Origin of the sequence: Streptomyces sp. NBC_00576 (assembly GCF_036345175.1) — a bacterium.
Taxonomy (GTDB): domain Bacteria; phylum Actinomycetota; class Actinomycetes; order Streptomycetales; family Streptomycetaceae; genus Streptomyces.
Genome location: NZ_CP107780.1, coordinates 9539838 through 9595859, shown reverse-complemented (window position 1 = coordinate 9595859; position 56022 = coordinate 9539838). Strand labels below are relative to the sequence as shown.

General features: G+C 70.2%; 54 protein-coding genes, 2 pseudogenes and 1 riboswitch (2 of these 57 running past the window's edge). Of the genes and pseudogenes, 32 read left to right on the top strand and 24 right to left on the bottom strand.

Annotated features, from left to right (window positions below; genetic code table 11):
- Together OG734_RS42000 and OG734_RS41995 are read left to right on the top strand one after the other, a co-directional pair.
- Window positions 1-107, top strand: partial view of a Gfo/Idh/MocA family protein gene (locus OG734_RS42000; RefSeq protein ID WP_330292619.1) — the end only. The gene continues 1090 nt to the left of window position 1, outside the view; the window shows 107 of its 1197 coding nt (coding positions 1091-1197); the start codon falls outside the window, past its left edge; it ends in the stop codon at window positions 105-107.
- Window positions 108-141: 34 nt separating this feature from the next.
- A complete protein-coding gene (locus OG734_RS41995; RefSeq protein WP_330292618.1) occupies window positions 142-1140 on the top strand; it encodes a sugar phosphate isomerase/epimerase family protein in 999 nt (332 codons plus the stop codon).
- A 102-nt stretch (window positions 1141-1242) separates the two neighbouring features.
- Here OG734_RS41995 and OG734_RS41990 read toward each other — a convergent pair whose 3' ends face one another.
- Together OG734_RS41990 and OG734_RS41985 are read right to left on the bottom strand one after the other, a co-directional pair.
- Window positions 1243-3606: a helix-turn-helix transcriptional regulator gene (locus tag OG734_RS41990; RefSeq protein WP_330292617.1), complete on the bottom strand. Its 2364-nt coding sequence runs from the start codon at window positions 3604-3606 to the stop codon at window positions 1243-1245.
- A gap of 456 nt (window positions 3607-4062) precedes the next feature.
- The gene (locus OG734_RS41985) at window positions 4063-5139 is read right to left on the bottom strand and encodes a LacI family DNA-binding transcriptional regulator (protein ID WP_443065018.1); all 1077 of its coding nucleotides are present in this window, start codon (window positions 5137-5139) and stop codon (window positions 4063-4065) included.
- Between the two features lie 210 nt (window positions 5140-5349).
- On the opposite strand from OG734_RS41985, the gene OG734_RS41980 reads away from it, so the two are divergent.
- The 7 genes from OG734_RS41980 (at window position 5350) to OG734_RS41950 (ending at window position 14810) form a co-directional block, all read left to right on the top strand.
- The gene (locus OG734_RS41980) at window positions 5350-6276 is read left to right on the top strand and encodes a carbohydrate ABC transporter permease (RefSeq protein ID WP_330292616.1); all 927 of its coding nucleotides are present in this window, start codon (window positions 5350-5352) and stop codon (window positions 6274-6276) included.
- 4 nt (window positions 6277-6280) lie between these two features.
- On the top strand, window positions 6281-7231 hold the full coding sequence (locus OG734_RS41975) for a carbohydrate ABC transporter permease (RefSeq protein ID WP_330292615.1): 951 nt from the start codon (window positions 6281-6283) through the stop codon (window positions 7229-7231).
- A 102-nt stretch (window positions 7232-7333) separates the two neighbouring features.
- On the top strand, window positions 7334-8674 hold the full coding sequence (locus tag OG734_RS41970) for an ABC transporter substrate-binding protein (RefSeq protein ID WP_330292614.1): 1341 nt from the start codon (window positions 7334-7336) through the stop codon (window positions 8672-8674).
- Between the two features lie 85 nt (window positions 8675-8759).
- On the top strand, window positions 8760-10805 hold the full coding sequence (locus OG734_RS41965) for a beta-galactosidase (RefSeq protein WP_330292613.1): 2046 nt from the start codon (window positions 8760-8762) through the stop codon (window positions 10803-10805).
- Between the two features lie 145 nt (window positions 10806-10950).
- Window positions 10951-13002 carry an RICIN domain-containing protein gene (locus OG734_RS41960; RefSeq protein ID WP_330292612.1) on the top strand — a complete coding sequence of 684 codons (2052 nt, stop codon included), beginning with the start codon at window positions 10951-10953 and terminating at the stop codon, window positions 13000-13002.
- 112 nt (window positions 13003-13114) lie between these two features.
- Window positions 13115-13480, top strand: coding sequence for a DUF779 domain-containing protein (locus OG734_RS41955; protein ID WP_330292611.1), 366 nt, complete (start codon window positions 13115-13117; stop codon window positions 13478-13480).
- Between the two features lie 94 nt (window positions 13481-13574).
- Window positions 13575-14810 (top strand): phosphodiester glycosidase family protein, encoded by a 1236-nt coding sequence (locus tag OG734_RS41950; RefSeq protein WP_330292610.1) that lies wholly within the window; start codon window positions 13575-13577, stop codon window positions 14808-14810.
- A 10-nt stretch (window positions 14811-14820) separates the two neighbouring features.
- Here OG734_RS41950 and OG734_RS41945 read toward each other — a convergent pair whose 3' ends face one another.
- From OG734_RS41945 to OG734_RS41920, 6 genes are all read right to left on the bottom strand, one after another.
- Window positions 14821-15015, bottom strand: a complete 195-nt coding sequence (locus OG734_RS41945) for a hypothetical protein (RefSeq protein WP_319098300.1) — start codon at window positions 15013-15015, stop codon at window positions 14821-14823.
- Window positions 15016-15136: 121 nt separating this feature from the next.
- Complete coding sequence (locus OG734_RS41940) at window positions 15137-16000, bottom strand: phosphatidylinositol-specific phospholipase C/glycerophosphodiester phosphodiesterase family protein (protein ID WP_330292609.1); 864 nt, start codon at window positions 15998-16000, stop codon at window positions 15137-15139.
- Between the two features lie 235 nt (window positions 16001-16235).
- Complete coding sequence (locus OG734_RS41935) at window positions 16236-17345, bottom strand: acyl-CoA dehydrogenase family protein (protein WP_330292608.1); 1110 nt, start codon at window positions 17343-17345, stop codon at window positions 16236-16238.
- Window positions 17342-18523, bottom strand: coding sequence for an acyl-CoA dehydrogenase family protein (locus tag OG734_RS41930; protein WP_330292607.1), 1182 nt, complete (start codon window positions 18521-18523; stop codon window positions 17342-17344). Before OG734_RS41930 ends, OG734_RS41935 begins: the two co-directional genes overlap by 4 nt.
- Complete coding sequence (locus OG734_RS41925; protein ID WP_330292606.1) at window positions 18520-19497, bottom strand: NADPH:quinone oxidoreductase family protein; 978 nt, start codon at window positions 19495-19497, stop codon at window positions 18520-18522. The genes OG734_RS41930 and OG734_RS41925 overlap by 4 nt, the downstream gene beginning before the upstream one ends.
- A 116-nt stretch (window positions 19498-19613) precedes the next feature.
- Complete coding sequence (locus tag OG734_RS41920; protein WP_330292605.1) at window positions 19614-20219, bottom strand: helix-turn-helix domain-containing protein; 606 nt, start codon at window positions 20217-20219, stop codon at window positions 19614-19616.
- Window positions 20220-20419: 200 nt separating this feature from the next.
- Between OG734_RS41920 and OG734_RS41915 the strand changes: the two genes are divergently transcribed.
- The 4 genes from OG734_RS41915 to OG734_RS41900 all read left to right on the top strand — a co-directional run bounded on the left by OG734_RS41915 (window position 20420) and on the right by OG734_RS41900 (window position 24198).
- Window positions 20420-21958, top strand: a complete 1539-nt coding sequence (locus OG734_RS41915) for an ATP-dependent DNA ligase (RefSeq protein WP_330292604.1) — start codon at window positions 20420-20422, stop codon at window positions 21956-21958.
- Window positions 21955-22455, top strand: coding sequence for an NUDIX domain-containing protein (locus OG734_RS41910; RefSeq protein WP_330292603.1), 501 nt, complete (start codon window positions 21955-21957; stop codon window positions 22453-22455). Before OG734_RS41915 ends, OG734_RS41910 begins: the two co-directional genes overlap by 4 nt.
- A gap of 86 nt (window positions 22456-22541) precedes the next feature.
- The gene (locus tag OG734_RS41905) at window positions 22542-23936 is read left to right on the top strand and encodes an NADP-dependent succinic semialdehyde dehydrogenase (RefSeq protein WP_330292602.1); all 1395 of its coding nucleotides are present in this window, start codon (window positions 22542-22544) and stop codon (window positions 23934-23936) included.
- Window positions 23937-23961: 25 nt separating this feature from the next.
- A complete protein-coding gene (locus tag OG734_RS41900; RefSeq protein ID WP_330292601.1) occupies window positions 23962-24198 on the top strand; it encodes a DUF6213 family protein in 237 nt (78 codons plus the stop codon).
- Window positions 24199-24275: 77 nt separating this feature from the next.
- Here the strand turns inward: OG734_RS41900 and OG734_RS41895 are convergent, their stop codons facing one another.
- A complete protein-coding gene (locus tag OG734_RS41895) occupies window positions 24276-25502 on the bottom strand; it encodes an acyl-CoA dehydrogenase family protein (RefSeq protein WP_330292600.1) in 1227 nt (408 codons plus the stop codon).
- 170 nt (window positions 25503-25672) lie between these two features.
- Here OG734_RS41895 and OG734_RS41890 point away from each other — a divergent pair, with 170 nt between their 5' ends.
- The gene (locus OG734_RS41890; protein ID WP_330292599.1) at window positions 25673-26317 is read left to right on the top strand and encodes a TetR family transcriptional regulator; all 645 of its coding nucleotides are present in this window, start codon (window positions 25673-25675) and stop codon (window positions 26315-26317) included.
- Between the two features lie 65 nt (window positions 26318-26382).
- On the opposite strand, the gene def is transcribed toward OG734_RS41890, so the two are convergent.
- Entirely contained in the window at window positions 26383-26928 is a 546-nt protein-coding gene (gene def, locus OG734_RS41885) for a peptide deformylase (protein ID WP_330292598.1), read from the bottom strand.
- Window positions 26929-27075: 147 nt separating this feature from the next.
- Between def and OG734_RS41880 the strand changes: the two genes are divergently transcribed.
- From OG734_RS41880 to OG734_RS48175, 7 genes are all read left to right on the top strand, one after another.
- Entirely contained in the window at window positions 27076-28314 is a 1239-nt protein-coding gene (locus OG734_RS41880) for a MurT ligase domain-containing protein (RefSeq protein ID WP_330292597.1), read from the top strand.
- 37 nt (window positions 28315-28351) lie between these two features.
- Window positions 28352-29080: a type 1 glutamine amidotransferase gene (locus tag OG734_RS41875; protein WP_330292596.1), complete on the top strand. Its 729-nt coding sequence runs from the start codon at window positions 28352-28354 to the stop codon at window positions 29078-29080.
- Window positions 29081-29292: 212 nt separating this feature from the next.
- Window positions 29293-30318, top strand: a complete 1026-nt coding sequence (locus tag OG734_RS41870) for a 6-phosphofructokinase (RefSeq protein WP_330292595.1) — start codon at window positions 29293-29295, stop codon at window positions 30316-30318.
- A gap of 158 nt (window positions 30319-30476) precedes the next feature.
- A complete protein-coding gene (locus tag OG734_RS41865) occupies window positions 30477-31427 on the top strand; it encodes a cytochrome c oxidase assembly protein (protein ID WP_330292594.1) in 951 nt (316 codons plus the stop codon).
- Between the two features lie 180 nt (window positions 31428-31607).
- The gene (locus OG734_RS41860) at window positions 31608-32966 is read left to right on the top strand and encodes a PASTA domain-containing protein (RefSeq protein WP_330292593.1); all 1359 of its coding nucleotides are present in this window, start codon (window positions 31608-31610) and stop codon (window positions 32964-32966) included.
- Between the two features lie 86 nt (window positions 32967-33052).
- Window positions 33053-34897 carry a protein kinase domain-containing protein gene (locus OG734_RS41855; RefSeq protein WP_443065017.1) on the top strand — a complete coding sequence of 615 codons (1845 nt, stop codon included), beginning with the start codon at window positions 33053-33055 and terminating at the stop codon, window positions 34895-34897.
- Between the two features lie 13 nt (window positions 34898-34910).
- A complete protein-coding gene (locus OG734_RS48175) occupies window positions 34911-35081 on the top strand; it encodes a hypothetical protein (RefSeq protein ID WP_443065016.1) in 171 nt (56 codons plus the stop codon).
- A 36-nt stretch (window positions 35082-35117) separates the two neighbouring features.
- Here the strand turns inward: OG734_RS48175 and OG734_RS41845 are convergent, their stop codons facing one another.
- The 4 genes from OG734_RS41845 to OG734_RS41830 all read right to left on the bottom strand — a co-directional run bounded on the left by OG734_RS41845 (window position 35118) and on the right by OG734_RS41830 (window position 39311).
- Complete coding sequence (locus OG734_RS41845; RefSeq protein ID WP_330292592.1) at window positions 35118-36332, bottom strand: sensor histidine kinase; 1215 nt, start codon at window positions 36330-36332, stop codon at window positions 35118-35120.
- Window positions 36329-38092, bottom strand: coding sequence for a sodium/solute symporter (locus OG734_RS41840; protein ID WP_330292591.1), 1764 nt, complete (start codon window positions 38090-38092; stop codon window positions 36329-36331). The genes OG734_RS41845 and OG734_RS41840 overlap by 4 nt, the downstream gene beginning before the upstream one ends.
- A gap of 68 nt (window positions 38093-38160) precedes the next feature.
- Window positions 38161-38526 carry a hypothetical protein gene (locus OG734_RS41835; protein ID WP_330292590.1) on the bottom strand — a complete coding sequence of 122 codons (366 nt, stop codon included), beginning with the start codon at window positions 38524-38526 and terminating at the stop codon, window positions 38161-38163.
- A gap of 17 nt (window positions 38527-38543) precedes the next feature.
- Window positions 38544-39311, bottom strand: coding sequence for a LytR/AlgR family response regulator transcription factor (locus tag OG734_RS41830; protein WP_330292589.1), 768 nt, complete (start codon window positions 39309-39311; stop codon window positions 38544-38546).
- Between the two features lie 99 nt (window positions 39312-39410).
- On the opposite strand from OG734_RS41830, the gene OG734_RS41825 reads away from it, so the two are divergent.
- From OG734_RS41825 to OG734_RS41805, 5 genes are all read left to right on the top strand, one after another.
- Window positions 39411-39926 (top strand): Lrp/AsnC family transcriptional regulator, encoded by a 516-nt coding sequence (locus tag OG734_RS41825; RefSeq protein WP_330292588.1) that lies wholly within the window; start codon window positions 39411-39413, stop codon window positions 39924-39926.
- A gap of 124 nt (window positions 39927-40050) precedes the next feature.
- Complete coding sequence (gene ddaH / locus OG734_RS41820; protein WP_330292587.1) at window positions 40051-40872, top strand: dimethylargininase; 822 nt, start codon at window positions 40051-40053, stop codon at window positions 40870-40872.
- Complete coding sequence (gene rocD / locus OG734_RS41815) at window positions 40869-42107, top strand: ornithine--oxo-acid transaminase (protein ID WP_330292586.1); 1239 nt, start codon at window positions 40869-40871, stop codon at window positions 42105-42107. Before ddaH ends, rocD begins: the two co-directional genes overlap by 4 nt.
- 99 nt (window positions 42108-42206) lie before the next feature.
- Window positions 42207-42944: a lysophospholipid acyltransferase family protein gene (locus OG734_RS41810; protein ID WP_330292585.1), complete on the top strand. Its 738-nt coding sequence runs from the start codon at window positions 42207-42209 to the stop codon at window positions 42942-42944.
- An 85-nt stretch (window positions 42945-43029) separates the two neighbouring features.
- Window positions 43030-44052, top strand: coding sequence for an NAD-dependent epimerase/dehydratase family protein (locus OG734_RS41805; RefSeq protein ID WP_330292584.1), 1023 nt, complete (start codon window positions 43030-43032; stop codon window positions 44050-44052).
- An 83-nt stretch (window positions 44053-44135) separates the two neighbouring features.
- Here the strand turns inward: OG734_RS41805 and OG734_RS41800 are convergent, their stop codons facing one another.
- The 8 genes from OG734_RS41800 to OG734_RS41765 form a co-directional block, all read right to left on the bottom strand.
- The gene (locus OG734_RS41800; RefSeq protein ID WP_330292583.1) at window positions 44136-45731 is read right to left on the bottom strand and encodes an alpha/beta hydrolase; all 1596 of its coding nucleotides are present in this window, start codon (window positions 45729-45731) and stop codon (window positions 44136-44138) included.
- A gap of 198 nt (window positions 45732-45929) precedes the next feature.
- A complete protein-coding gene (locus OG734_RS41795; RefSeq protein ID WP_443065015.1) occupies window positions 45930-46733 on the bottom strand; it encodes an urease accessory protein UreD in 804 nt (267 codons plus the stop codon).
- Window positions 46697-47377, bottom strand: a complete 681-nt coding sequence (gene ureG, locus OG734_RS41790; RefSeq protein WP_330292582.1) for an urease accessory protein UreG — start codon at window positions 47375-47377, stop codon at window positions 46697-46699. Before ureG ends, OG734_RS41795 begins: the two co-directional genes overlap by 37 nt.
- A 177-nt stretch (window positions 47378-47554) precedes the next feature.
- A complete protein-coding gene (locus OG734_RS41785; RefSeq protein ID WP_330292581.1) occupies window positions 47555-48232 on the bottom strand; it encodes an urease accessory protein UreF in 678 nt (225 codons plus the stop codon).
- Window positions 48233-48278: 46 nt separating this feature from the next.
- On the bottom strand, window positions 48279-50000 hold the full coding sequence (locus OG734_RS41780; protein WP_330292580.1) for an urease subunit alpha: 1722 nt from the start codon (window positions 49998-50000) through the stop codon (window positions 48279-48281).
- A complete protein-coding gene (locus OG734_RS41775; protein WP_164412501.1) occupies window positions 49993-50304 on the bottom strand; it encodes an urease subunit beta in 312 nt (103 codons plus the stop codon). The genes OG734_RS41780 and OG734_RS41775 overlap by 8 nt, the downstream gene beginning before the upstream one ends.
- A 12-nt stretch (window positions 50305-50316) precedes the next feature.
- Window positions 50317-50619: an urease subunit gamma gene (locus OG734_RS41770; RefSeq protein ID WP_330292579.1), complete on the bottom strand. Its 303-nt coding sequence runs from the start codon at window positions 50617-50619 to the stop codon at window positions 50317-50319.
- Window positions 50620-50730: 111 nt separating this feature from the next.
- The gene (locus OG734_RS41765) at window positions 50731-51381 is read right to left on the bottom strand and encodes a TetR/AcrR family transcriptional regulator (protein WP_330292578.1); all 651 of its coding nucleotides are present in this window, start codon (window positions 51379-51381) and stop codon (window positions 50731-50733) included.
- A gap of 200 nt (window positions 51382-51581) precedes the next feature.
- Here OG734_RS41765 and OG734_RS41760 point away from each other — a divergent pair, with 200 nt between their 5' ends.
- Window positions 51582-52574: an ABC transporter permease gene (locus OG734_RS41760; protein ID WP_330293982.1), complete on the top strand. Its 993-nt coding sequence runs from the start codon at window positions 51582-51584 to the stop codon at window positions 52572-52574.
- Between the two features lie 92 nt (window positions 52575-52666).
- Here the strand turns inward: OG734_RS41760 and OG734_RS41755 are convergent, their stop codons facing one another.
- On the bottom strand, window positions 52667-52942 hold the full coding sequence (locus tag OG734_RS41755; protein WP_330292577.1) for a type II toxin-antitoxin system Phd/YefM family antitoxin: 276 nt from the start codon (window positions 52940-52942) through the stop codon (window positions 52667-52669).
- A 147-nt stretch (window positions 52943-53089) separates the two neighbouring features.
- On the opposite strand from OG734_RS41755, the gene OG734_RS41750 reads away from it, so the two are divergent.
- From OG734_RS41750 to OG734_RS41735, 4 genes are all read left to right on the top strand, one after another.
- Window positions 53090-53446 carry a hypothetical protein gene (locus OG734_RS41750; RefSeq protein WP_330292576.1) on the top strand — a complete coding sequence of 119 codons (357 nt, stop codon included), beginning with the start codon at window positions 53090-53092 and terminating at the stop codon, window positions 53444-53446.
- Between the two features lie 146 nt (window positions 53447-53592).
- Window positions 53593-54237, top strand: a complete 645-nt coding sequence (locus tag OG734_RS41745) for an ATP-dependent Clp protease proteolytic subunit (protein WP_443065014.1) — start codon at window positions 53593-53595, stop codon at window positions 54235-54237.
- A 7-nt stretch (window positions 54238-54244) separates the two neighbouring features.
- Window positions 54245-54553 (top strand): hypothetical protein, encoded by a 309-nt coding sequence (locus tag OG734_RS41740; protein ID WP_055532179.1) that lies wholly within the window; start codon window positions 54245-54247, stop codon window positions 54551-54553.
- A 361-nt stretch (window positions 54554-54914) separates the two neighbouring features.
- Window positions 54915-55117: riboswitch (cyclic di-AMP (ydaO/yuaA leader) on the top strand.
- A 3-nt stretch (window positions 55118-55120) separates the two neighbouring features.
- On the top strand, window positions 55121-55594 hold the full coding sequence (locus tag OG734_RS41735; protein ID WP_330292575.1) for a C40 family peptidase: 474 nt from the start codon (window positions 55121-55123) through the stop codon (window positions 55592-55594).
- 43 nt (window positions 55595-55637) lie between these two features.
- On the opposite strand, the pseudogene OG734_RS41730 reads toward OG734_RS41735, so the two are convergent.
- A pseudogene (locus OG734_RS41730) lies at window positions 55638-55959 on the bottom strand (LysE family transporter); the annotation flags it as partial.
- 27 nt (window positions 55960-55986) lie between these two features.
- On the opposite strand from OG734_RS41730, the pseudogene OG734_RS41725 reads away from it, so the two are divergent.
- Window positions 55987-56022 (top strand): annotated as a pseudogene (locus OG734_RS41725) (LysR family transcriptional regulator); its annotated part runs 228 nt beyond the window's last position; the annotation flags it as partial.

Genomic DNA, 56022 nt, shown 5'->3' with positions numbered 1-56022 from the left:
CCTGTGCCGGCTTCGCCGACGCGCTGCGGACCATGGAGATCATCCACGCGGTCGTCGAGTCCTCACGCACCGGCGGCGCCGCCGTCACGGTCCCGCCCGCCGTCTGACCCCCGCACTCGTACGTATCGAAGGAGCATCCACATGGCCCTCAAGCTCGGCGCCTACACCGCCTGTCTGCACGACCGCACCCTCCCCGAGGCTCTCGACATCCTCAAGGAGAACGGTCTGACCTCGGTGGAGGTCAACACCGGCGGTTTCATCCCCTCCCCGCACTGCCCGGTCGACCTGCTGCTGTCCTCGGCCACCGCACGCGAGGAGTACCTGGCGGGCTTCGCCGACCGGGGAATGGAGCTGACCGGTCTCAACTGCAACGGCAACCCGCTCAACCCGCTGCCGGGGGTCGGCCCGAAGCACGCCGACGACCTGCGCCGCACGATCCGGCTCGCGGGCCTGCTCGGCGTCCGGCACGTGGTGACGATGTCCGGCACCCCGGGCTCCGACCCGGACGCCAAATACCCGTCCTGGGTGGTGAATCCGTGGGACGGCGTCTACATGGACGTCCTGGACTACCAATGGGGTGTGGCCGTCGAGTTCTGGCAGGAGATCGACGCCCTGGCCCGGGAGAACAACGTCCGGGTCGCCATCGAGATGCACCCGCACAACGTCGTCTTCTCCCCGGTCACCCTCAAGCGGCTCGTCGACGCGGGCGGCCTGACGAACGTCGGCGCGGAGATGGACCCCTCCCACCTGATGTGGCAGGGCATGGACATCGTCGCCTCCATCAAGTGGCTCGGTCCGCTGGTGTTCCACGCCGCCGCGAAGGACGCGACGCTCTGCCCGGGCGCCGACATCCGTGGCGTCCTGGACACGTCGTTCACGCGCGTGCCCGCAGACGCGGTCGGAAAGGTGCCCACCGGCTACGGCTTCTGGTGCAACGCCTGGCCCGCGAACCCGGCATGGAAGTTCGTCGCCGTGGGCCTCGGCAACGACGTCCCCTTCTGGACGGAGTTCCTGCGCGCCCTCGCGGAGATCGACCCGGACATGGCCGTGAACATCGAGCACGAGGACGCCGCCTACTCGCAGACCGAGGGCCTGGCCCTGGCCGCGAAGAACCTGCACAGCGCTGCGGCCTGCCTCTGACCCGTCCGCCTGACCTTGCCCCGCCTCGCCCCAGCCGTGACCCCGTACCCGATGTCCGGGTCCGGGGCCGCGGCGCCGTACGCGTACCGTGACCGGCAGGCGTCACGGGCCCGAGGGTGTCCTGCCCACCCTGGGACTCTGGTACAGGCGGGCGAGTTCGACCCTGGAGCTGATGCCGAACTTCCGGAAGACGTTGCGGAGATGGAAGTTGACGGTGTGCGGCGAGAGGTCGAGCCGACCGGCTGCCTGACGGTTCGTCATACCCTGCACCACCAGATCGGCGACCGCCTGCTCGGAGCTGGACAGGGGCTGGCGGGCGATGGCGGGACCGGAGGCGGTCTGCACGGGCTGCGCCGTGGTGAGGCCGGTCAGCAGGCGGCCTGCCCTGGCAGCCCGGAGCGCGTCCCCCGACTTCTCGAATCCGAGATGGGCTCTGGCCAGATGGAGGACGACGGGGAGCCGGCCAGGTCTGTCCGTGCGGTCCAGCAGACCGGCCAGGTCCTCGGCGGCCCAGGCCGCCGCCCACGGATCGCGGTGCGCGTGCAGGGCCTCGGTCAGCAGGTGGGGGTCCTGACTGTGGAGCCCTTCGGCATGCACCGCCGACGCGACGACCGGCGCGAAGTCGGGGTTCGCGTCGGCGAGTCGCCGGATGGCGGCCACCGCCTCCCTCGCCACCGTGTAGGCGCCCGCCGCCTGCGCGATGCGTACCATCCAGGCTGCCGCGCCCGGTTCCTCCACGAACAGCGCGGGTGAGTCGACGAGGTATCCGTATCGCCCGAGCAGCAGGTCGATCCCGTGCGTCGGACCGTCCCGTTCGACCGTCGTCTGCAGGGCGGCCCACGCAGGCAGAGCGCTGCACACACCCAGGCCACTCCGCTCGCTCCCCCGGTAACGCGCCACCATGTGTTCCGCGATGTGCGTCTCCCCTGCCCGCAGGGCGGCCAGGGCCCGGATCGCCCAGCAGTGTGGCAGGACCACGTCGTGCCTACTGGCGATCGCCCAGTCGATGACGGCCTCGGCCGTTCGGGCTGCCTGCTCCAACCGGCCTTCGAGAACCAGCAGTTGTGCCTCGGCGAGCTGCGCCAGGTGGTACGGGGCGGGGTCTGTCCGGTACTCCTCATGGGTCTCGGCCCACTGGAGCAGCCACCGGGCGATCGTGGACTCGCCGAGCCAGGTGAGTTCCAGGGCGCTGAGGGGAGCCAGGTGGAGGAAATCATCCCGGCCGCGAATCCCCAGGGTCAGGGCGGCGGCCTCCCGGCTGCGCCGCAGGGCCGCGGACGGCTGGCCGCCGAGCCGGGCACAGAGCGAGAGGGCCAGCAGTGCCTTGATCCGGGCAGGCGTGTCCCCGAACGGCCGGCAGGTGCCGAGGAGCGAGATGGCCAGTTCGTGCACATCGTCCAGCCGGCCGTCGAGTATGCCGGTGTAGATCTGGCGGGGCAGATCGGCGCTCCGCTCCGCGGACGGGTCGGGAGCTGTCGGCCGCGCGGGGGGCGCGGCGGTGGGCCGAGGATCCGTCGAGCGCAGGACCGGTTGCCGACCCAGGCCGCCGAGCAGCCCCGACGTGGCCTCCTCGACCATCCTTTCGCGTACGGCGGGCAGGGTCGTCTCAGCGATGGCCCAGCGCATCAGTTCATGCCGGAACACGAGTTCGTCGCCTCGGCGTTCCATGATGCCCGCGTCGACGATCTGCTGGATGTCGGCCATGAGCCGGGCGGCGGGCCCGGTGAAGACGGCGATGAGTCTGTCGACGCCGCAGACGGGGCCCAGGGCCGCGGCAGCCCGTACCAAGTTCTGGGCCTCTGGGGCGAGTTCGTTGAGCTGGCAGGTCACCATGGTCTGCAGCCGGTCCGGCACGGCGCCGCTCCGGCGTATGGCGGTGCCCTGTCTGATCACCACCTGCCCGTCCTCGATCAGACCGCGGGCCAGGGACTCCACGTACAGCGGGCTGCCCGCCGCCGTGTCGGCGAGCCGCAGGAGGTCGGCGTCCGGCGGGGCCCCTAAGTTGTCGGTCAGGATGTCCTGGACGGCCTCCGCGTCGAGTGCCCCGAGTTCGACCCGGGTGCAGCTCTCCGCCTCCAGCGCGGAGACGAACCGGTGCCCGTCCAGTCCGTAGGTGCCTTTGCGTAACGTGATCAGGCACAGCCGCGGCTCGTCCCGGCTTGCCTCCAGCGCCGTCTTCACCTTGGCGAACTCGACCGGTTCGGCGCCCGGCATCTGGTCGTCCAGGACCGTCAGGACCGGGCGGTCGAGCCGGCTCTGCCCGCTGCCGGTCTCGTACCAGCCGGGCGGATCCACGAGGAAGCCGCGCTCCTCCGCCAGCCTCCGCATCTCCTCCACCAGCCGGGTCTTGCCGTACCCGCGGTCGCCCAGGATCAGCGCGGTCCCGCTGCTGCCCGAAGCCGCGGCGGACAACGCGTCGGTCAGGTCACGGAGTTCAGCGGTGCGGCCCCGCAGGGGTCTCACCACGCGCGGGGGTCAGGCATCCGGGGAGTTGCGAGCGGTGTGGTGTGGGGAGGGTTGGGCGAGGTGCCACCAGGAGATCGCATGGTGTGACGCTCCGGAGTTGTGCTGTGGGGACAGGCGCGAGAATTATAATCCTCCAGGCCGGCTTGGTCCTGGACAGGGAGACAAAATCCGGCGAACCGCAGGCCTGAGGCCGCTTTTGCGCGCACTGTCCGACAACGACCCACAGGTGCCGCTCGGGCAATGCACCCGAAACGGTCAGGCGGCCGCTCGGACCAACCGGCTCCGCGTTCGCGCAACAGCCACACCGTCTCCGTCACGGGGACCGGTCGGCGACCACCTCCGCGTTCCGGGCCTGCCACGACTCCGTCCGGCGCCCCGCAGCATGGCGCGAAGGACACTCCCCCAGGTCTCCGAAGGGCACCCCCACATCGCCTCCGCAGCCCTCCCCGCGCCGCCTCACGACCGCGGCGGCGCCGTGCTCTTCCGCACGACCAGCCGCGTCGGCACCAGCGTCGTCCCGTGTTCCGTCGCGTCCTGCCGCATCTGCCGCAGTACGCCCTCCACGCACAGCCGCCCCACCTCGGCGAAGTCCTGGTGCACAGTGGTCAGCGGCGGCAGGAACGAGCTCGCCTCGGGGATGTCGTCGAAGCCGATCACGCTGATGTCCTCGGGCACCCTGCGACCGCTCTCGTGCAGGGCCCGCAGCAACCCCAGCGCCATCTGGTCGTTGGCCACGAACACCGCAGTGCAGTCCGGCAGTTGGGCAATTCGCAGCCCGGCGTGGTAGCCCGACTCCGCCGACCAGTCGCCGCGCACCAGGGGCGGCGCGGTCCGCTCGGCCGCGAGGAGTTCGGCGCGCCAGGCATCGGTGCGGCGCTGCGCCGCGTACGAGCCCTCGGGGCCGGCCAGATGCCAGACCGTGCGGTGCCCGAGGTCCAGGAGATGCCGTACGGCCGTCCGGGTGCCGCCCGCCTGGTCGGTGTCGACCACGGTGTAGCGGTCGCCCGCGTCGGAGTCGGCGACGACCACCTGGACGTGTGGCGGCATGGAGAGGGTCGACGCGTCGAGGAGGTGCACTTCGAGGATGACGATGACGGCGTCGACGGCGAGTTCACCGAGCCGCGAGAACGCTCCGCGCACCTCGTCCTGCGTCGGCACAGCGACCGGCAGCAGGGTGACCGAGTATCCCTCGTGTGCCGCCGAGGTCGCGATCGCCTCCAGCGTGCGGACGTTCCCCGTGGTGGACAGGCCGAAGGTGATGACGCCGATGGTGCGGAACTCGCCGCGTTTGAGGGCCCGGGCGGCACTGTTGGGCCGGTAGCCCAGCTCCTTCATCGCCGCGAGGACCTGCCGCCGCGTCTCCTCATTGACACCGGGGAAGCCGTTCGACACCCGGGAGACGGTCTGCGAGGACACTCCGGCGACCCTGGCGACGTCCGCCATGGAGGCGCTCTGGGTGCGGCGGGCGGCCCGTTTCCTGGTGCGCGCCCGTGCCCGCGCCGGCTCGGCCGAGGTGCCGTCAGCTGTGTCCACCCGTCAATCCTCGCTCTCCGGTCCACTGTTGCGCCCGACGACCTTGACCAGCGTCGGGGGAGCGGTGTAGACATGCCGCCATCAGATGTTTACGTAAACATAACAGCCGGTGGACCTCTCGTGGGGCTCCCGCGGAGGGAGATGTTTACGTAAACATCGGGGCGGCGGCGGACCAGCGCCGGTTCCGAGACGGACGAGCGAGGCACGACAATGACGACCCTAGAACCGCCGGTGGCCGCCAAGCGCGCCCCGGCCCGGCCCGCGGCGAAGAGGGACCGCCGCTCCTGGACGGGATGGGGGTTCATAGGCCCGTTCGTGGCGGTGTTCACCCTCGTCTTCCTGGCACCCATCGGGTACTCGATCTACCTCAGTCTCTTCCGGGACCAGCTGATCGGCGGCACCAGCTTCGTCGGCCTGGACAACTACACACAGGCCCTCAAGGACGACCAGTTCTGGGACTCCCTCATGCGGGTGTCGCTCTTCCTGGTCGTCCAGGTGCCGATCATGCTCGGCATCGCCCTGCTGATCGCCCTGGCCCTGGACAGCGGACGCCTCTACGGCAAGGACTTCTTCCGCATCGCGATCTTCCTGCCGTACGCGGTGCCCGCCGTGGTCGCCACCCTGATGTGGGGCTTCATGTACGGCACCAAGTACGGGCTGGTGGGTGACATCAACAGCGCGTTCGACGTCACCCTGCCCGACCCGCTCTCCAGCGATCTGGTGCTGGCGTCGATCGGCAACATCGTGACCTGGGAGTTCATCGGCTACAACATGCTGATCTTCTACTCCGCGCTACGGGTCATCCCGCTCTCGCTCTACGAGGCCGCGGAGATCGACGGCGCCGGGCAGTTCCGCATCATCACGGCCATCAAGCTCCCCGCGATCCGCGGTGCCCTCGTCATCGCGACGATCTTCTCGATCATCGGCAGCTTCCAGCTCTTCAACGAGCCGGCCGTCCTGCGTCTGATCGCGCGCAACACCATCACGACCGACTTCACCCCGAACTTCTACACGTACTCGCTGTCCTTCAACGGCCAGCAGCACAACTACTCCGCGGCGGTCGCCATCATCATGGGGCTGATCACCATGGTCATCGCCTATGTCGTGCAGCTCCGCGGCATGCGCAAGGGAGCGTGACCCAATGAGCAGCAGCCCCGTCACCACCGCCTCCCCGGCCGCATCCGTCCAGACCGCCGACGCGGGAAAGAGCGCGCCGAAGCTGCGCCGGTCCCGTCGGCACGAGCCCGGCCGCCCCAAGCGCAGCATCCTGCTGACCGTGCTCACCGGCCTGATCCTGGTGTACACGGTCGTGCCCCTGATCTGGCTGGTCATCAGTGCCACCAAGACCATGGACGGGCTGGCCAACTCGTCCGGACTGTGGTTCAGCGACGACTTCGCCCTCTGGTCCAACATCCACGACACGTTCACGTACCACGACGGCATCTTCGTCCGCTGGCTGCTGAACACCCTGCTGTACGTCGTGCTCGGCGCCGGCGGCGCCACCCTGCTGGCGATCCTCGGCGGCTACGCGCTGGCGAAGTTCACCTTCCCCGGCAAGCGCGCCGTGTTCGCCGTGGTCATCGGTGCTGTCGCCGTCCCCGGCACGGCCCTGGCGGTGCCCACCTTCCTGATGTTCAGCAAGATGGGCCTGACCGACACCCCGTGGGCGGTGATCATCCCCTCGCTCGTGTCGCCCTTCGGTCTGTATCTGATGTGGGTCTTCGCGACCGAGGCCATCCCCACCGAACTGATGGAGGCGGCCCGCATCGACGGAGCGGGCGAGGTGCGCACCTTCTTCCAGGTCGCCCTGCCCCTGCTCGCCCCCGGCACGGTGACCGTCCTGCTGTTCACCACGGTCGCGACCTGGAACAACTACTTCCTGCCGCTGATCATGCTCAAGGATCCGAACTGGTACCCGCTGACCCTGGGTCTGGACTCCTGGAACAACCAGGCCCAGACGATCGGCGGTGACGTCATCTTCAACCTGGTGATCACCGGTTCGCTGCTCACCATCATCCCGCTGATCGCCGCGTTCCTGCTGCTGCAGAAGTACTGGCAGTCCGGCCTCGCCGCCGGAAGTGTCAAGGAGTGATCCACCCTCAAGCCCCACACCCCCCTCGGCTCCACCGCGTTTCACCCTCACACAGCATTCACCCTCACCCCGTCCCACCCACGAAGAAGTGGAAGCATCTCGATGCGTAGAACCACCGGCCGCCTGATGCGCGGCATAACCCTGCTCTCCGTCCTCGCCCTCGGCGCGACCGCCTGCGGCAGCTCCGACGACGACAGCTCGGACCAGAAGGCCGTCTCCGCCGCGGACATCCAGGCGGCCCTCAAGAAGGGCGGCACGGTCAATGTCTGGGCCTGGGAGCCCACGCTGAAGTCGGTCGCCGCCAACTTCGAGAAGAAGTACCCCAAGGTCAAGATCAACCTGCTCGGCGAGCGCTCCGGCGACAAGCACTACACCGCTCTGTCGAACGCCATCTCGGCCAAGAAGGGCGTCCCGGACGTCGCGCAGGTCGAGTACTTCGCGCTGAGCCAGTACTCGCTCACCAAGGGCCTGACCGACCTGGCTCCCTTCGGTGCCGACAAGCTCAAGTCCAAGTACACGCCCGGCCCGTGGAACGCCGTGAACGACGGCGACAAGGTCTACGGCCTGCCGATGGACTCGGGCCCGATGGCGATGTTCTACAACAAGAAGGTCTTCGACAAGTACAAGATCGCCGTCCCGACCACCTGGGACGAGTACGTCGACGCGGCCGCCAAGCTGCACAAGGCCGACCCCAAGGTCTACATCGCCAACGACGCCGGTGACGCGGGCTTCACCACCAGTCTGCTGTGGCAGGCCGGTTCACGCCCCTACAAGGTCGACGGCACCAAGGTGTCGGTCAACTTCGACGACGCCGGCGCCAAGAAGTACACCGACACCTGGCAGAAGCTGATCGACCAGAAGCTCGTCTCGCCGATCAACGGCTGGACCGACGACTGGTACAAGGGCCTGGGCGACGGCACCATCGCCACCCTGACCACCGGCGCCTGGATGCCCGCCAACTTCGTCACCGGTGTCCCCAAGGCGGCCGGTGACTGGCGCGCGGCCCCGATGCCGGCCTGGACCAAGGGCGACAAGGCGAGCGCGGAGAACGGCGGCAGCTCGCTGACCCTGCCCGAGCTGGGCAAGAACAAGGAGCTCGCCTACGCGTTCGTCGAGTACGCGAACGCCGGTGACGGTGTGCAGACCCGTGTCGACGAGGGCGCCTTCCCGGCGACCACCGCTCAGCTCCAGGACCCGGCGTTCCTGAGCAAGAAGTTCGAGTACTTCGACGGCCAGGAGGCCAACAAGATCTTCGCCGAGTCCGCCGCGAACGTCGCCAGCGACTGGTCGTACCTGCCCTTCCAGCAGTACGCCAACTCGATCTTCAACGACACCGTCGGCAAGGCGTACGTCTCCGGGACGAAGCTCCCCGAGGCGCTGAAGACCTGGCAGGACGCCTCCATCAAGTACGGCACGGAGCAGGGCTTCACCGTCGAGAAGTAACAGCTGGGCAGTAGCAGCCGAGGAGCGGCCGGAAAGCGTCAACGCCGGCCGCTCCTCGTACCCCCCGAATCTTGGAAGGACCACCATGACCTCCGCCTCCCCGTCCCGTCTGCCGTACGGGCCGGACGGTGACTCCGTGCCCCGTCTCGCGTACGGCGCCGACTACAACCCCGAGCAGTGGCCTCGGGAGGTGTGGGAGGAGGACGTACGGCTGATGCAGGAGGCCGGCGTCAACATCGTCTCGGTGGGGATCTTCTCCTGGGCCCGTATCCAGCCGGACGCGGACACCTGGGACTTCGGATGGCTCGACGAGGTCATGGACCTGCTGCACGAGGGCGGGATCGGCGTCGATCTGGCCACCGCGACCGCGTCGCCGCCGCCGTGGCTCACCACCGCGCACCCGGAGATCCTCCCGGTGACCGCGACCGGCGAGACGGTCTGGCCGGGCGCACGCCAGCACTGGCGCCCCACCTCTCCGGTCTTCCGCAGCCATGCGCTCGGCCTGGTACGCAAGATGGCGGAACGATACGCCAACCACCCGGCCCTCGTGGCCTGGCACATCTCGAACGAGCTGGGCTGCCACAACATCTACGACTTCTCGGACGACGCGGCCCGCGCCTTCCGCGACTGGCTGCGCGCCCGCTACACCACGATCGACGCCCTCAACCACGCCTGGGGCACGGCGTTCTGGTCGCAGCGCTACAGCGACTGGGCGCAGATCCTGCCGCCCCGGCTGGCCGGTTCGCACCCGAACCCCACCCAGCAGCTGGACTTCAAGCGGTTCTCCTCGGACGCGCTGAAGGACTATCTGGTGGCGGAGCGGGACATCCTGCGCGAGTACACGCCCGAAGTCCCCATCACCACCAACTTCATGGTGATGGGCGGCACGAAGGGCATGAACTACCCCGACTGGGCGGGCGAGATCGACTTCGTCTCCAACGACCACTACGTCCACCCGGGCCCGCAGGACCGCGACGAGCTGTCCTTCTCCGCCAACCTGACCAGCGGTATCGCGGGCGGTCGCCCGTGGTTCCTGATGGAGCACTCCACCAGCGCGGTCAACTGGCAGCACGTCAACGTGGCCAAGCGGCCCGGTGAGCTGGCCCGTGACTCGCTGCTGCACGTCGCGCACGGCGCCGACGCCGTGTGCTTCTTCCAGTGGCGCCAGTCGGCGGCCGGCGCCGAGAAGTACCACTCCGCGATGGTGCCGCACGCCGGCGCCGACAGCGAGGTCTTCCGCGCGGTGGCCGCTCTCGGTCAGACCCTGAAGGACCTGGCGCCGATCGCGGGCTCCGAGCGCGAACCGGCCCGCGTCGGGATCGTGTTCGACTGGGACTCCTGGTGGGCGAGCGAGCAGGACTCGCACCCCACCGCCCTCCTCGACTACCGCCAGGAGGGGCTGAACTGGTACTCGGCGCTCCTGTCCCTCGGCATCCGCGCCGACATCGTCACCACCCGCACCGAGTTCAGCCGCTACGACGTGCTGATCACCCCGGTCCTGCACATGGTCCCGGCGACCCTCGCCAAGGAGCTGACGCGGTACGCGGAGACGGGCGGCCATCTGGTCACCACGTACTTCTCCGGTGTCGTCGACGAGAACGACCACATCTGGCTCGGCGGCTACCCGGGCGCCCTGCGCGAGCTGCTCGGCATCCGGGTCGAGGAGTTCGGCCCGCTGCTCGACGGTGAGTCGGTCGAGGTGGACGGCGGCGGGACGGGCACGGTGTGGACCGACCGCGTCGACGTGACCGACCCCGAGGTCGAGGTCCTCGCCCACTACCGCACGGGCGCCTACGCGGGCCGCCCGGCCGTCACCCGCCGTACGACGGGCGGGGGTTCGGCGTCGTACGTCTCCACACGCCTGGGCACCGACGGCCTCGCGGCGCTGCTGCCGGGGCTGCTGGCGCCGGCCGGTGTCGACAGCGAACTGCCCGAACCCGCCCGTGGGCGCGTCGAGTTGACCGTGCGGCAGGGCGGCGGAAGTCGATTCCTGTTCCTGGTGAACCGGAGCGAGGAGGAGGTTCCGCTGCCGGGCCTCGAAGGAGAGCGGCTGTCCGGTGGTACGGATGCCGACGGTGTCCTCGTCCTCGCGCCGAGGGAAGTCGCCGTACTGCGCCGCCCCGCCCACTGAGCGGCACCCCGATCCGCACTCGCACCACCCCTGAACTCCCCTGATCCAAGGGGCACACCGTCGTGCCCCGTCTCCGTGCGCACCCTGCGTACGGTGCGGGCACGGCGGTCCACCGCAGCGACCACATCTGAGTTGGGAGCACACGTTGGCACGCCGTACCCGCACGCGACACCTTCTGGGGGTCGTCGGCATCACCGCACTGGCCACTTCGGCCGCTCTGGTCAGCGCGCCTTCGCCGGACGCGCAGGCGGCGGTCGAGGCAGCGGCCTCGTCCGTCACGGTCACCCCCGATCCCTCGTACAAGCAGGAGAAGTTCGAGGGCTGGGGCACCAGTCTGGTCTGGTTCGCCAACGCGACCGGCGACTATCCCCCGGCGATCCGCGAGAAGCTCGCGAAGCTGCTGTTCGGTGACGACGGGCTGGCGCTGAACATCGCCCGTTACAACATCGGCGGCGGCAACGCCCCCGACGTGAAGGACTACCTGCGGGCCGGCGGCGCCGTCGAGGGCTGGTGGAAGGCGCCCGCGGGCACCACCCGCACGGACACCGACTGGTGGAGCGCCGACGACGCCGCCGACTGGAACCCGAAGGCGGACAAGACCCAGCGCTGGTGGGTGGACCGCATCAAGAAGGACATCACCCACTGGGAGACGTTCAGCAACTCGCCGCCCTGGTTCATGACGGAGAGCGGCTATGTCTCCGGCGGTTTCAACGCCAACACCGACCAGCTGAAGGCCGATTCGGTCGACGACTTCGCCGCCTACATGGCGGGGGCGACGAAGCGTCTGGAGAAGGCCGAGGGCATCAAGGTCGACACCGTCGACCCGTTCAACGAGCCCAACACCGGCTACTGGGGAACCCGTCTGGGCGCGGACGGCCAGCCCGTCGGCGGCCGTCAGGAGGGGGCCCACATCGGCCCCGCGCTCCAGGAGAAGGTTCTCGCCGCGCTTGCCCCCGCGCTGAAGAAGGCCAAGGTCAAGTCCGAGATCTCGGCGATGGACGAGACCAACCCGTCCATCTTCGCGAACAACTGGAACTCCTACTCGCAGGATTCCAAGGACCTCGTCGACCAGATGAACGTCCACACCTACGGCACCGGGCAGCGCACCACCGTGCGCGACCTCGCCAAGGCGGCCGACAAGCCGCTGTGGATGAGCGAGGTCGAGGGCGACTGGGGCGACGGGCAGAGCTTCACGGACATGCGTCCGGGTCTCGGTCTCGCCCAGCAGATCGTCAACGACCTGCGTGAACTGGAGCCCCAGGCCTGGGTGTTCTGGCAGCCGGTCGAGGACTACGACAACATGAAGCCCGGCGGCGAGTCCGCCAAGGGCGGCAACTGGGGCAGTATCCAGCTGTCGTTCAGCTGCAAGTCCACGGACACGCTGGCGTCGTGCCCGATCTACACGAACACCAAGTTCGACACCGCCCGCAACTTCACGCACTTCATCAAGCCGGGCGACAAGCTGATCAAGGTGGACGACACCTCCAGCGCCGCCGCCGTGACCAAGGACGGCAAGGGCGCCTCGCTCGTCCATGTCAACTCCACCACCGCGGCCCGTGACGTCACCATCGACCTCTCCAAGTTCCGCACCATCAAGGGCAACGCGACCGTCACGCCGACCGTGACCAGCGCCGACGGCAAGCTCAAGCAGCAGGCCCCGGTCAAGGTCGTCGACGGCAAGGCGACGTACACCGTCCCCGCCCAGTCCGTGACCTCCTTCGCCGTCAAGGGCGTCTCGGGTGTCGCGAAGAACGCCGGCCTGTTCAGCAAGGGTCACTCCTACACGCTGACCGGCGTGCAGAGCGGCAAGGCCGTGACCGTTTCCGCGGGCGGCAAGAGCCTGGTCATCGGCTCGGCCAACGGCACCGTCGCGCAGCAGTGGCAGCTCGACGCCCGGCACGGCAAGAAGGGCGCCCGCCAGCGGTACGTGTTCGCCAACCCGGCCGAGGGCAAGCGACTGGCCGTCCGCGACAACGTCCCCGTCGTGGAGCCCGACACGGGCAAGCGGGATCCGGCCACCGAGTGGATCATGTCGACCACCGGTGACGGAACGTGGACCCTGGTCAACGCGGCCACCGGCCGCCTCCTGGAGGTCGGCGGCCAGGCGACCAACGAGGGTGCCGCCGTCACCACGTGGATAGCCAACTCCGGCTCGAACCAGCGCTGGAGGGTCACGGACGTGACCGACCGGAACTGATCCGACAGTTCGTCCTGGAAGGCCGCTTCTCCATGAGGCGGCCTTCCGCATGTCCAGTGCGTCCCGGGCTGCCGCAACCCTCTCGCAACGTCGCACGGAGTTCACTGAGTCCGTGGAAACGCCTGAGAAGAACCCGCGCGTCGAACTGACCCCGGCCGCCGCCGAACTGCTGCGGCGACTGCACGCGATGCACGGTCCGCTGATGTTCCACCAGTCCGGCGGCTGCTGCGACGGCAGCGCGCCCATGTGCTACCCGGCGGGCGAGTTCCGGACCGGCGGCTCCGACATACTGCTCGCCGAACTGGCGGTCGAGGGTGTCCCCGAACCGGTGACGTTCTGGATGTCGCGCAGCCAGTTCGAGGTGTGGTCCCACACCCGTCTGATCGTGGACGTCGTACCCGGCCGGGGCAGCGGGTTCTCGCTGGAGGCACCCGAGGGAGTGCGCTTCCTGATCCGTTCCCGGGTGGTCAACACCTAGCCACCCGCGCGCCCCCGCGCTGCTCATCGTCACCTGTTGCGCTCCCCTTGCGCCCTGCGACAGTTGACGGGACATCAGGTTCAGGGGGGTCTGGATGCGTGGAAGTGGACCGTTCAGAACGGGCAGAACAGCAGTCTCCGCAATCGCCGTACTCGCAACGCTGGCCGGCGCCGCCCTGACAGGGGCGGCACCGGCCAGTGGCGCGCCGAGAGCCACTCAGATCGCGCCGGGCGTGCGCTATGCCCAGTTCGACATCGTGGCGGCCAAGGGGGTGACCCATGCCCACCTGCTGAGCGTCGACCTCGGCAACGCGCGGGTACGGGTCAACCTCCTCCACCCGGGGGCGGTGGCGGCACGGGCCGCCGTCTCCAAGCTGGCCAACGCCAGGGGCGCCGTCGCGGGCGTCAACGGCGACTTCTTCAACATCAGCGAGGTCCAGCATCCCGGGGTCACGGCCACGGGCGCGTCCGTGGGCCCCGCGACAGCGAGCGGCCTGGTCCTCAAGTCGGCGGTGCCGAACGGCCAGCGCTTCGGCCCCGCGATGCCGCCCGGCGTCACCACCAGGGCCGTCCTCGGGGTGGGCACCGACAGAAAGGCCCGGCTGGACGATCTCGCCCTGTCGGGCAGCGTCGCCACGCCGGTGGGCCGGTTCGCGCTCGGCGGGCTCAACCAGTACGCGCTGCCGGTGGGTTCCATCGGCGCGTTCACCCCGGTCTGGGGCAGCGTCTCCCGGGCGCGGTCGGTGTGCGGCACGGACACCGACCGGGCCGCCCCGTGCGGTACGGACACCTACGAGGTGACCGTGCGGCGGGGCAGGGTCGTACGGATGGCGGACTCCCCCGGCAGCGGTGCCATCGCCGCCAACACCACGGTTCTGGTGGGCCGGGAGACGGGCGCGCAGCAACTGCGGAAGCTGTTCGTCGGCGCGAAGGTCACGGTCAAGAGCCGTCTGGTGGCGTCCACGAGCCACATCCCGTACCGCTTCGCCCTCGGCGGCTACCCGGTACTGAGGGGCGGCCGGCCACTGAGCGGCCTCGACAACAACACCGCCGCCGTGCGCACCGCCGCGGGCATCGCGAACGGCGGGCGCAAGCTGCTGCTCCTCGCGGTGGACGGTGCGCCCGAGTACCGCAGCGGACTGACGGTCGCCGAAGTCGCCGCCACCATGCGGACGTTGGGCTCGGTGGATGCCTTCAACCTGGACGGCGGCGGTTCCACGACCTTCGTCACCAGAGCACCCGGAGCGAGCAGGGTCACAGTACGCAACCATCCGACCGGCGGCGCCGAACGGCCCGTCCCGAACGCCATCGGAGTTTTCACGACGTCCTGACGCCCTGACGTCAGGGCTTGAGGCTGCTCACGATGTCCGCGGTCGCCGTGAGCCCGCTGTGGATTGTCGGCGCCACGTTCGTGCTGGCCAGATAGAAACCGAGCAGGACGCAGACCACGGCGTGGCTGGGCTTCAGCGCGCCGTTGCGCAGGAAGACCACCGCCAGGATCAGGAGCAGCACCACCACAGAGATGGAAATGGCCATCGTCAACCTCCTCCGCCACGCGCACTTCGCGGCTTTCGGCCGTAAGTGTGGCGTAGCGGAGGGTTTGTCCGTGCGGCTGACGTGTCGGCCGAACGTGTGGTCTCTCGTGAGTGCGGCAGGACTACGGCGTCTCGTGAGCGTCGAGGAACGCTTCGAGGCCGGTCAGGTCGTCCGTGTTGAGGTAGTCGACGCCGGCGGCGAGGAGCTCGCCCCACAGCGCGTCCCGGGCCGGCCCTGTCGCATCGGGCGTGGCCCAGAAGCGCACCTGCTGCCCGCGGGCGTGGGCCGCCGACACGATGCCGTTCAGCTTTGCGCGCTCGGCGGCCGGGAACGCACCGACGCCCAGCCAGGTGAAGTTGAGCGTCCAGTTGTCGGAGATCAGCGAGACGAAGGACGCCGGCGCCGAGGTGTCGAGGTCGGCGAGGCGCCCGTCGTAGAAGGCCCGCCGTACGCGCTGGGCCTCCATGGGCACCCGGGCGGCGCGGTCGCCGGAGATCACGGCGGTGACCGGGCCGGGGTGGACGCGACCGTGGGCGTACGTCGTGAACAGGCCCCGATAGCGGCGGAGGTGGCGGTCGAGTTCGAGATACGTCGGCGAGCCCTCGGTCTTGATGTCGATGAGGAGCTGGAGCGGACGACGGTAACCCCGGTACACGCAGCCGTGGTTGGCCCTGACGCGGGCGGCGAGGGTGTCGAGGTAGAGGGATTCGAGGGTGCGGGCCGGGTCGAGGTCCGCGGGGTCGTGGGCGACGAGAAGCTGGTCGCCGACGAGGTAGATGTCCGCCTCGACGCTGCCGAAGCGGTGGTCGAGAGCGTCGAGGAGGGGGCGGGGATGCTCGTAGTCGTTGTGGGCGTGGGCGCGCCACAACGGGCCTGGACCGTACGTCGGTTCGCCTGCGGCGGCGCGCGCCGCGGGCAGGGCGACGGTGCCCGCGAGGGCGGCGCCGAAGGCGGTGAGGGCTCTGCGACGGGTGGTGAGGGCCATGCGCTGCCTCCCTGGCTGGAGTTCATGCGGGGCCGGCTCCGGAGCCGACCGGGGTGACGGAGCCTCCGCGAGTATGCGGGCCGGGTGAGGCCCAGCAGCAGGGTCCCGCAAGGGAGTTGGCCGACTCGCCACGGTGCGTTCACGGGTGCTGCTGTGTGTTCGTTTCGTCCGCCCCGCGCACTGGAAAGCCCGCCCCCACGAGAGGGGCGGGCTTTCGGGGCCGTACAGGGATACGTCAGGGTGCGCGCAGGTCGACCAGTTCGGCGAGGGCGGCGCGGTGGCCGCCGGAGGTGCCGTACGCGATCGAGTCGGCCTTGGCCCGCTTGAGGCACAGGTGGGTCGGGTGCTCCCAGGTCATGCCGATGCCGCCGTGCAGCTGGAGCGCCTCCTCGGCGGCGCGGACGGCGACGGGGGCCGCGTAGGACTGGGCGACGGCAACGGCGACGTCGGTGTCCGCGCTGTCGGTGGCGAGGGCGTCCGCCGCGCTCCGGGCAGCGGCGCGCAGGCCGACGACCTCCAGCCAGAGTTGGGCCAGCCGGTGCTTGACGGCCTGGAAGCCGCCGACGGGCCGGTTGAACTGCTTGCGGTCCTTCAGATAACGCACGGTCTCGGTCAACGACCACTCGGCGAGCCCGAGTTGCTCGGAGGCGAGCAGCCCGGCCCCGGCCCGCAGCGCGCGTCGTACGGCGGGTTCGGCGTCGCCCAGCAGCCGGGCCGACGCTCCGTCGAAGGTGACCGTGGCGACCGGCCGGGTGAGGTCCAGGGAGACCTGCGGGGTGATGGTGACGGCGTCGGCGTCGGTGTTCACCGCGTACAGGCCGCCGTCGTCGGCCGGAACCAGCAGAACGTCGGCTGCCGTGGCGTCCGCGATGCCGGTCAACTCACCGTGCAGCAGGCCGCCTTCATGCGCGACGACCTTGTAGGCGGCGCCGGGAGCAACGTTCAGCGCGACGGCAAGGGCACCGACGGTCCGGCCGGAGGCCAGCGCGGCGAGCAGTTCGCCCGCCGCGGCGCCCGTACCTGCCAGCAGCGCCTCCGTGGCGACGACGGCACTCGTGAGATACGGGACGGGTGCGACGGCGCGTCCCAACTCCTCCAGTACGACGGCGACTTCGCGGTGCGAAGCACCCTGGCCGCCCTGCTCCTCAGGCACCAGCAGACCGGCCAGGCCCATGCCCTCGGCGAGGGACTTCCACAGGGAGAGGTCGTGCGGTGCGTCGGTCTCCATGCGGGTGATCACGTCGGCCGGATCGCAGTGGTCGGTGAGCAGATCCCGGACGGCGGCGCGCAGCGCCTCTTCCTCCTCCGAGTACAGCAGGTCGGGCTCGGTGCTCGTCGTGCTCATCGGGCGAGGTCCTTCCAGGCGACGTCCTTGTCGGTGCGCGGTTCGCTGGGCAGGCCCAGGACGCGTTCGGCGACGATGTTCAGCAGGACCTCGCTGGTCCCGCCCTCGATGCTGTTGCCCTTGGAGCGGAGGTAGCGATACCCGGCGTCACGGCCGACGAAGTCCACCAGCTCGGGCCGACGCATGGTCCAGTCCTCGTACAACAGGCCCTCCTCACCGAGGAGTTCGACCTCCAGGCCGCTGATCTCCTGGTTGAGGCGGGCGAAGGAGAGCTTCAGGCCGGCACCCTCCGGGCCGGGCTGGCCGGCGACGAGCTGCTGGCGCGTCCGCTCCCCCGTCAGCCGGGCGACCTCGGCCTCGACCCACAGCTTGAGCAAACGCTGATGCAGATCAGGGGTGCGCAGCTCCGGGCGCTCCCGCCAGGTCTTCGCGACCGGGCCGATCATGCCGCCCTCGCGGGGCAGCCGCATGCCGCCGATGGCCACGCGCTCGTTGTTCAGCGTGGTCTGGGCGACCCGCCAGCCGTCGCCGACCTCACCGAGGCGATGGGCGTCCGGGATACGGACGTCGGTCAGGAACACCTCGTTGAACTCGGCCTCCCCGGTGACCTGACGCAGCGGCCGTACGTCAACGCCCGGGTCGGTCATGTCGCAGACGAAGTAGGTGATGCCCTTGTGCTTGGGCACGTCCGGATCGGTGCGGGCGATGAGGATGGCCCAGCGGGCGAGGTGTGCGCTGGACGTCCACACCTTCTGCCCGTTGACGATCCAGTTGTCCCCGGAACGGACGGCCCGAGTGCCCAGCGCGGCGAGATCGGACCCGGCCCCCGGCTCGGAGAACAGCTGGCACCAGACCTCCTCCCCCACCCACAGCGGCCGGAGGAACTGCCGCTTCTGCTCCTCCGTTCCGAAGCCGAGGATGGTCGGCGCGGCCATGCCCAGCCCGATGCCGATGCGCCGGGGGTCGTTGTCGGGAGCCCCCGCGGCCTCCAACTCGGCGTCCACGACGGCCTGGAGGGTGCGCGGCGCACCGAGGCCGCCCAGCCCCTCCGGGTAGTGCACCCAGGCGAGCCCCGCGTCGAAGCGGGCCCTGAGGAAGTCGAGCCGGTCGGTGCTGGCCGGCGGATGCGCGGCCAGCAACTCCCGTGTCAGTCGGGTGAGTTCAGCGGCGTCGGTCATGCGGCGGCTCCGTTCTCCAGGCCGGGCAGCACGGCGACCCGGCCGGTGGTGACACCGTCGGCGACGCGCTGCACGGCAGCCGATGCCCCGCTCAGCGGCACACGCTCGCTCACCAGCGGCTTGATCGCGCCCCGGGCGGCCAGCTCGGTGAGCTGCTCGTGGCAGTGCTGGACCAGCTTCGGGTTCTTGGTGTTGTACAGGCCCCAGTGCAGGCCCATGATCGAGTAGTTCTTCACGAGGGCGTGGTTGAGCCCAGGACTGGGAATGGTCCCACTCGCGAACCCGACGACCACGATCCGCCCCTCGAAGGCGACGACCTTGGCGGACTGGGTGTAGGCCTCCCCGCCGACGGGGTCGTAGACCACGTCGACCCCACGCCCACCGGTGGCCTCCTTGACGACGGCGACAACATCCTCCGTACGCCGGTCGATGACGACGTCGCAGCCCAACTCGCGTGCCACAGACACCTTTTCGGCACCGCCGACGACCCCGATGACGGTGGCTCCGGCGGCCTTCCCGAGCTGTACGGCCGCACTGCCCACCCCGCCCGCGGCGGCGTGCACGAGGAGCGTCTCGCCGGCCTCCAGGGCGGCCCGCCGGTGCAGTCCGAACCAGCCCGTCTGGTAACCGATGAGGAGCGCGGCGGCCTCGGCGTCGTCCAACGACTCGGGGGCCGTGAACAGCCCGCGGGGGTCCGCCACCACGTACTCGGCGAAACCGCCGTACGGCAGCACGGGGTTCCCGATCACGCGGCGGCCGTCCTCGGTCTCGCCGCAGATCTCCACCCCGGGAGTGAACGGCAGCGGCGGCCTGACCTGGTACTCCCCACGGCACATCAGTACGTCCGGGAAGTTGATGGTCGCGGCACGCACCTTCAGCAGCACCTGGCCGTCGCCGGGCACCGGCCGCTCCACCTCGCCGAGGACCATCACCTCGCTCGGCTCACCGTTCTGGTGCACTTGCCATGCCTGCATGGGGGGCCTCCACGGGACTGCGTTCGCTTGTTCACCTGACCGGGCTCGACCGCATACTAAGCGGTCGCTTGCGCATCAGGGAACCGTCGGGGCCCGCTCCGGAACAGTCGCGTACGTCACGACCGCGCGCCTCGCGAACGGGCGGGCCGCGCCCGTACGTGCATCCGCTCCCCCTGCGGACCGAACAGGCTGAGGAACTCCACGGGCCCCTCCCCCATCGACCCGAACCAGTGCGGCACGCGCGTGTCGAACTCGGCGGCCTCCCCCGCCCCGAGCACCACGTCGTGCTCCCCGAGCACGAGCCGGAGCCGCCCGGACAGCACATACACCCACTCGTACCCCTCGTGCGTACGCGGCTCGGGTTCCTGGCTGCTCTCCGGCAGGATCACCTTGAACGCCTGGAGCCCGCCCGGCTGCCGGGTCAGCGGAAGATACGTCCGCCCGTGCCGGACGATCGGCTTGGCCCGTACCCGCGGATCGTCGACGGGCGGGGCTCCGACGAGCTCGTCGAGCGCGACGCGATGCGCACGGGCGATGGGCAGCAGCAACTCGAGGCTGGGGCGCCGCAGCCCCGACTCCAGCCGCGACAACGTGCTGACGGAGATCCCGGTGGCGGCCGAGAGCCCCGCGAGGGTCGCCCCTCGCTCCTTACGAATCCGCCGCAGCCGGGGCCCCACCTCGGCGAGTACGTGGCCGGTGTCGTCGTCGCTGGTGGCATCCATGGCGCTATTGCATTTTCGGCAAGCAAGTTTGTCAATACGGCACCCTCAGCCCGTCCGGCGTTTGAGGACGAGCGCGTTCAGCGCGAAAGGGGGGTCTGGGGGCGCAGCCCCCAGGGATGGGACGGGTAGGGGCGGCGGGGGCGAGACAAACCCGCCCCCGCCCGGATGTGCATCCGCCACCCCCGTTGCACCATGGCTGCATGCTCCTGACCAGGCTCGCCCACGTGTCCCAGGAAGTCGCCGCCACCTCCGCCCGGTCACGCAAGATCGCCCTGCTCGCCGAACTGTTCCGGGACGCCGACCCCGACGACGTGCCGATCGTCATCCCGTATCTCGCCGGACGGCTACCGCAAGGGCGGCTGGGCATCGGATGGAAGGTGCTGGATCAGAAAGTCCCCGGCGCCGCCGAGCCGTCGCTCACCGTCCTCGACGTCGACGCCCGCCTCACCGCGATCGGCGCGGTCACCGGAGCCGGCTCGCAGGCCGAACGCAGGCGCCTGGTGGGCGAGTTGCTGGCAGCCGCCACCGCGGACGAGCAGCGGTTCCTGTTCGCGCTGATCACAGGTGAGGTACGTCAGGGCGCCCTGGACGCGGTCGCCGTGGAAGGGCTGGCGGCGGCCACCGAGGCACCGGCGGCGGACGTACGGCGGGCGGTGATGCTCGCGGGCGCGATCCAGCCCGTCGCGCAGGCCCTGCTCGCCGACGGACCGACGGCCCTCGCCCGTTTCCGGCTCACCGTCGGCCGCCCCGTCCTGCCGATGCTCGCGCACAGCGCCTCCTCGGTGGCGGAGGCCGTCGGGAAGCTCGGCGCCTGCGCCGTCGAGGAGAAACTGGACGGCATCCGCGTCCAGGTCCACCGCGACGGCGACGACGTACGGCTCTACACCCGGACCCTCGACGACATCACCGACCGACTGCCCGAACTGACCACCGCCGCACGGACGTTGAGAGGCAAGCGATTCATCCTGGACGGCGAGGTGATCGCTCTGGACGAGGCCGGGCGCCCGCGTTCCTTCCAGGAGACCGCCGGACGCGTCGGCTCGCGCGTCGACGTGGAGTCGGCGGCCCGGGAGACACCCGTCTCCCCCGTCTTCTTCGACGCGCTCTCGGTCGACGGCCAGGACCTCCTCGACCTCCCCTTCGTCGAGCGGCACACGGCCCTGGCCCGCCTGGTCCCCGAGCCGATGCGCGTGCGACGCCTGCTGGCCGGCGGCCCCGCAGAACTCCCCGCCGCCGAGAGGTTCCTCGCCGACACGCTCGCGCGCGGCCACGAGGGCGTCGTGGTCAAGGCCCTCGACGCCCCCTACAGCGCGGGCCGACGCGGTGCGGCCTGGCTGAAGGTCAAGCCCGTACACATGCTCGACCTGGTGGTGCTGGCAGCCGAGTGGGGCCACGGACGCCGTACCGGGAAACTGTCGAACCTCCACCTCGCGGCCCGCAACCCCGACGGGTCGTTCGCCATGCTCGGCAAGACCTTCAAGGGCATGACCGACGCGATGCTGACCTGGCAGACCGAACGGCTCCAGGCGCTGGCCGTGTCGGACGACGGCTGGGTGGTGACCGTACGGCCGGAGCTGGTCGTCGAGATCGCGTACGACGGTCTTCAGCGGTCCACCCGCTATCCGGCCGGCGTCACCCTCCGCTTCGCCCGCGTCGTCCGCTACCGCGAGGACAAGACCCCGGAAGAGGCCGACACCGTCGAGACCCTGCTGGCCGCACACCCGGAGGTGGCAGGGTGACGGAGAAGGCGAAGGCAGTGCCGAACGGGAAGCGCAGTGCCGGGCTGTTGCTGTTCCGCCGCCAGGCCCCGCCCGGTCAGGGGCTGGAGGTGCTGCTCGGGCACATGGGCGGACCCTTCTTCGCCCGCCGCGATGCCGGGGCCTGGACGATTCCCAAGGGCGAGTACGCGGACGGGGAGACGGCCTGGGACGCCGCGCGCCGCGAGTTCCGGGAGGAGCTGGGGCTGGCGCCGCCCGAGGGTGAGGCCGTGCCGCTGGGCGAGGTCCGACAGGCCGGCGGGAAGGTCGTCACGGCGTGGGCGGTCGAGGCGGACCTCGATCCGGCGGCCGTGGTGCCGGGCACGTTCCGCATGGAGTGGCCCCGGGGCTCGGGGCGGGAGCGGGAGTTTCCCGAGCTGGACCGGGTGCGGTGGTTCGGGCTCGATGAGGCGCGGGCGGTGATCGTGACAGCACAGGCCGGGTTTCTGGACCGGCTGACGGAGCACTCGGGGCGCTGAGAGAGAGCCGGTGGTCGGCGTACGCGTTGCGCGCCCCATCGGCGCGCGGGAAGGTCGAAGGACAGCCCTCAACCAGGAGGCAAGGCATGCCCATCGCGACGGTGAACCCGGCGAACGGCGAGACGCTCAAGACGTACGAGGCCATGGGCGGGGAGGAGATCGAGCGCAAGCTCGCGACCGCCGAGACCGCCTTCCGCACGTACCGCACGACCGGCTTCGCCGAGCGCGCCCGGTTGCTGGGCCGAGCCGCCGGCCTGCTCGACGAGGACCGGGACGCCATCGCCCGCACGATGACGGTCGAGATGGGCAAGCCGGTCACGCAGGCCCGCGCGGAGGCCGCGAAGTGCGCGAAGGCGATGCGCTGGTACGCCGACCACGCCGAGGAGCTCCTCGCCGACGAGGAGCCCGCCGAGGCCGACGTCAAGGACTCCGGCGGCTCCCGCGCCGTGGTCCGTTACCGTCCACTCGGGCCGGTGCTCGCGGTGATGCCGTGGAACTTCCCGCTCTGGCAGGTGATCCGCTTCGCCGCGCCGGCGCTGATGGCGGGCAACGTGGGCCTGCTCAAGCACGCCTCGAACGTGCCGCAGACCGCCCTCTACCTGGAGGACCTGTTCCGCAGGGCGGGCTATCCCGAGGGCTGCTTCCAGACGCTGCTGATCGGGTCGGGCGCGGTCGAGGAGATCCTGCGCGACCCCCGGGTGCGGGCGGCCACGCTCACCGGCAGCGAGCCGGCCGGGCGCGCGGTGGCGTCCGTCGCAGGGGACGAGGTCAAAAGGACGGTGCTGGAGCTGGGCGGCAGCGACCCGTACATCGTCCTGCCGTCCGCCGATATCGACCGGGCCGCGCAGGTCGCGGTCACTGCGCGTGTGCAGAACAACGGGCAGTCGTGCATCGCCGCCAAGCGGTTCATCGTGCACGCGGACGTCTTCGACGCGTTCGCGGAACGCTTCTCGACCGCAATGGCGGCGCTGAAGGTCGGCGATCCGCTGGCCGAGGACACGGAGGTCGGGCCGCTCGCGAGTGAGCAGGGGCGCGAGGATCTGGAGGCGCTGGTCGACGAGGCCGTGGAGAGTGGCGCGACGATTCTGTGCGGTGGCGAACGCCCCGAGGGCCTCATGGACAGCGGCTGGTACTACGCGCCGACGGTCCTCGCCGACGTCACACCCGAGATGCGCATTCACCAGGAGGAGACGTTCGGCCCGGTCGCGACGCTGTACCGCGCGGCCGATCTGGAGGAGGCGTTGGCGATCGCCAACGACACGCCTTTCGGCCTCAGTTCGAACGTGTGGACCCGTGACGAGGCCGAGGTGGACCGCCTCGTACGGGATCTGGAGGCGGGGGGCGTGTTCGTCAACGGGATGACCGCGTCCCACCCGGCGTTCCCGTTCGGCGGGGTCAAGCGGTCCGGATACGGGCGTGAGCTGTCGGGACACGGAATCCGCGAGTTCTGCAACATCACCACGGTATGGCACGGAGCGTGAGCGTTCCGCGGCTACGATCGCCCCTGTGAACCGCGAAGTGACTCTGCCTCTGATCGTCGACGCCCGCGGCACGTTGCAGGTTGCCGCCTCCGACGTCAGCAAACTACTGCGCACGGTCGGCGGTCGCTGGCTACATCTGGTGGAAGCCGGCCAGGACGGCCTCGACGAGGACACCGTGGCCGCCCTCACCATCGAACTCGCCAAACTGGCCGACCGAATCGACGTGGCCTGCATCGCCCACAGCAGCGGGAGCGCCCCTTAAGGGGCGCGGGGCTGGGACATTTGCGGCTCCGCCGCGGGGCGCGACCAGCCCCCACACACGCGCCCGCAGCCGACGTACTACCGAATCGGCATCCCCGACAGAGTCCGCGCAATCACCAACCGCTGGATCTCACTCGTACCCTCGAAGATCGTGTAAATGGCCGCATCCCTGTGCATGCGCTCCACCGGGTACTCCCGCGTGTACCCGTTCCCGCCGAGTATCTGAATCGCCTGCCCAGTGACCTTCTTCGCCGTCTCGCTCGCGAACAGCTTCGACATCGACCCCTCCGCCGCGGTGAACGGCTTCCCGTTGATCGCCATCCACGACGCCCGCCACGTCAGCAGCCGCGCCGCGTCGATGGACGTACGCATGTCGGCGAGCTGGAAGGCGACCCCCTGGTTGTCGATGATCGGGCGGCCGAACTGCTCGCGGGTCTTCGCGTAGTCGAGGGCGACCTCGTACGCGGCCCGGGCGGTGCCTACGGCCATCGCGGCCACCGCGGGACGGCTCGCCTCGAACGTGGCCATCGCCGCGTTCTTCACGCGCTCGCCGCCGGACTTCGCCCGCTCGCGGGCCCGCGCGAGACGCTCGTCGAGCTTCTGCTTGCCGCCGAGGAGGCAGGAGCCGGGGACGCGGACGTTCTCCAGGACGACCTCGGCGGTGTGCGAGGCGCGGATGCCGTGCTTCTTGAACTTCTGGCCCTGGGACAGGCCGGGCGTGTTCGGCGGCACGATGAAGGAGGCGTGTCCCTTGGAGCCCAGTTCGGCGTCGATCACGGCGACGACCACGTGGACGTTGGCGATGCCGCCGTTGGTCGCCCAGGTCTTCGTGCCGTTCAGGACCCACTCGTCCTTGGCCTCGTCGTACACGGCACGAGTGCGCATGGAGGCGACGTCTGAGCCGGCGTCGGGCTCGGAGGAGCAGAAGGCGGCGACCTTGACATCGTTGGCGTCGCCGTACATCTGGGGAATCCAGGTGCCGATCTGCTCCTCGGTGCCGTTGGCGAGGACGCCCACGGCGGCGAGGCCGGTGCCGACGATGGAGAGGGCGATGCCCGCGTCACCCCAGAAGAGTTCCTCCATGGCCATCGGGATGCCGAGGCCGGTGGGGTCGAAGTACTGCTGGGCGTAGAAGTCCAGGGAGTAGATGCCGACCTTCGCGGCCTCCTGGATGACCGGCCAGGGAGTCTCCTCGCGCTCGTCCCATTCGGCGGCGGCGGGCCGGATCACATCGGCGGCGAACCCGTGGAGCCAGTCTCGGACCTCTTTCTGATCGTCATTGAGCTCCATGGTGAATTCGGCCATGACCCCTCCATCGCTGCACTAGCATGTTACCTACGGTAACGTGAGTCTGTTACCCGTCGGTAGGAAAAGTCAACTCCCGGACCACGGTCGGCAGCCCGTTCGATGGGCATGCGCCGATCAGTGCTAGTTTGCGCAAGCGTCACCGATATCAGCACGGGTGGGGAGAGACCATGGACACCACGCAGCAAACCGATCAGCAGCGGTCCGCCGACCGCCGCCGGCGCGAGCTGCTGGAAGCCGCGGACCGGGTGGTGCTTCGCGACGGCCCCGGCGCCTCGATGAACGCCATCGCCGCCGAGGCAGGCATCACCAAACCGATTCTCTACCGGCACTTCGGTGACAAGGGCGGACTCTACGCCGCTCTGGCCAAACGGCACACCGACGCCCTGCTCGACTCCCTGCGGGCCGCGCTGGACGCTCCGGCGGAGCGGCGGGAGCGGGTGGAAGCCACCCTGGACACCTACCTCGCGGCGATCGAGGCGCGGCCCCAGGTGTACCGGTTCCTGATGCACCCCGCGGACGGTGTGTCACCCGGCGATCCCGGGTTCGATGTGAGGAAGCACTCGTTGCCGTTGCTGCGGCTGATGGGCGAGGAGTTGGCCCAGGTGATCGAGGATCGGCTGGATCTTGGGCCCGGCAGTCAGCAGTTGGCCCGGGTGTGGGGGCACGGGATAGTCGGGATGATGCACGCCGCAGGTGACTGGTGGTTGGGGGAACGGCCCTGTTCCCGGGCCGAGTTGGTGCGGAGTTTGGCTGATTTGCTGTGGGGGCGACTGGCTGCCGCCGGGGATCGCGTGGGGGGCCCTGGGTTCTGAGGGGTTGTGTTTCGTCTGCGGGCTGGTGGGGGCTGGTCGCGCAGTTCCCCGCGCCCCTGGGTGGGTCAGCCTGCCCCGTGCCAAGAAGCTCGGGTTGTCTGTCGCATCAGCCGTCTGTGGCGCCAGCCCGTCAAACGGTCCACGTAAGTCCGGCCTTCCAAGTGGTCGCACTCGTGTTGGAGGCAGCGGGCGAAGAAGCCCGTGCCCTCGATCCGGACCGGATCCCCCATCACCGTGAAGCCCTCGACCACCGCCTCGTCGAAGCGTTCCGTGCCCGCCTCCAGGCCGGGGAGGGACAGACAGCCCTCGGGGCCCCGCATCACCAGGCCGTCGGTCTCCACCAGGCGGGGGTTGACCACGTGGCCCACATGGCGGGTGTCCTCGTCGTCGGGGCAGTCGTATACGAAGACCCGCAGGGGCCTGCCGATCTGGTTCGCGGCGAGGCCCACGCCCTGGGCGGCGTACATCGTCGCGAACATGTCCTCGACGAGTCCGGCGAGTTCGGCGTCGAAGTGTGTGACTTCCGCGCAGGGGGTGTGCAGAACGGGGTCGCCGAGCAGTGTCAGAGGGCGAACGCGCCCTCGGGTGCCCGGGATGGAGCCTGGTCGCATGGCCGCAAGGGTACGGTCACCCATGTCGCGCGGGCGCCGTGGTGGTGCCGCGATGCGGATCCGGTGAATGGATCTCGATAGGCTGAGGTCCACACCACGTGGCCGGAGGCACAGGCGCGGCGCGTACGCAAGGAGGATCGAGATCTGATGGCAGGCAACTCGGACCCGCTCACTCCGCGGGCCAAGCTGGCCGTGACGGCCGGCAAGGCCGTAGCGGCGGCATCGCGTGCGGCAGGGCGCGGCAGCGGATCGGTGATCGGCGGCAAGGTAGCCCTCAAACTCGACCCCGACCTCCTCGCCCGGCTCGCCCAGCACCTGGACGTCATCCTGGTCTCGGCCACCAACGGCAAGACCACGACCACGCGGCTCATCGCGGAGGCCCTGCGCGCGGCCGGACCGGTCGTGTCGAACGCGCTCGGCGCCAACATGCCCGCGGGCATCACCTCGGCGCTCGCGGGCGGCTCGGACGCCAAGTTCGGGGTCATCGAGGTCGACGAGAAGTACCTCGCCGGCGTCGCCCGGGACACGGACCCCAAGTGCATCGCACTTCTCAACCTCTCCCGCGACCAGCTCGACCGCGCCGCCGAGACCCGCATGCTCGCCGAGAACTGGCGTGAGGGGCTCGCCGGTTCGAAGGCCGTGATCGTCGCCAACGCCGACGACCCGCTGATCGTGTGGGCCGCCTCCTCCTCCCCCAACGTGATCTGGGTCGCCGCCGGGCAGATGTGGAAGGACGACGCCTGGTCCTGCCCGTCCTGCGGTGGCGTGATGCAGCGCCCCGGCGACGACTGGTTCTGCGGTCAGTGCGGCTTCCGCCGCCCGACGCCGAGTTGGGCACTGTCCGGCGACCACGTGCTCGACCCGCACGGGTCCGCCTGGCCGATCCACCTCCAGCTGCCGGGGCGCGCCAACAAGTCCAACGCGGCCACGTCGGCCGCTGTCGCCGCCGTGTTCGGCGTACCGCCGCAGGTCGGCCTGGAGCGCATGTACCAGGTGCAGGCCGTGGCCGGACGGTACGACGTCGTGCAGTTCATGCAGCGCGATCTGCGGCTGCTGCTCGCCAAGAACCCGGCCGGCTGGCTGGAGACGTTCTCCCTGATCGACCCGCCGCCGACCCCGGTCATCCTCTCCGTGAACGCGCGGGGCGCCGACGGCACCGACACCTCGTGGCTGTGGGACGTCGACTACACGCAGCTCACCGGGCACCCGATCTTCGTCATCGGCGACCGCAAGCTCGACCTCGCGGTCCGGCTCGAAGTGGCCAACCAGCACTTCCAGGTCTGCGAGAACGCCGACCAGGCCGTGCAGATGGCACCGCCCGGCCGGATCGAGGTCATCGCGAACTACACCGCCTTCCAGGATCTGCGCCGCCGCGTCGGCAACTGACCACTGCCGCCAACCGACCACTGAGGACGATCACTTCATGAGCGACAACCAGCTGCGTCTGGTGTGGATCTACCCGGACCTGCTCAGCACCTACGGCGACCAGGGCAACGCGCTCGTCCTCGAGCGCCGGGCCAGGCAGCGCGGCCTCGACGTGGCGCGGCTCGACGTGCGCAGCGACCAGCCCATCCCCACCTCCGGCGACATCTATCTGATCGGCGGCGGCGAGGACCGTCCGCAGCGCCTCGCGGCGGAGCGGCTGCGCCGTGACGGCGGTCTGCACCGGGCCGTCGGGAACGGCGCGATCGTGTTCTCCGTGTGCGCCGGGTACCAGATCCTGGGCCACGAGTTCATCAACGACCTCGGCCAGCGCGAGCCCGGCCTCGGGCTCCTCGACGTGGTCTCGGTGCGCGGCGAGGGCGAGCGGTGCGTGGGCGACGTGCTCGGCGACATCGACGCGCGCCTGGGCCTGCCCCCGCTGACCGGTTTCGAGAACCACCAGGGTGTCACCCACCTCGGCCCCACCGCCCGCCCGTTCGCGCAGGTGCGGCTCGGCAAGGGCAACGGCACGGGGGACGGCACGGAGGGCGCGTACAACGACACGGTCTTCGGGACGTACATGCACGGGCCCGTGCTCGCCCGTAACCCGCTGATCGCGGACCTGCTGCTGAAGCTGGCCCTCGACGTCAACGCGCTGCCGCCGACCGACGACCGCTGGTACGAGGCGCTGCGCAACGAGCGGATCACGGCGGCGCAGCAGCCCGCCTGACCTGCGCACCACCCCGTTCCCGCACCGACCTGTACACCTGCCGTCCGCGTCCGCGTCACCGGCCCGTCTGATGGGGCATCCGCACAGGTGAGCGGGGGTGTCCAGCACCCGGACGGGCTCTACGGTCCCGGTCCCCGCCGCCGGTATGGTGGCGGGGATCGAACCGGACAGCGTGGTCCGGTCCCGGCCCACGTGGAGAAGGATTTCGGGCGATGCGCATTGGTGTCCTGACGTCCGGCGGCGACTGCCCCGGCCTGAACGCCGTCATCCGGTCCGTCGTGCACCGCGCCGTCGTGGACCACGGTGACGAGGTCATCGGCTTCCGGGACGGCTGGAAGGGCCTCCTGGAGTGCGACTACCTCAAGCTCGACCTTGACGCGGTGAGCGGCATCCTCGCTCGCGGCGGCACCATCCTCGGCTCCTCCCGGGTCCGCCCCGAGCATCTGCGGGACGGCGTGGAGCGGGCCAGGGGCCATGTCGCGGAGCTCGGCCTCGACGCGATCATCCCGATCGGCGGCGAGGGCACGCTCAAGGCGGCCCGGCTGCTGTCCGACAACGGCCTGCCGATAGTCGGCGTACCGAAGACCATCGACAACGACATCGCGGTCACGGACGTCACCTTCGGCTTCGACACGGCCGTCGGGGTCGCCACGGAGGCCCTGGACCGGCTGAAGACGACCGCCGAGTCCCACCAGCGCGTCCTGATCGTCGAGGTCATGGGCCGCCACACCGGCTGGATCGCCCTGCACTCCGGCATGGCCGCGGGCGCCCACGCCATCGTCGTACCTGAACGCCCCTTCGACATCGAGGAGTTGGCCGCACGCGTCGGCGAACGCTTCGAGGCGGGCAAGCGGTTCGCGATCGTCGTCGCCGCGGAGGGTGCGAAGCCGCGGGCGGGCTCCATGGAGTTCGACGAGGGCGGCAAGGACGTCTACGGGCACGAGCGCTTCGCCGGGATCGCCCGGCAGCTCTCCCTGGAGCTGGAGGAACGGCTCGGGAAGGAGGCGCGGCCGGTGATTCTCGGGCATGTGCAGCGAGGTGGGACGCCTACGGCTTACGACCGGGTGCTGGCCACGCGGTTCGGGTGGCACGCGGTGGAGGCTGTGCATCGGGGGGAGTTCGGGCGGATGACGGCGCTTCGGGGTACTGACATCGTGATGGTGTCTCTGGCTGAGGCGGTGGAGACGTTGAAGACGGTTCCCGATGCTCGGTACGCCGAGGCGGAGTGCGTCCTTTGACCGTTGTTTGTCGGGTGCAGGTCCGCTGTGGCTTGTCACGCAGTTCCCCGCGCCCCTGAAAGACCCTCCGCCGCCCCCGGTCACAAGTGCCGCCGGGGGCGGTTCTAGTCTGGTCGGGACAGACAGCGCGTAATCAGTACGAAACCAGGAGCCGGCGGATGGATCACAGCGGGCACGGTACGACCATGGATCTTCTGCCCTTCACCTTGGGGCGGGGACTCGGGTGGTCCGCCGACCCGTTCTTCCTGGTCGCCTGTCTGGTGGGGCTCGGGCTGTACGGGTGGGGGGTCGTGCGGCTGGCCCGGCGCGGGGACACCTGGTCAGTCGGGCGGACCATTTCCTTTGTGCTCGGCGTGCTGACCGTCATGCTCGTCATGTGCACCAGGCTCAACGACTACGGCATGGTCATGTTCAGCGTGCACATGGTGCAGCACATGATCATCAGCATGGTCTCGCCGATCCTCATTCTGCTCGGCGCACCGATCACCCTCGCGCTGCGCGCGCTGCCGGTCGCGGGCCGGGGGCGGAAGGGGCCGCGTACGCCGCTGCTCGCGCTGCTGCACAGCCGGTTCATGCGGATCATCACGCATGCCGCGTTCACCATTCCGCTGTTCATCGCCAGCCTGTACGGCCTGTACTTCACGCCGATCTTCGACTTCCTGATGGAGTCGAAGGCCGGGCACATCACGATGATGTGTCACTTCCTCGCCGTCGGCCTGATCTTCTTCTGGCCGATCATGGGCGTCGACCCCGGCCCGAACCGGCCCGGCTATCTGATGCGGATGCTGGAACTGTTCGCGGGCATGCCGTTCCACGCGTTCTTCGGGATCGCCCTGATGATGGCGTCGGAGCCGATGGTCGAGTCGTACAAGAATCCGCCCGCCTCGCTCGGCATCGACGCGCTCTCCGACCAGAACGCGGCCGGCGGGATCGCCTGGGCGTTCAGCGAGATCCCGACCGTGCTCGTGCTGCTGACGCTGCTCTTCCAGTGGTACAGCTCCGAGCAGCGGCAGGCGAAGCGTCAGGACCGGGCCGCGGACCGCGACGGTGACAAGGAACTCGAGGCGTACAACGCCTATTTGGCCTCACTGAACGCACGTGGACGCTGAATCAACTTTTATTCCCCTTGCCTGAAACACTTTCGCATTCAGTAGCATGTACGTGACGTATCCGCCGGGGGGAGCGGTATGACACTTCATGCTTTCAGGAAATCTGGGCTTCAGCGGCTTGCCATCGCACTGTTGTGCGTTCTATTCGCCAGTAGTTGCGACAGAGAGGCGCCGCTGACGATGGTGAAGGCGGTGGCCTCGGGGGTGCCTTCCCTCGCGCCGTTCTTCGACGAGGACAGCGGCCTGGGCCATGACGCACAGGTCCATTCGCAGCCCGCGCACGGCAGCAGCCTGCAGCAGGGCAGCACGCCGGGGCTGTACGGGGGCACGAGGAAGCCGACGGTATGTGACGTCGACCGGCTGCAGCAGTTCCTCACCGACCCCAAGAACAACAGGAAGGCCCAGGAATGGGCACGTGTGGTCGATATTCAGCAGAGCGGGATTCCCGCCTATCTCGACCGGCTCACACCCGTTCTCCTGCGTCACGACACCCTCGTGAAGAACCACGACTACAAGAAGGAAAAAGCGGTCCCCTTCGACGCACTGCTCCAGGCGGGAATCGCGGTTCTCGTCGATGAAGCAGGAGTTCCCGCGGTGAAGTGTTCATGCGGAAATCCGCTGAAGCCGTTCAAGGGGACGACGAACCGTATTTCCGTCGAGTTCGAGGACGGCAACAGGAAGTGGAGCGACTACGACGTCGACGAGGTCGTGCTCGTGCGTCCCGCGCCCAGCAAGGTCGACCGGTTCGCACTCGTCGACGTGCAGGAACCGGAACGGGGCATCTACCGCCAAACCGGGACCAAGGGCGAGGCCGACAAGGTCTTCGACACACGCGAGCGGCACCAGGTGCCGCGCCTCGCCGGGACGACCTTCGGTGCCGCGAGCAGCCGGCTGACGCACCTGGGCCTGGCGACGGCGTACGACAGCGCCGGGCTGCCGCCGTTCGACGCCACCGTCACCGGGTCGGATCCGGGGTCGGGGACCGCGCTCCCGTTCGGCTCGTACGTCACGCTGAACGTCCACATCGAGTCCGGGTCGCCCGACGACAGCAGCGGAGGCGGAAGCGGCGGCACGACTCCCTCCGGGGCGGGGTCAGGGTCGGAGCCCGGTTCGGGGCCAGGGTCGGAGCCCGGGTCGGAGCCCGGGTCGGAGCCCGGTTCGGGGCCAGGATCGGCGCCCGGTTCGGGGCCAGGTTCGGGGGCGAGCTCGGCTCCGGGGTCCGACACCCCGTCGCCCGGCGGGGCCGACCCGTCGGCTCCGCCGTCTCCGCCCTCATCCGGTGCCGAACCTACGCCCTCAGCATCGGACCCGCCCTCGTCCGATCCCACACCGTCCGGTCCTGGCAGCAGCACCCCCGACACCGGCCCCACGAGCGAGCCACCCTCCTCGGAGCCACCTCCACCACCGCCGCCGAGCGACCCGCCCAGCACAGCCCCGGAAACGAGCGGTGAACCCCCGGGCCCACCACCCCCCGAGCCAAGCAGCCCACCTCCGCCCACCACCACGACTTCGGCAGCCTCGGAAACGCCGGATGCGTAACCGCGCCCCTTGAGGGGCGCGGGGAACTGCGCGGCCAACTCCCACCGGCCCGCAGCCGACGACCCACCCAACAGCGGAGTCACCGGATGCCATCAGGACCACCCACATCGGGAGTGGGCCGGGTAATCGCCGGCCGATACCTGCTGCTCAACCAACTGGGCAGCGGCGGCATGGGCCACGTCTGGCTCGCCCACGACCAGAGACTCGCCTGCGAGGTGGCCCTCAAGGAGATCGTGTTCCGCGACCCCGCCGAGGCCTCCGACGAGCGCACCGCCCGGGTCGCCCGGGCTCGCGCCGAGGCCCGGCACGCTGCCGTGCTGCGCGGCAACCCGAACGTGGTGACCGTGCACGACGTACTGGAGCACGAGGGCCTGCCGTGGATAGTCATGGAGTACGTGGCGGGCGCCCTCGACCTGCGTGACCTGATCGGTATGCGCGGCCCGCTGGCGCCCGCCGAGTGCGCCCGGATCGGCCTCGCCGTCCTGGACGCGCTGACCGCCGGACACGAGCAGGGCATCATGCACCGGGACGTGAAGCCGGCGAACATCCTGCTCGCGCCGGACCGCACCGGGACGCCGTACGCCCGGATCCTGCTCACCGACTACGGCATCTCGGTGCAGCCGGACGCGGGCGAGCCGCGGTACACACTGACGTCCGTCCTGGTCGGCACGGCGGGGTATCTGGCGCCCGAGCGGGCCACCGGAGGGCCGCCGACCGCCGCCACCGATCTGTTCTCGCTGGGCTGCACGCTGTACTACGCCGTCGAGGGCTTCGGACCGTTCGAACGGGACAGCCATCTCGCGGAGATCACCGCGGTGGTCATGGAGGAGCCGCGGAAGCCGGAGCGGGCGGGCGCCCTGGGTCCGGTGCTGGAGGCGATGCTCACCAAGGACCCGGCGCAGCGGATCACGGCGGCCCGGGTGGAATCGGCCCTGGACCGGATCGTCACGCCCCAGGTCGACCCGTACGAACGCACCAGGACGGACCCGGGGTCGATGCCGCCGTGGGGTGTGCCGGAGCAGCTGTACGGACCTCAGCAGGCGCCGCCGACCCCGCCCATGGACCTCTCCCCTGCCCGGCCCGCCCCCGTGCAGCCGCCGCCCCGTCACCGCCACGTGCTCCCGGCCGCTCTGGGTGCCCTGCTCGGGGTCGCCCTGGCCGGTGTCGGCCTCTGGCTCACCCTGGGCGGCCCGCCGGGCGGCGACGACGGGCAGACCGTGCAGAAGCCGTACGACGGCCCTGTCGGTCTCGCCGCACCACTGGCCGAGGGTGACTGTGTGATCGCCGACTGGTCCGGCGGTACGCGCTTCCAGGGGACGCCGCGGCTGACCGTGGACCCGACCTGCCGGGACGCGTCTCCGGACGGGCAGGTGCTGGCGGTCGTGGCTGCCGCGTCCGCCGCCGAGGCACGGGCGCAGGGGCCGGCCCAGTGCGAGGAGCGGACCCGGGATCTCCGGGAGAAGCTGGCGGACGTACGGGGGTATGCCGTCGTGCCGGCCGAGGGCGGGTTCGATGCCGCCGAGGGGCGTACGGCCTGTCTGCTGCTCGGCGCGCACGGGCCGGTGTACGGGCCGCTCGGGCCGTACCGCGAGTCCGGGCAGGCGTTCCGCGACATCGCCGCCATGCAGAAGCGGGACTGTCTCCGGTCGCCGTCCGGGCGGGAGGCCCGGCTGGTCGCCTGTACCGAGCCGCACGACGAGCAGGTCCTCGGGTTCGCGCGGCTAGACGCCGCTGTCCCCTTCGAGCAGGCGCGCGACGTGTCGGACGCGGCCTGCGCACGGGACGTGCCGCCGACCGACTACGGCTTCGATCCGTCGGTCTTCGAGGCCGGGTCCTGGACGAGCAGCGGAGCGTGGGACTCCGGAACGCATTTCGTCGTGTGCACCGTTCGGAAGCAGAACGGGGGCACCATGGAGGGAGAAGAGCCATGAGGAGGGTGTTGCGATGCCCGGTTCCACGAACAGTTCCACGAAGACCATGGGGGTGCTCACCGTAGGCGGGCTCGTCGTGGTGACGGCCTACACGGTGGCGCTCGGCAGCAACGGCTGGCTGTGGTTCGGCTGGGTGGTGCTGGGCCTGATCACTCTCGGGATGGTGGCCAGCCGCCCTACATGACATCCGTACACCCGAATGGACTAATGACCGGGCGGGTCAGTTCTCGAAGAGCCGGCCCGCCGAGTGGACGCCCGGCTGGTACTTCGGCAGCCGGGCGGTGATCTTCATGCCGGCGCCGAGCGCGGTCTCGATGACGAGGCCGTGGTCGTCGCCGTAGACCTGGCGGAGACGGTCGTCCACGTTCGAGAGGCCGATGCCGCCGGACGGGCTGACCTCGCCCGCGAGGATACGGCGGAGCAGTACCGGGTCCATTCCGACGCCGTCGTCCTCGATGACGACCAGGGCCTCGGCGCCCGCGTCCTGCGCCGTGATGCTGATGTGGCTCTTGCCGCCGGATGCCCCCTTGCCCTCCAGGCCGTGTTTGACGGCGTTCTCCACGAGGGGCTGGAGGCAGAGGAAGGGCAGGGCGACCGGGAGCACCTCGGGGGCGATCTGGAGGGTGACGGAGAGGCGGTCGCCGAAGCGGGCGCGGACGAGGGCCAAGTAGTGGTCGATGGCGTGGAGTTCGTCGGCGAGGGTGGTGAAGTCGCCGTGCCTGCGGAACGAGTAGCGGGTGAAGTCGGCGAATTCCAGGAGCAGTTCCCGGGCGCGCTCGGGGTCGGTGCGCACGAAGGAGGCGATCACCGCGAGCGAGTTGAAGATGAAGTGCGGGGATATCTGGGCGCGAAGTGCCTTGATCTCGGCCTCGATCAGCCGGGTGCGGGACTGGTCCAGGTCCGCCAGCTCCAGTTGGACGGAGACCCACCTCGCGACCTCTCCGGCGGCGCGGACGAGGACCGCGGACTCACGCGGCGCGCAGGCGACGAGGGCGCCGTGGACGCGGTCGTCGACGGTGAGGGGGGCCACGACGGCCCAGCGCAGGGGGCAGTCCGGGGCGTCGCAGGTGAGCCGGAAGGCTTCGCCGCGGCCGGTTTCCAGGGGGTCGGCGAGGCGTTCCATGATCTCGGCGCGGTGGTGTTCGCCGACGCCGTCCCAGACGAGGACCGACTTCTGGTCGGTGAGGCAGAGAGCGTCCGTGCCGAGCAGGGTGCGCAGCCGGCGGGCCGAGCGGCCGGCGGTCTCCTCGGTGAGGCCGGCGCGCAGTGGGGGCGCGGCGAGGGAGGCGGTGTGCAGCGTCTCGAAGGTGGCGTGCTCGACGGGGGTGCCGAGGCCGCCGAGGCGTTCTGGGCGGGCGGCACGGCGGCCGAGCCAGAACCCGGCGGCCAGCAGCGGGAGGATGGCCACGCAGAGCCCGGCGAGGAATCCACTCATGTCCGGGTCACCTCCGTGCGCGCCGGTCCCCCGAGGCCGTGGCCGCCATGGCCGGCGTGCGCCCCGGACAGCTCCTCCGGCAGGTGGAAGCGGGCCAGGATGGCCGCCGTACCGGCCGGGACGCGGCCCGGGGTGGCCAGGGACACCAGGACCATGGTGAGGAAGCCCAGGGGCACCGACCAGAGGGCGGGCCAGGCGAGCAGGGCGTGCAGGGCGCCCGTGCCCGGGAAGCCCGCCATGGTCGCGGCGACGGCGAGGAGAGCGGAGCCCCCGCCGACCAGCATCCCGGCGGCGGCACCGGGCGGGGTCAGGCGGCGCCACCAGATGCCGAGGACGAGCAGCGGGCAGAAGGAGGACGCGGACACGGCGAAGGCGAGTCCGACGGCGTCGGCGACCGGGAGTCCGCCGACGATGGCGCTGGCGGCGAGCGGCACGGCCATGGCGATGACCGTGCCGAGGCGGAAGTGCCGTACGCCGCGCGAGGGCAGGACGTCCTGGGTGAGGACGCCGGCGACGGCCATGGTGAGCCCCGACGCGGTGGACAGGAACGCCGCGAAGGCACCGCCGGCCACCAGTGCGCCCAAAAGGTCGCCGCCGAGGCCGCCGATCATGCGGTCGGGCAGCAGGAGGACGGAGGCGTCGGCGTCGGAGGTGAGGGCCAACTCGGGGGCGTACAGGCGGCCCAGGGCCCCGTAGACGGGCGGGAGGAGGTAGAAGGCGCCGATGAGGCCGAGGACGGCGACGGTGGTGCGGCGGGCGGCTACGCCGTGCGGGCTGGTGTAGAAGCGGACCACCACGTGCGGCAGGCCCATGGTGCCGAGGAAGGTGGCGAGGATCAGGCCGTACGTGGCGTACAGCGGGCGTTCCTCGCGGCCTTCGGCGAGGGAGGTCGACATGCCGCCGTTGGTGCCGCGGTCGGCCTGCGGCACGGCGGCGCCCTTGGCGAAGGTGAGGCGGGTGCCGCGGTCGATGTGGTGGGTGCCTGCGGCGAGGTGGAGGACCTGGTCCTGGTGCGGGCGGCCGTCGACAGTGCCGGTCACGGTGACGGTGAGGGGCGCTTGCAACTTCAGGTCGAGGCCGTCCTCGACGCGGACGACGCGCTGTTCGCGGAAGGTGGCGGGTTCGTCGAAGGCGTGGCGCGGGGCGCCGTCGCTCTGCCAGGCGAGGACGAGGAAGAGGGCGGGGACGAGCAGCGCGGTGAGTTTCAGCCAGTACTGGAAGGCCTGGACGAAGGTGATGCTGCGCATCCCGCCGGCGGCGACGGTGGCGACCACGACAACAGCGACGATGACCCCGCCGACCCAGTCGGGCGCGTCGGTCAGAACCGCCAACGTCAGCCCGGCGCCCTGGAGTTGGGGCAGCAGATAGAGCCAGCCGACGCCGACGACGAAGGCCCCGGCGAGCCGCCGTACGGCCTGGGAGGCGAGGCGGGCCTCGGCGAAGTCGGGGAGTGTGTAGGCGCCGGAGCGGCGCAGTGGGGCGGCGACGAAGAGGAGCAGCAGGAGGTAGCCGGCGGTGTAGCCGACGGGGTACCAGAGCATGTCGGGGCCCTGGACGAGGACGAGGCCCGCGATGCCGAGGAAGGAGGCGGCGGAGAGGTATTCGCCGCTGATCGCGGTGGCGTTGAGGCGGGGGCCGACGGTGCGGGAGGCGACGTAGAAGTCGGAGGTGGTGCGGGAGATGCGCAGGCCGAACGCGCCGACGAAGACGGTCGCGACGACGACGAGTGCGACGGCCGGGACGGCGTAGTTCTCGTTCATACGGAGTTCCGTACGGAGTTCTCGTTCATACGGACCGGTTCCCGTTTTTCATTTTCGCGTTCATGGCGTCAGCGGTCCTGGTCCTCGACGAGCCGGACGAAGTCCCGCTCGTTGCGTTCGGCGCGGCGTACGTACCAGCGGGCGAGCAGCACCAGCGGCGCGTAGAGGCCGAAGCCGAGGATCAGCCATTCCAGGTGATGGGCGTCGGGCATCGCGGCGAAGAGCAGCGGCAGCGGGGCGACGAGCAGCGCCAGGACCGCGAACACGACGAGGGCGGCGCGGAGTTGGGAGCGCATCAGGGAGCGGACGTAGGTGTGGCCGAGGGTGGTCTGTTCGTCGATCTCGGTACGCGGCCGGTAGTAGCCGGAGGTGCGGCGGGCGCGCCGGGGCGGCCCGGTGACGACGACCCGGCGTTCGGAAGGATCCTGGGGCATGGGTAAGGCTCCGCCCCTCAGCCCGTGGGCCGGCGCATCAGCAGGTCCCGCAGTTCGCGGGCGTGCCGTCGGCTGACCTGGAGTTCCTCGGCGCCGACCAGGACGCTGACGGTGCCCGCGTCGAGGCGGAGTTCGCCGATGTGGCGCAGGGCGACGAGATGGCGGCGGTGGATGCGGACGAATCCGCGGGCCCGCCAGCGCTCCTCCAGGGTGGAGAGCGGGATGCGTACGAGGTGGCTGCCCCGGTCGGTGTGCAGACGGGCGTAGTCGCCCTGGGCCTCGACGTGGGTGATGTCGTCGACGGCGACGAAGCGGGTCACGCCGCCGAGCTCGACGGGTATGTGGTCGGGGTCGGGTTCGTGCACGGGTATGGGCACCGGGACCAACGGGGCGCTGTCGCGCAGTTCGGCGGCTCTGCGGACGGCCTCGGCGAGGCGTTCCTTGCGTACCGGTTTCAGCACGTAGTCGACGGCCTTGAGGTCGAAGGCCTGGACGGCGAAGTCCTCGTGGGCGGTGACGAACACGACGAGCGGCGGCTTGGCGAACCCGGTGAGGAGGCGGGCCAGGTCGAGGCCGTCGAGGCCGGGCATCTGGATGTCGAGGAACACCACGTCGATGGCCTCGGGCCCGCCTGGCCCCGACTCCAGGGCCCGGTTGATGCGGCGCAGCGCCTCGGTCGCGTCACCGGCGCCCTCGGCGCTGCCGATCCGTGGATCGGCGTGCAGCAGATACAGCAGCTCCTCCAGGGAGGGGCGTTCGTCGTCGACGGCGAGGGCGCGCAGCATGAAGGTGGAGTGTAGGTGGAATTCGTACGTGTGCCCATGTGCCGGGCGTGCAAGCCGCCGCCGGGCGCGGTGCCCGCCGTCGCTGGATACAGTGCCCGGATGAACAGCAGGCCGGCGCCTTTCGACGAGCTGGACCGGAAGATCATCACCACCCTGATGGCGAACGCCCGTACGAGCTTCGCCGAGATCGGCGCGGCGGTCGGGTTGTCGGCGACCGCGGTGAAGCGGCGGGTGGACCGGCTGCGTGAGACCGGCGTGATCACCGGGTTCACGGCGACGGTCGAGCCGTCGGCGCTCGGCTGGAGCACGGAGGCGTACGTCGAGGTGTACTGCGAGGGCGCGGCGCCGCCGCGGCGGCTGGCGGAGGTGGTGCGCAACCATCCGGAGATCACGGCGGCGATGACGGTGACGGGCGGCGCGGACGCGCTGCTGCATGTGCGGGCGACGGATGTGGAGCACTTCGAGAACGTGCTGGAGCGCATCCGTACCGAGCCATTCATCCGGAAGACGATCAGCTACATGGTGCTGTCCCACCTCCTCCCGGAAAGCCCGGAGGCGGGCGCTACCCACCCCGCTCCGAACAACACTTCGGACAACGCATCAGACCTGCGTTGAAGCCGCCAAAGACGCAGGATTCCTGCGCGGACACGCAATCGTTGTCGCTTGTCGAGCGTCGGGCGCAGTTCCTACCGTGGTGTACATCCCACTGGAACATTGCAGGAAGCGGAGGAACCCCTCTGTGCCCGACAGCCGTGTGCCGCGCCCCCGGCGCTTTCTTGTCTGTGAACCCAGACACTTCGCCGTGCAGTACGCGATCAACCCCTGGATGAACCCCGACACCAGGGTCGACATCGATCTGGCCCAGGAGCAGTGGCGCTCACTGATCAGCGCCTATCGCGCCCACGGCCACACCGTGGACACCGTGGAGCCGGTCGCCGGCCTGCCCGACATGGTGTTCGCCGCGAACTCGGCGGTCGTCGTCGACGGCCGCGTCTTCGGCTCCTCGTTCCACGCCCCCGAGCGCCGCCCCGAGTCGACCGCGTACGAGACGTGGTTCAAGTCGGCGGGCTTCGACGTGTACCGCCCCGAGTCGGTGTGCGAGGGCGAGGGCGACCTGGTCCCGGCCGGCCGCTGGATCCTGGCGGGCACGGGCTTCCGCACGACCCGTGCGGCCCATCACGAGGTGCAGGAGTACTTCGGTGTCCCGGTGATCGGCCTCAAGCTGACGGACCCGTACTTCTACCACCTGGACACGGCGCTGTTCGTCCTCGACGAGCGCCGCGACGGAAACATCGCGTACTACCCGGACGCGTTCTCGCCGGGCAGCCGCGAGGTGCTGGCGCGGCTGTACCCGGACGCGGTCGTCGCGACCCGCGAGGACGCGCTGACGTTCGGTCTGAACTCGGTCTCGGACGGCCATCACGTCTTCATCGACCCCGGCGCCACGGCCCTCGCCGCCGAACTGACGCGCCACGGCTACCTTCCCGTCCCCGTCGACCTGTCGGAGTTCCGCAAGGCCGGCGGCGGAATCAAGTGCTGCACTCAGGAGATCCGCTCATGACCGCACTCACGAGCACAGGCGCGGGCACGCACAGCTCCGCCGAGCTGATCCGCGCCGAGGAACCGGTCCTCGCGCACAACTACCACCCGCTGCCCGTGGTCGTGGCCCGCGCGCAGGGCGCCTGGGTCGAGGACGTCGAGGGCCGCCGCTATCTGGACATGCTGGCCGGCTACTCGGCCCTCAACTTCGGCCACCGCCACCCGGCACTGATCGAGGCTGCCCACCGCCAGCTGGACCGACTCACCCTCACGTCCCGCGCCTTCCACAACGACCGCCTGGCCCAGTTCGCCGCCTCCCTGGCCGAGCTGACGGGCCAGGAAATGGTCCTTCCGATGAACACCGGCGCGGAGGCGGTCGAGAGCGCCGTCAAGGTGGCCCGCAAATGGGCGTACGACGTGAAGGGCGTACCCGCCGACCGGGCGACGATCGTGGTGGCGGCGGACAACTTCCACGGCCGTACGACGACGATCGTCAGCTTCTCCACGGACGAGACGGCGAGGGCCGGCTTCGGCCCGTTCACACCGGGCTTCCGGATCGTCCCGTACAACGACCTGGCGGCCCTGGAGGAGGCGATCGACGAGACGACCGCGGCGGTCCTCCTGGAGCCCATCCAGGGCGAGGCGGGCGTCCTGATCCCCGACGACGGCTATCTGACCGGCGTACGCGATCTGACACGCCGCACGGGCTGCCTCTTCATCGCCGACGAGATCCAGTCGGGCCTGGGCCGCACCGGCCGCACCCTGGCGGTCGACCACGAGGGCGTCGTCCCGGACATGCTGCTCCTCGGCAAGGCCCTGGGCGGCGGCATCGTACCGGTGTCGGCGGTCGTCGCCCGCCGAGAGGTACTCGGGGTGCTGCACCCGGGCGAACACGGCTCGACGTTCGGCGGCAACCCTCTGGCGGCGGCGGTCGGCCAGGCCGTGGTCGAGCTGCTGGGGACCGGTGAATTCCAGCGCAGGGCCGAGGAGTTGGGCGTCGTCCTGCGCGACGGTCTGACCGGCCTGGTCGGCAAGGGCGTCGTCGGATTCCGGTCGCGGGGGCTGTGGGCGGGGGTCGACATCGACCCGGCGATCGGGACCGGGCGGGAGATCAGTGAGCGGCTGATGCGGGAGGGGATCCTGGTCAAGGACACCCACGGATCGACGATCCGGCTGGCGCCGCCGCTGACGGTCAGCGGGGAGGAACTGGGGATGGCTCTGGGAGTTCTGGAGAAGGTGCTGACCCAGGGGACCTGATACTGGCCAAGTGACGACAGAGCGTGACACCTCAAGGGTGACGCCTGACGACGGCCGCGCCTAGACTGATCGCCTCCAGGGGAACAGAGGAGCGCCGGAGTGTTCTATTACGTGCTCAAGTACGTGTTGCTCGGTCCACTGCTGAGACTTGCCTTCCGGCCGCGGATCGAGGGGCTCGAACACGTACCGTCGTCGGGCGCCGCCATCGTCGCCGGCAACCATCTGTCGTTCGCGGACCACTTCCTGATGCCCGCGATCCTCAAGCGGCGCATCACCTTCCTCGCGAAGGCCGAGTACTTCACGGGTCCCGGGATCAGGGGGCGGCTGACCGCGTACTTCTTTCGCAGTGCCGGGCAGATTCCGGTGGACCGGTCCGGCAAGGAGGCGGGGCAGGCCGCGATCCGTGAAGGGCTCGGGGTGCTGAGCAAGGACGAGCTGCTCGGTATCTATCCGGAGGGCACCCGGTCGCACGACGGGCGGCTCTACAAGGGCAAGGTCGGAGTCGCCGTCATGGCGCTCAAGGCCCAGGTGCCCGTCATTCCCTGCGCGATGATCGGCACCTTCGAGGCGCAGCCGCCGGGCAAGGTCATCCCGAACATCCATCCCGTGGCGATCCGCTTCGGCAAGCCCCTCGACTTCTCCCGCTACCTCGGGATGGAGGACGAGAAGGCGGTTCTGCGGGCCATCACCGACGAGATCATGTACGCCATCCTCAACCTCTCGGAGCAGGAGTACGTCGACCAGTACGCGGCCGTCGCCAAGGCGGAGGAAGCCGCTGCGAAGAAGGCGGAGAAGGAGCAGCGGGCGCGCAAGTTCCCGCGTATGCCGCTCAGTTGAACCCCCTGCCGTCTCCCCCGCAGCCGCGATCTGCTCGTAGCTAATCCCCGCCGGACCTGACGGTCTCAGCGGATACGGTCGCTCCATGAGACGAGCTGTGGTGATCGGAGCGACCGGGCAGATCGGGCGGGTGGCCGTGGGGGCGCTCGCCAGGGACGGGTGGGAGGTGACCGCCGTCTCGCGGGGCGGCGGGCGGGACGGCAGCTGGCCGGACGAGGTGCGGGTCAGGGCCGCCGACCGGGCCGACGACACGGCGCTCGAAGCGGTGGTGGGCGACGGGTGCGACGTCCTCGTGGACATGGTGGCGTATGGGCCCGAGCACGCACGGCAGTTGGCCGGTCTCGCCGGGCGGGTCGGGTCGGCCGTGGTGATCTCCAGTCTGTCCGTGTACGAGGACGACAAGGGCCGGAACTTCGACACGCAGGCGGAGCCCGACGGCTTCCCCGAGTACCCCGTACCCATCCCGGAGGAACAGCGCACGGTCCGGCCGGGCGAGAGCTCGTACAGCACGCGGAAGGCGGGCCTCGAACGCGAGCTCCTCGCCGTCGGCGATCAGTTGCCGGCCACGCTGCTGCGGGCGGGCGCGATCCACGGGCCGTACTGCCGTAGCCCGCGCGAGCTGTACTTCGTCAAGCGCAACCTGGACGGACGGCGCCGGCGCGTCCTCGCCTACAGCGGCGGGAGCCGATTCCATCCGGCGAGCGTCCACAACATCGCCGAGCTGATCCGGCTGGCCGCCGCACGTCCGGGTGCCCGGGTCCTGAATGCCGTGGATCCGGAGGTGCCGACGGTGGCGGAGATCGCCGGGGCGATCGACTCCGTGATGGGGGTCGAGGTGGAGAACGTTCTGGTGGACGGTCCGCCGCCGGCGCCCACCGTGGGCGACACCCCGTGGTCGACTCCGGTGCCCGTGGTGTGCGACATGTCCGCCGCCGAACGGGAGTTGGGCTACCGGGCCGTGGTCACGTATGCACAGAGCCTGCCGGAGACCATCGCCTGGATCGAGGGTCGACTGGACGGGCGGGACTGGCGGGAGGCGTATCCCAAGATGTTCGAGACGTATGGCGACCTCTTCGACTACGCGGCGGAGGACGCCTGGACCGCGTGACGGGAGTCGCGTGACGGGAAAGGGGCGGCCGGAAGGATCTCCGGCCGCCCCTCACCTCGTACGACTGGCTGCTACGACTACGGCTACGGCTTGGGTGTGGCGTGCGGGGTGCAGGTCACGTCCGCCGCGTCCACCTTGCCGGTGAGCAGGTAGTTGTCGACCCGCTCGTTGATGCACGGGTTGACGAGCCCGGTCACGCCGTGGGAGCCCGCGTCCTTCTCGGTGATCAGACGGGAGCCCTTGAAGCGCTTGTGCAGCTCGACGCCACCCTCGTACGGGGTGGCCGCGTCACGCGTGGACTGCACGATCAGCACGGGCGGCAGGCCCTTGCCGGACTTCACGTTCACCGGGGTCTGCTGCTTGACCGGCCAGGTCGCGCACGGCAGGTTCATCCAGGCGTTGGACCAGGTCAGGAACGGGTAGTACTTGTGCAGCCGGATGTTGTCGCGGTCCCACTTCTTCCAGCTGGTGGGCCACTTGACGTCGGTGCACTCGACGGCCGTGTAGACGGCGTTGCCGTTCTCGGAGGCCGCGTTGCCCGCGGTGTCCGCGAGGTCGGGGGCCGCCGCGTCGACGAGCGCCTTGGTGTCACCAGCGACGTACTTGCTGAACACGGTGGCGACCGGAATCCACGACGAGTCGTAGTACGGGGCGCCCTGGAAGAAGGAGAGCAGCTCGGCCGGTCCGACCAGGCCGCCGATCGGGTTCTTCTTCGCGGTGGCCCGCAACTCCAGCCACTTCGCCTGCACTTGGGCCCGCGTGGTACCCAGGTGGAAGACGGCGTCGTTCTCCGCGACCCAGTCCTGCCAGTCGTTCCAGCGCGTCTCGAAGGCGACGTCCTGGTCGAGGTTGGCCTCGTACCAGATCTTCTCGCGCGACGGGTTGACGACACTGTCGGCGATCATGCGCCGGACGTGCCCCGGGTAGAGCGTGCCGTAGACAGCCGCGATGTACGTCCCGTACGACACCCCGAGGAAGTTGAGCTTCTTCTCCCCCAGCGCCGCACGAATGACGTCCAGGTCGCGCACGGTGTTCGGCGTGGTCATGTACGGCAGCATCTCGCCGCTGCGCTCGTAGCAGCCCTCGGCGTACTCGCGGGCCGACTTGCGCTGGGCACGCTTGTCCGCCTCCGAGTCCGGCACCGGGTCGGGCTTGGGCGCCTTCACGAACTCCTGCGGGTCGACGCAGGAGATGGGCGCCGAGTGGCCGACTCCACGCGGGTCGAAGCCCACGAAGTCGTACGCCTTCGACGCCTTGACCCACAGCGCGTTATTCGTCGTGACCCGGCGCGGGAAGCGCATCCCGGAGGCGCCCGGTCCACCCGGGTTGTAGACGAGCGCGCCCTGCCGCTCGTCCTTCGTACCCGTGTTGCCGATACGGTCGACGGCGAGCTTGATCTGCTTGCCGTAGGGCCTCGCGTAGTCGAGCGGCACCGTGACATAGCCGCACTGGATCGGCTTCTCCAGACCCCAGTCGGCCGGGCAGTCCTGCCAGTCGATTCCGGCCTTCGCGGCTTGCGCGGCGGCGATCGTCGCGCCGCGCATCTCACGGTCCTGACCGTGGCGGGCGTCCGCGCTGGCCGAGGGCGCCGCGACGGCCCCGGCTATCAGGGTCGCCGTGACGAGTGCTCCGGCGGAACCGAGCGCGGCGGCTCGTTTCGTCGGCCTGGTGCCTCTCAAGTGGGATCTCCCCGTGGGTAGTTGATGTCGGTCGGTGACGGGGATCGATCCTCGCCGCTGTGCGGGACCTGTGAACAGGGGGTGGGCAGGGTTCTTTACCAATCCGATAAACGGTGAAGAGAGTTTCGCTCAACGGACATTCGGTGTGGTGTGCGGATTTGGCGTGCTGAGCGGATGCGCGCCGGGCGGGCCGGGTGATCAGCTGTTGGCGGACGGTTCCAGGACCGCCAGCGCCTCGTCCAGCACCCGGCGCAGCCGCCGCGCGTCCGGCGCGACCGCTGTCACCAGCGCGGCGGGTCCGGCGAGCGGAACGAGCGCGGCGCCCTCCCCCAGCAACCGAGCCTCGACCGGCGTGTCCACGAACTCCGGCCGTACGACGACGAGTTGACCGAGTGCGCGATGTCCCGCCAGCACGGCGGGCCCGTCCCAGCCGCCGGGCGCTCCGGGGCCGCAGGCCAGCTCCTGGTCGAGGACGACCCGTCCCCCGACCCGCACCGTGAGACGGCTGCCGAGCCGTCCGGGTTCCTCGCCGGAGCGACCCAGCACCTGCTCCTCGCGAAACACGAACCGGGCGCCCGGCGCGAGATCGACGCGCGTGCCGACATACAGCTCGCTGCCCTGGGCGCAGATCAACTGCTCGGGCAGCCAACGGAGTTCGCCTCCCTCCGCGACAACGATCCGTACGTCGTAGCGGGCCTCGCCCTTCGCCTGCCCCGGCAGTGCGATGGTGGCCGCGGCCGACGCCAGATGCAGTCGGGCACCCTCCCCCACCTCCGCCTCGACGGCGAGGTGGTCGCCGCCGAGCGGCCCGCTCATGGCGCCGACCAGCATGACGCGGGCCTCGTCGCCGTGCGCGCGGATGCGACGCAGTGCCAGCGGGCCGTCCCCGTCGAGCACCGGCAGGGCGGTGCCGCCCCGGCCGTCCGCCCGGGCGACGATCCGCGCGGTGGCCCGTACGCCGATGGTCATGCCGTCCACGCCGTGAGCTGCGCCCGCACCCATACGGCGACCTCCGTGACGCCTGCCTCGCTGCGCAGCGACTGGAAGACGACGGGCCCGTCCCCGCGCGCCGCCTTCGCGTCGGTGGCCATCCGGCCGAGGTCGGAGCCGACGTACGGTGCGAGGTCGGTCTTGTTGACGACGAGCAGATCGGCCGTGGTGACGCCGGGGCCGCCCTTGCGCGGGATGTCGTCCCCGCCGGCGACGTCGATGACGAAGATCTGCGCGTCGACGAGCCCCTTGGAGAAGGTGGCGGTGAGGTTGTCGCCGCCGGACTCGACGAGCACGATGTCGAGCGGCCCGGCCTCGTCCTCCAGGTCCTCGACGGCTTCCAGGTTGGCGGAGATGTCGTCGCGGATCGCGGTGTGCGGGCAGGCGCCTGTCTCGACGGCGGCGATCCGCTCGGGCGGCAGCACGGCCTCGCGCAGCAGGAACTCGGCGTCCTCACGGGTGTAGATGTCGTTCGTGACGACCGCGAGGGACAGCTCTTCACGCAGGGCACGGCAGAGGGCGGCGACGGTGGCGGTCTTGCCGGACCCCACGGGTCCCCCGAGGCCGATACGCAGGGCGCGACGGGTGCCGTCGGGGCGGTGCGCGTCCGCGCTCACGGCTGCGCCGACTTGGGGGCGGGAGTGGTCGAGGTGCATGGGGTGCGGCTCCTGTCGTGGTCGGTGTTGTTATGGGTCTGCCGGTCGGCACCATCCAGCCCGTCTGGGGGTCCCCCCTCTGGGGGAGTTTGAGGACGAGCGCGTTCAGCGCGATGGGGGGGTCTGGGGGCGCAGCCCCCAGGGATGGGACGGGTAAGGGCGGCGGGGGCGAGACAGCTACGACGCGAACAACCGCACCGCCCACCCAGCATGCTCCTCCGCCCCCACCTCCAGCATCGGCGCGGAAGCCGCAGGCAGCGCGTCGACGCCACCCCCGGCCCCCACCCCCCGAGCCGCCTCCACCGCCCGATCCGCGACGCGATCCAGCTCGGGCGCCAGCCGAGCCAGCACCCCCGTCGCATCGAACGGATCAAGGCTCAGCAACCGCACAACCGCCGTCGCAGGCCCGCTGACGCTCTCGTACACGGAGCAGTACGCCGCGTCCTCCGGCCCCAGCCCCGCCGCCCGCGCCGTGAGCCCCAGCACCACCGGTTGATGTGCCCCCTTGGGGAACTCCCGTGCCAGCGCGTCGAGTTCGACCGACGGCCAGGTCGTCCGCGCCGCCCGCATCAACTGCCGCCCCAGCTTGCGCGCGGCGACGCGCAACGCCGGCGACGGCGTCCGCGCGTCCGCCGCGCCGTCGAGTGCCACCGGATCGACGCCACCGGCCGCCGCCGCGGCCAGCGCCGCCGACACCAGCCCCGCCGTGTGCAACCGCCCCCGGCAGAACTCCTCCAGGCTCGCGGCCCCGGTGATACGCCCCGCCTTGACGGCGGCCTCGGCCCCGCCGGAGTGCGCGTGCCCTCCTGCGGGGAAGCGGCCGTCGGCCAGCACGAGCAGCGCTGCCCTGCTCATCACGCACCGCCCATGAGAAGAGTGCTCATCAGTGTCATCTGAACTATCAGAAGAGGAAGTACCGCTGGGCCATGGGCAGTTCGGCGGCCGGAGTGGCCTCGACCAGCTCCCCGTCGATGTGCACGGCGAAGCTGTCCGGGTTGATCCGCACGTCCGGACGCGCGTCGTTCTCCCGCATGTCGGCCTTGGTCACCGCACGGGTCGACTCGATCGCGACGAACCGCTTACCGAGCTGAAGCCGCTCGGGCAGCCCGTCCTCGATCGCCAGCTGGGCGACGAAGTTGAACGAGTTGGAAGCCGGCGCTCGTCCGATCGCCCCGAACATCGGCCGGGGCAGGATCGGCTGCGGAGTCGGGATCGAGGCGTTCGCGTCGCCCATCTGCGCGTACGCGATCTGCCCGCCCTTGATGACGAGATGGGGCTTCACCCCGAAGAACGCGGGCTCCCAGAGGACCAGGTCGGCGAGCTTGCCCGTCTCCACGGAGCCCACCTCCCCAGCGAGGCCCTGCGCGAGGGCCGGGTTGATCGTGTACTTGGCGACATAGCGACGTACTCGACGGTTGTCGGCACTGCCGTCACCCGGAAGGGATCCCCGGCGCCGCTTCATCACATGGGCCGTCTGCCAGGTCCGCATGATGACCTCGCCGACCCGGCCCATGGCCTGCGCGTCGGACGAAATGATGGAGATAGCGCCCAAATCGTGGAGAATATCCTCCGCCCCGATCGTCGACGGCCGAATGCGTGACTCCGCGAACGCGAGGTCCTCCGGCACCGCCGGGTTCAGGTGGTGGCAGACCATCAGCATGTCGAGGTGTTCCTCGGCGGTGTTGACGGTGTACGGCCGCGTCGGATTGGTCGAACTCGGCAGGACGTGCGGCTCGGAGACCACGGACATGATGTCCGGCGCGTGCCCGCCGCCCGCACCCTCGGTGTGGTAGGCGTGGATACCCCGGCCCGCGATGGCCGCGAGCGTGTCGGCCACGAATCCGGCCTCGTTGAGGGTGTCCGTGTGGATGGCGACCTGGATGCCCGTGCGGTCGGCGACGGTGAGGGCCGCGTCGATGGCGGCCGGAGTCGAGCCCCAGTCCTCGTGGATCTTCAGGCCGAGGGCGCCGCCACGGATCTGGGAGAGCATCGCGTCGTGCGAGACGGTGTTGCCCTTGCCGAGGAGGCCGAAGTTGAGCGGGTACTGCTCCATCGCCTCCAGCATCCGGGCGAGGTGCCAGGGACCGGGGGTCACCGTCGTCGCCTTCGAACCCTCGGCGGGGCCCGTACCGCCGCCGACGAGGGTCGTGATGCCCGACGCGAGCGCCTCGTCGGCGATCTGCGGGCAGATCAGATGGACGTGCGCGTCGATGGCGCCGGCCGTCACGATCCGGCCGTTGCCCGCGATGATCTCGGTCTCGGGCCCGATGACGAGGTCGGGATGGATCCCGTCCATCGTGTCGGGGTTGCCCGCCTTGCCGATGCCGGTGATCCGGCCGTCGCGGATGCCGATGTCGGCCTTGATGATCCCCCAGTGGTCGATGATCACGGCACCCGTGATGACCGTGTCCGGGGTGCCGTCTGCGCGCGTAGCACGCGCCTGGCCCATGGATTCGCGGATGACCTTGCCACCGCCGAACACCGCCTCGTCACCGGCGAGTCCGGGGCCGCCGCTGCGGTCCTCCTCGATCTCGATCAGCAGGTCGGTGTCGGCGAGCCGGATACGGTCGCCGGTGGTGGGGCCGAACAGGTCGGCGTACGCGGCACGCGAGATCTCAGGCATCGAGGGCACCTCCGGTCTCCCCGCGCAGTCCGGGCACGATGCGCGCGCCGGCGAGCGGAACGAGTTCTACGTCGACGGGGATCCCGGGTTCGAAGCGTACGGCGGTGCCGGCGGCGATGTTGAGCCGCTTGCCGCGCGCTGCCGCGCGGTCGAACTCCAGGCCGGGGTTGGCCTCGGCGAAGTGGTAGTGGGAGCCGACCTGGACGGGCCGGTCGGCGGCGTTCAGCACGGTCATCGACGTGACCTCGCGGCCCTCGTTGTACACAACGGGTCCGTCGGCGAAGAGGATCTCTCCGGGAATCACGGCAGCCTTCCCTCAGACGATCGGGTCGTGGACGGTGACGAGCTTGGTGCCGTCCGGGAAGGTCGCCTCGACCTGGACGTCGTGGATCATCTCGGGGATGCCCTCCATGACGTCCTCCCTGGTCAGCAGCCTGCGCCCGGAGGACATCAGCTCGGCGACCGTACGGCCGTCACGGGCGCCTTCGAGGATGTGCGAGGTGATCAGCGCCACCGCCTCGGGATGGTTCAGTCTGAGCCCACGGGCCCTGCGCTTCTCGGCCACGTCCGCCGCCACATGGATCAGCAGCCTCTCCTGCTCGTGCGGGGTCAGTTGCACGGCGTCCCACCTCACATCCTCGCTCCGGACCGTGCGGGGTCCGGTTGCCCGATGCCACCAAAACCGCTGGTGACGAGATGGGCACGCTAGTTGGCCGGAGTTTCAAGGACGTTAACCGGCCTGTGATCCACCCGGGTCACGTTCAGCGGGCACGCCCATGCTCATCAGACCGCGCAGGCCGTCCTGAAGCACTTCCACCGGCGCGCCGCCGAAGAGTGCCATCTGTGCGACGAAGCCCTGGGCCGCAGCGATCATGGTCCGCGCGACACTCTCGGCCGGTACGTCGGCACGCATCATCCCGGCTTCCTGATAGCGCTCGACCAGCCGCACCCAGGGCTCGCGGACATTGGCGTAGCCATCGTTGAGCACCTTCGACAGCTCGCCGTCACGCAGCGTCTCGGCCCACACCTGGACGATCAGCCGGGGAAAGACGGCCACTCCCTCGTGCACCAGCCCCGGGCGCAGGCCCAGCATTCTGTCCATCACCTCACCCACGATCACGTCCGGCTGCGGTGGCGGACTCTGCTCGCCCGCCGTCCTGAAGGCGTCCCCGATCTCCTGCAGCACCTCGGTGACGATGGCGGCGATCAGCTCCTCCTTGCCGCTGAAGTAGCGGTAGACGGCCCCGGCGGAGAGGTCGACCTCCTTGAGCACGTCCTGCATCGACGTGGCGTGGAAGCCGTTGCGGGCGAAGCAGAGTGCCGCCCCGTCGAGGATCTGACGGCGTCGGGCGTCGAGGTGTTCCTGGGATACGCGGGCCATGCCCACAAAGTAAAACGAACATTCCTTCTTGACAAGACGGACCGCCCGCAGGACGGTGGGAGCACACCTAAAACGAACGATCCTTCTTTTTAGATCGAGTCGGATCCGAGTCAGATTCGAGGGAAGCCATGTCCACCTCGCGCACTGCGAGCGCCACGACCGACGCGACCACTACGAGCACCCCTGGGCACCGCCGCCACATGATCGCCGTAGTCGTCCTGGTCCCCGTCCTGGTCGCGCTGGCGCTCTGGGCCTTCGCCTGGCCCGCCGCCCGCCTCGCACCCCGGGACCTGCCGCTCGGAGTGGCGGGCCCCGCCACCGCGGTCACCCAGGTGGAGCGGCAGTTGTCGGCACACGAGGGCGCGTTCGAGGTCCACCGCTACGCCGACGAGGCCGCCGCCCGGGACGCCATCAAGGACCGGACCGTATACGGTGCCGTCGTCGTCACCGCCCAGGGTCCGAAGTTGCTCACCGCGTCGGCCGCGAGCCCCGTCGTCGCCCAGTTGCTCCAGCAGGCGGTGACCGAACAGGCGGCGCGGTCCGGTGGATCCGGCGCCCAGGTCAGAACGGTCGACGTCGTCCCCGCCGCGGCGAACGACCCGCGGGGCGCCGCCTTCGGCGCGAGCGTGCTGCCGTTGGCGCTGGCCGGTGTGGCCGCCGGCGCCGTGGTCACCCTGCTCGGTCTGCGCGGGGTGCGGGCGGTCGGCGCGCTGGTCGCCGCCGCCGCGCTGGTCGGTGTCGTCGCCGCCGCGCTCGCCCACAGCTGGCTCGGCGTGCTCACCGGCGACTGGTGGGCCGAGGCCGCCGCACTGGGGCTGACGACACTCGCCGTGAGCGGCGCGGTCGCCGGACTGGCCGCACTGCTGGGCACCGCGGGTATCGGCCTCGGCGGACTGACCGTCGTCCTGCTCGGCAACCCGTTCTCCGGGGCGTCCAGTGCCCCGCAACTGCTGCCCGACCCGGTCGGCACGATCGGCCAGTGGCTGCCGCCGGGGGCGGGCGCCTCCCTGCTCCGCTCGGTGTCGTTCTTCGACGGCGCGGCGGCCCTGGGCCCCGCCCTGACCCTGACCTGGTGGGCGGTACTGGGCCTGGGCGCGATCCTGCTGGGCAGTGCGCTCAAGCGCCGTACGGAGGACGGGAACAGCGAGCCGGTGCCGGCCGCCACCGAGCGGAAACCCGCCCTCGCGAACTGACCGACCGCACCGAAACCGGATCCGACCGGACCGGGTGCCCCCGCTGCAGCGGACGAGGCCGCCCGGTCCTTCTCATACGCCGGGCCGTCCGCTCAGCGCCCTGCGGGCCGCTGGTGCTCCGCCGCGATGCCGAACCGCTGTCGTTCGACGGGCGCGGTGGCGACCTCCCGGACGCTGGAGACCGCGCTGATGACCTGCTCCTCTGCCGCGTCGAGCTCGTCGAGGCGTTCGAGGTCGGCCGCGGAGACCAGGGCGACGAGGGGCTTGCCGTGCCGCGTCACGACGACGCGCTCACCGCCGTACACCACCTTGTTGATCAGGTCGGCGAGTTCAGCCCTGGCTTGCGTCACCGGAATCTCGTAGGCCATGTGTTCCAGCTTAGACCCGCCCTCCCGCGCCCCCGCAGAGCGGACGATCTCGTTCAGCTCCACCGAAAACGATTCGTCCCTACGCTCAAAAAGCGCGCACATGACAAGCGTGGATGACGAATGTGCACGAGAACCAGGAGGGGCAACGTGTCCAGGATTTCCAGACGTTCACTGCTCGGATACTCGGGTTCGGCTGCGGCGGGGGCCGTCCTTGTCGCCGGCGAGCAGACGCAGGCCGCCGCAGCCACGGAGGCGACGGAGGCCACGACCGCGGCGGCTTCCGAGGCGGCTGTGACCTTCCCGAACGGCGCCGAGTTCCATGCCGGCGCCTCCCTCGACCTCGATTCGAGCCTCCAGCTCACCTTCAGCCTCCAGATTCAGACCGACGCGCAGCACATGATCACTCCGATCATGATCGCGGATGCCCTCAACGAGATCGCTGCCTCCCGCGGCTGGCCGGCACTCACCTTCTACGGCAGACCGGCCGAGGCCCCGCTCACCTGACTTCGGCCCGAGGCGACAGCGAAAACCCCGTGGAACGAGCTGCTCCACGGGGTTTTCGCTGTCAGCGAGCACCCCGCCGAAGTCCTCGCGTCGCACTCTGTACGTCCTGTACATTTTTTACGGAAGCCACCGAGGAGGCGCGCGCCATGAACGACATCGACGACCCGTCAGCCCGCTACGTCCTGCCCGAGTTCACCGAACGCACCAGCACCGGGAGCCGGACACTGGATCCGTACTCGAAGCTCCTGGAGGAGCGGATCGTCTTTCTCGGGACGCCGGTCGACGACATCTCGGCGAACGACGTGATGGCACAGCTCATGCATCTCGAATACCTGGCGCCCGACCGCGACATCTCGCTGTACATCAACTCCCCCGGCGGCTCGTTCAGCGCGATGACGGCGATCTACGACACGATGCAGTTCGTCACCTGCGACGTGGAGACGATCTGCCTGGGCCAGGCGGCCTCCGCGGCGGCCGTGCTGCTGGCCGCGGGTACGCCGGGCAAGCGCAGCGCGCTGCCGGGGGCCCGGGTGATGATCCACCAGCCCTCACTGTCCGAGCCGGTCCACGGGCAGGTGAGCGATCTCGCCATTCAGGCCCTGGAGTTGGGCCGGGTCCGTAGCCTGCTGGAAGAGCTGCTCGTACGGCACACCGGCCAGAGCCCGGAGCAGGTCGCCGCGGATATCGAGCGGGACAAGATCCTGGACGCGCAAGCCGCTCTGGAATACGGGCTGGTGGACCGGATCGTGCCCAGCCGCAAGTCCTCGCACCCCACCCCCGGCACGAGGTGAGCCGCCGATGCTTCCGCCCGAACTGCCTCCGTTGCCCGCCCTGACTCGCGCGGAGGGCGAGCTGATCGACCGTTACCTCGAAGTGGCCGATCTGCTCGGCCGTATCAACCCGGCCTACCACGGGGACACGTACCGCGGGCTGCGGGCCGCACAGGCACTGGTCGCCAAGGCGGTGGCGTTGCGGGACGCGCTGGAGCTGATGCATCAGCGGGGCGAGACGGAGGTGCACGCGGATACGCTGGCGCGTGCGCTGCGCGTCCTCGACGGGGAGCGCCGCACGGCGCGTGTCACCGTTCCGCGTGAGCCCGCCAGTTGACGCATCCGGCCCGCGGGCCCGTATCGGGCGGGCCGACGTGTCCCGGCGACGGGCTTGTCCGGAACAGACCGGGAAGTGACTGGAAGCCGCCCCCCGTTCGGAGTAGTCGCAGGTCCCCCAAAGGGGCCATACGGGTGGCGCAAGGCGTGTAGTTCGCAGCCGGAATCGGGACGCTCCAGCGCTGGTCCAAGGGTGCGCGACCCCCTCGAAAGTCCTTCGGAAGTACGGGTGTCCACCCGAATGGGTCAGCGGTGAGTAACGCCACAAAGCCCCGATTCCATTGGGATTTTCCTACTTCCATGAGCCAAGATCCCTTCCTGACGACAAGCCCCCGCCACAAGAGGCGGGGCGATCCGGGCGGACGCCGAATCCTGCCGCCGCCCGGATGACCGGTCGACAGATGTGCATCGGCAGGAGTGGAGGACCCAAGCACGACGGGTCGCCGGAACGGTCACGCCATGACCGGGCCGAGCAGCCCTTGGGGTGAAGCCGCGTCAGCGGCCGGGCAACTTCGCCAGCCCGAATCCGACAGGTCATCCTTCACAGGCGGCTGACGAAGGGTTTCGCATGTCTGCGCTCAATCGTGTCCCGTCGATGATGAGCAGGGCCGGGACGGCCTCCGCTCTCACCCTCGCCGCCGTGGGCGGCAGCCTGGTGCTCCCAGGCGTCGTGACCGACGCCGCGGCAATCACACCGCCGACGAAGGCACTTCAGATCGCGGCCTCCAAGAAGGGCTCCCCGTACAAGTACGGCGCGGCGGGACCGAAGAAGTTCGACTGCTCCGGTCTTACGCAGTATTCGTTCAAGAAGGCGGGCAAGTCCCTGCCGCGTACGGCGGCGGCCCAGTACAACAAGACCAAGCACATCTCCGCAAAGAGCCGCAAAAGCGGAGACCTGGTCTTCTTCCACTCGGGCTCGAACGTCTACCACGTGGGCATCTACGCCGGAAAGGGAAAGATCTGGCACTCCCCGAAGACCGGGGACGTCGTGAAGCTCCAGAAGATCTGGACGAAGAGCGTCTGGTACGGCCGGGTCAGCTGACCTGCCCGGGGCGGGGCCGCCTGGAGCGGCCGCCCCGCCCCGGGGCCCCGCGCCGACGCAGCGACCACAGCGTCCGCGCCCCGAGGTACAACACATAGGCCCGCCCCGCAGTTGCAGTGCGCGGAAGAGCGCGGGCACCGCCGTGAGCACGGCGGCGACACCGGCGACACCGGAGACGGCCAGCACGGTGTGCACAAGCAGCCCGCCGCTGACCCCCAGCGCGCACACGACCCCGGCTCGGCGGGAGACGAGGGCGTTGCGCACGACGACGGTGAAGGCGGCGCCCGGCGTGGCGACCATGCCCGCGGCGCGACCCCGGTGAAGGCGACTGGATACGCATTAAGCAGTTGTTGAGTCTCAGCCATGGCCCACTGGCCCCTGGGAACCGCAGGATGTACGACCCCACGCGGGCCGCCGAGTGTCTCGGC

Excerpts from the sequence above, each read along its gene's own strand:
- OG734_RS41995 (WP_330292618.1), top strand. The coding sequence starts at position 142 with ATGGCCCTCAAGCTCGGCGCCTACACCGCCTGTCTGCACGACCGCACC.
- OG734_RS41980 (WP_330292616.1), top strand. The coding sequence starts at position 5,350 with ATGACGACCCTAGAACCGCCGGTGGCCGCCAAGCGCGCCCCGGCCCGG.
- OG734_RS41975 (WP_330292615.1), top strand. The coding sequence starts at position 6,281 with ATGAGCAGCAGCCCCGTCACCACCGCCTCCCCGGCCGCATCCGTCCAG.
- OG734_RS41970 (WP_330292614.1), top strand. The coding sequence starts at position 7,334 with ATGCGTAGAACCACCGGCCGCCTGATGCGCGGCATAACCCTGCTCTCC.
- OG734_RS41965 (WP_330292613.1), top strand. The coding sequence starts at position 8,760 with ATGACCTCCGCCTCCCCGTCCCGTCTGCCGTACGGGCCGGACGGTGAC.
- OG734_RS41950 (WP_330292610.1), top strand. The coding sequence starts at position 13,575 with ATGCGTGGAAGTGGACCGTTCAGAACGGGCAGAACAGCAGTCTCCGCA.
- OG734_RS41945 (WP_319098300.1), bottom strand. The coding sequence starts at position 15,015 with ATGGCCATTTCCATCTCTGTGGTGGTGCTGCTCCTGATCCTGGCGGTG.
- OG734_RS41940 (WP_330292609.1), bottom strand. The coding sequence starts at position 16,000 with ATGGCCCTCACCACCCGTCGCAGAGCCCTCACCGCCTTCGGCGCCGCC.
- OG734_RS41935 (WP_330292608.1), bottom strand. The coding sequence starts at position 17,345 with ATGAGCACGACGAGCACCGAGCCCGACCTGCTGTACTCGGAGGAGGAA.
- OG734_RS41930 (WP_330292607.1), bottom strand. The coding sequence starts at position 18,523 with ATGACCGACGCCGCTGAACTCACCCGACTGACACGGGAGTTGCTGGCC.
- OG734_RS41925 (WP_330292606.1), bottom strand. The coding sequence starts at position 19,497 with ATGCAGGCATGGCAAGTGCACCAGAACGGTGAGCCGAGCGAGGTGATG.
- OG734_RS41920 (WP_330292605.1), bottom strand. The coding sequence starts at position 20,219 with ATGGATGCCACCAGCGACGACGACACCGGCCACGTACTCGCCGAGGTG.
- OG734_RS41915 (WP_330292604.1), top strand. The coding sequence starts at position 20,420 with ATGCTCCTGACCAGGCTCGCCCACGTGTCCCAGGAAGTCGCCGCCACC.
- OG734_RS41905 (WP_330292602.1), top strand. The coding sequence starts at position 22,542 with ATGCCCATCGCGACGGTGAACCCGGCGAACGGCGAGACGCTCAAGACG.
- OG734_RS41895 (WP_330292600.1), bottom strand. The coding sequence starts at position 25,502 with ATGGCCGAATTCACCATGGAGCTCAATGACGATCAGAAAGAGGTCCGA.
- OG734_RS41890 (WP_330292599.1), top strand. The coding sequence starts at position 25,673 with ATGGACACCACGCAGCAAACCGATCAGCAGCGGTCCGCCGACCGCCGC.
- def (WP_330292598.1), bottom strand. The coding sequence starts at position 26,928 with ATGCGACCAGGCTCCATCCCGGGCACCCGAGGGCGCGTTCGCCCTCTG.
- OG734_RS41880 (WP_330292597.1), top strand. The coding sequence starts at position 27,076 with ATGGCAGGCAACTCGGACCCGCTCACTCCGCGGGCCAAGCTGGCCGTG.
- OG734_RS41875 (WP_330292596.1), top strand. The coding sequence starts at position 28,352 with ATGAGCGACAACCAGCTGCGTCTGGTGTGGATCTACCCGGACCTGCTC.
- OG734_RS41870 (WP_330292595.1), top strand. The coding sequence starts at position 29,293 with ATGCGCATTGGTGTCCTGACGTCCGGCGGCGACTGCCCCGGCCTGAAC.
- OG734_RS41865 (WP_330292594.1), top strand. The coding sequence starts at position 30,477 with ATGGATCACAGCGGGCACGGTACGACCATGGATCTTCTGCCCTTCACC.
- OG734_RS41860 (WP_330292593.1), top strand. The coding sequence starts at position 31,608 with ATGGTGAAGGCGGTGGCCTCGGGGGTGCCTTCCCTCGCGCCGTTCTTC.
- OG734_RS41855 (WP_443065017.1), top strand. The coding sequence starts at position 33,053 with ATGCCATCAGGACCACCCACATCGGGAGTGGGCCGGGTAATCGCCGGC.
- OG734_RS48175 (WP_443065016.1), top strand. The coding sequence starts at position 34,911 with ATGCCCGGTTCCACGAACAGTTCCACGAAGACCATGGGGGTGCTCACC.
- OG734_RS41845 (WP_330292592.1), bottom strand. The coding sequence starts at position 36,332 with ATGAGTGGATTCCTCGCCGGGCTCTGCGTGGCCATCCTCCCGCTGCTG.
- OG734_RS41840 (WP_330292591.1), bottom strand. The coding sequence starts at position 38,092 with ATGAACGAGAACTACGCCGTCCCGGCCGTCGCACTCGTCGTCGTCGCG.
- OG734_RS41835 (WP_330292590.1), bottom strand. The coding sequence starts at position 38,526 with ATGCCCCAGGATCCTTCCGAACGCCGGGTCGTCGTCACCGGGCCGCCC.
- OG734_RS41830 (WP_330292589.1), bottom strand. The coding sequence starts at position 39,311 with ATGCTGCGCGCCCTCGCCGTCGACGACGAACGCCCCTCCCTGGAGGAG.
- OG734_RS41825 (WP_330292588.1), top strand. The coding sequence starts at position 39,411 with ATGAACAGCAGGCCGGCGCCTTTCGACGAGCTGGACCGGAAGATCATC.
- rocD (WP_330292586.1), top strand. The coding sequence starts at position 40,869 with ATGACCGCACTCACGAGCACAGGCGCGGGCACGCACAGCTCCGCCGAG.
- OG734_RS41805 (WP_330292584.1), top strand. The coding sequence starts at position 43,030 with ATGAGACGAGCTGTGGTGATCGGAGCGACCGGGCAGATCGGGCGGGTG.
- OG734_RS41795 (WP_443065015.1), bottom strand. The coding sequence starts at position 46,733 with ATGGGTGCGGGCGCAGCTCACGGCGTGGACGGCATGACCATCGGCGTA.
- ureG (WP_330292582.1), bottom strand. The coding sequence starts at position 47,377 with ATGCACCTCGACCACTCCCGCCCCCAAGTCGGCGCAGCCGTGAGCGCG.
- OG734_RS41785 (WP_330292581.1), bottom strand. The coding sequence starts at position 48,232 with ATGAGCAGGGCAGCGCTGCTCGTGCTGGCCGACGGCCGCTTCCCCGCA.
- OG734_RS41780 (WP_330292580.1), bottom strand. The coding sequence starts at position 50,000 with ATGCCTGAGATCTCGCGTGCCGCGTACGCCGACCTGTTCGGCCCCACC.
- OG734_RS41765 (WP_330292578.1), bottom strand. The coding sequence starts at position 51,381 with ATGGCCCGCGTATCCCAGGAACACCTCGACGCCCGACGCCGTCAGATC.
- OG734_RS41760 (WP_330293982.1), top strand. The coding sequence starts at position 51,582 with ATGATCGCCGTAGTCGTCCTGGTCCCCGTCCTGGTCGCGCTGGCGCTC.
- OG734_RS41755 (WP_330292577.1), bottom strand. The coding sequence starts at position 52,942 with ATGGCCTACGAGATTCCGGTGACGCAAGCCAGGGCTGAACTCGCCGAC.
- OG734_RS41745 (WP_443065014.1), top strand. The coding sequence starts at position 53,593 with ATGAACGACATCGACGACCCGTCAGCCCGCTACGTCCTGCCCGAGTTC.
- OG734_RS41740 (WP_055532179.1), top strand. The coding sequence starts at position 54,245 with ATGCTTCCGCCCGAACTGCCTCCGTTGCCCGCCCTGACTCGCGCGGAG.
- OG734_RS41735 (WP_330292575.1), top strand. The coding sequence starts at position 55,121 with ATGTCTGCGCTCAATCGTGTCCCGTCGATGATGAGCAGGGCCGGGACG.